The sequence below is a fragment of the Pontibacter flavimaris genome (assembly GCF_001907195.1).
In the GTDB taxonomy this organism is placed as follows: domain Bacteria; phylum Bacteroidota; class Bacteroidia; order Cytophagales; family Hymenobacteraceae; genus Pontibacter; species Pontibacter flavimaris.
The window spans coordinates 230,687-287,077 of sequence record NZ_LVWA01000009.1; the positions used below are offsets into that span (position 1 = coordinate 230,687).

A 56,391-nucleotide genomic window follows, 5' to 3' on the forward strand; every position below is an offset into this window, starting at 1 on the left:
GTAAGCTACCAGTTGTTACGTGGCACAACTGCCGTAGGTCCTGCCGTAGCAGGTACTGGCGCTGCCATTAGCTTTGCTAACCAAACGCAGGCAGGAACTTACACTGTAGTAGCTACCACTGTAGCAAACGCAACAACAGCGGCATGTCCTCAGACTATGAGTGGCAGCGCTACCGTAAGTATCCTTTCAGTGCCAACTGTAACTGTTGATAATCCAACTGTTTGCGAAGGCACATTAGCCACAGTAACGGCAGTGCCAAGCGGAGGATCCGGCACCTACACGTCCTATATCTGGACGGTACCTTCAGGTTGGACTGATGAATTGCCAACTACAGCCAGTTTCCAAACAACAGTGCCTGGTATTTACACTGTTAAGGTTACCGACAGCAGGTCCTGCACTAGCAGTGCAGCAGCAACAAGTACAGTAACCATCAATCCTTTTGTTGATCCTACTGCTGAGGAGTTGCTGGTCGTAAACAATAATGGACCTATTTCTGCATCAAATCCAATCATGCCAGGAGAGTCTATTACTGTAATTGCTAATTCACAGATTAGTGATCTTGGCTTGAGTGCTGAGTATATCTGGGAAATTGGAAACGAAGAGACAAATGAGTGGGGAGAGCCAATTTCAACCAATGACAATTCACTTACCATTAGAGAGGTAGAGCCAGGAGAATTTGATGTAAGGGTGACCATCAACCCAATCAGTAACGGTGAATTCTGCTTTAATCAGTTAGTTCTTGTGACAGCTGCCCCTCTAGTTCCCCTCCCAGTAGAGATCATCTACTTCACGGCGGCTAAACAAGGGCACAATGTGCTGCTGGAGTGGGCCACAGCCTCTGAGGAGAACAACACCGGCTTCGAGGTGCAGGTGTCGCAAGACGGGTTCAACTTCCGTAAGCTGGATTTCGTGCCGACAAAGAACGGCAACACGGTCATCAAGCAGCTGTACCAGTATACTGACAAGGAGAATGGCAAGCGCGGCACCCGCTACTACCGCCTGAAGCAGGTTGATGAGGATGGCAGGTTCGAGTACTTCACTACCAAGGCCGTAACCTTTACGGAGGTGGCCAGCAAGGTGAAAGCCTTCCCGAACCCCTTCACCACCAAGGTAACGCTGGACATAGCAGCCGAGAACAGCGGACAGGTGCAGGTAACCATGTGGAATGCCGTGGGTCGCCAGCTAATGGAGCGCACCGTGGAGGTGGAAGAGGGATTCAACACCGTAAGCCTCGACATGAACGGGAACCTGCCGCACGGGGTATACTTCCTCCGGGTGTACCTGGACGGCAAGATGCACCAGCTCAAGATGCTGAAAGAGTAACACAGAAATTAATAGGGTTTAAAGCTGAAAGAGCCGGGTATTTTACCCGGCTCTTTTGCATTTATTTTAAAATATTTTGGTGCAATATAACACAAGATGTTAATAAGTATGGATATAGGTATATATTATATAGAGTATATCGAATTAAGTATTAAATGAATGGAATATTCATATTGATGATATACTTGTTAAATTTTGATTATTATTAAATTTAAGTGCAATTAATGATTTGTTTAGTCTAAAATTTTAATGCTTATATATATAGCCTATCACTTTTTTGCTTTATACTTGTCTTGTCGAATAGACCATTTCTGTAATTAATAGGTAAAATTTTAAGGCAGTTAGGCACTGCCAGCAGTAGCAAACTGGTGCAATAAGAGGGAGAGCCCACTACTAAGGTTCTCCTAGCCAGGAAGCTTCTAAAGCTGGTAATATCCTGATTTAAAATAGCACGCTCAAAAGCGTGGGTAGCTTTCTATTGCCTAAAGAGTACGGAAGCAGAAGCGCAAAGTATAACCGAACCAATTTATCCAAACCCTTTAAACCCCTTTTTATGAAACGAATTTTTACTCATTCTGCCCGTTTGTTCTGGGCGTTGTTGCTGTTTGCTTTTTTTAGTAGTGCTTATGCGGTTGGACAGGATGCAACACTCATTGATGTTAATCAATTTAATTACACTTTTACCACAGATATAAATTCTGTCACCGTCGGGCATAATATTATTTATGACAATCAAGGAAGAATTGAATACGTGAGGGGTACAACTACGCCTGTTAAAAAAGGAGTTGCTGAGTTCAATAGTGGCCGCTTATTATTAGACGGAGAACAAGGGAATCCCAGGGGGCTAGATATGTATATAACAACCACATCTCAGATAAATTTGTACCCAAGTAGCAAATACACCCTTAACTACGACGAGATTTACACTATTGCGGGAAATCATACTATAAATGTTTCAGTAAGTTATTTATATACCATAGATGGTGTAGAGAGAGAAGAGGTTGTGGAAAGCAGGGACTTTAGTCCCCATACAAATGTTGTGTCTAGAGTGTTCCTATTGCCGGATGTAGATGAGGTACGAAGTAATGCCAAGTTTAAAGTTAATGTGCGAACCTCGAATAATAATGGCTTATACTACATTGATAATTTAAGGCTTGTAAGATCATGTACAAGTCAAGAATCATCAACAACATCCTCAATTTCTGCTTCTGATGATGAAAAAACCTTTACAGCTAATGTAACTAACATGGGAGATAACCCCACATTTAAGTGGGAAATTATGGAATTCGGTAAAACAGTTTGGGAGGAAGATCTAATTCAAGTTGGTCCTGTTTATAGAGTTAGTGATGCCAAGCCGATAACAGATATAAGGTTCACGGCTACAGCTTCTCCGTCTTCTTTATGTCTGCCTGATGGGTATTCCAGAACGGAATCATATAAAATTACCCCCCTCCCAGTAGAAATCATCTACTTCACGGCGGCCAAGCAGGGCAACAACGTGCTGCTGGAGTGGGCCACGGCCTCTGAGCAGAACAACACCGGCTTCGAGGTGCAGGTGTCGCAGGACGGGTTCAACTTCCGCAAGCTGGACTTTGTGCCGACTAAGAACGGCAACACGGTTATCAAACAGGTTTATACTTTTAAAGACACTGAGAATGGCAAGTATGGCACACGCTACTACCGCCTGAAACAGATAGACATGGATGGCAAATTCGAGTATTTCACCACCAAGGCCGTGAGTTTTGGTGAGGTGAGCAGCTACAGCCTGAAGGCTTCCCCGAACCCGTTTGAGAGCGAGGTGACGCTGGAACTGAACGCCGACGAGGCCGGCAAACTGAACGTGCAGGTGCTGGATGCTATGGGCAGATCGGTGCTGACAAAGCAAATCGAAGTGAGCAAAGGTCGCTCGGTAGAGAAACTAACATTATGGCAGTCGCTGCCGAAAGGTATCTATTTCGTCCGCACCGAAATGAATGGCATCGCCAACAATTTCAAGCTATTGAAGAAATAGAGTAATAGGGTTTAAAGAAAAAGAGCCGGGTTATTAGCCCGGCTTTTTGCATTTGTAAGGGTAGGGGGTTTGTAGGGATAGGTCTTGACCTGTCCGAGCGACTGGCTGAAACAAAATTAGCCCTGGTCTATACGCAAAGCTGATTCGGACATCCTTGTCCGGATCTTTTACTGCCGCGGACATCCTTGTCCGCGTTTCTGAAGTACCGGGTCCAACCACCCCTGCCCCTCCTTAGCCAAGGAGGGGCAGGGGTGGTTGCTTTGGCTAAAGTATAAATTCCATAGCTGCTGTTCTTGCGCGGACAGGTCGGGACCTGTCCGCACAAGTTAATCCTACAAAATAGATGAGCCCGCTGCATTTTAATGCAGCGGGCTCATACTTTATACTTCCTCAAGTATACTTTACAGCACTTTTACCTTCAGGCTGGTGGGTTGCTGCGGCGAGTGGTATACTTTGTGGGTAGCCTTGATGAAATCCTCCTCGTTGGCTTCAAAGATGTTATCCACGTACTTCTGCGGGTTGCGGTCTATGAGCGGGAACCAGGTGCTCTGGATCTGTACCATTACACGGTGGCCTTTCTTGAAAGTATAGAGGACATCCTGCAGTTCCACGTTTACCGCCGTTACCTGGTTTGGCGTGAACGGCTCTGGCTTCTCGAAGCTGTTGCGGAAACGGCCGCGAAACACCTCGCTGCGCACCATGGCCTGGTAGCCGCCCATGGCCTTCTTCGGCTGGTGCGGGTTTGCCTGCGCTGTATCAGGGTACACATCGATCAGCTTCACTACCCAGTCGGCGTCGGAGCCGGTGGTAGCCACTTTCAGTTGGGCCAGAATCTCGCCTGCCAAGGTCAGGTCCTCGGTCAGCACATCCGTCTGGAAGGTTAGTACATCGGGGCGGCGGCTGGCGAAGCGCTGGTCGTCGGTCATGTACTCGCGCGTCATGCCAACGGTTGTGGCCTCTGTAAAAGGAACCGGTTTGGCCGGGTCGGAGATAAACTCGCTGGCTTCTGTTTCTCCTGCTGCCGGAGTCTCAAAGCTGAGCTTGCCGTTGGCGTGCAAGTATAAGGCGCGCTCCTGCGCCTGCTTGGGCGGCCATACTTCAAACTCGCGCCAGGTGTTGTTGCCACCTTCAAACATAATAGCTTCTGGTAGTTTCACAGGTTGCCTGGCGTTGTTTTTCAGGTAGTGGTTGAAGAATTTGGCTTCTACTTCCTTCAGGTACCAATCGGAGTTGCCCTGCCCAAAGTATACATTGCCGATGTTGGAGCCGTCGGTGCGGGCCCAGCCGCCATGTACCCAGGGGCCCATCACCAGCATGTTCGTCAGCTTCGGGTTGTTCTTTTCGATGGTCTGGTAAATCTTGAGTGGTCCATACAGGTCCTCGGCGTCGTACCAGCCGCCCACCGTCATCACGGCAGGGCCTTTTATGTTTTTGAGGTGCGGGAGGATGTTGCGTGCCTGCCAGAAGTCATCATAATTGGGGTGCGCTACGATATCGTTCCAGAACGCCACATTGCCTTTCAGGTACTTCTCGTTCGCGTTCTTGAGCGGGCCCATCCGCATAAAGAATTCGTAGCCATCCGGAGTACCGTGGTCGAAACGCGGGTTGCGCTGCGTGGTGGGCTCGGGGCGTGGCAGCCCGAAGCTGGCCAGAAAGTTAAAGGCGTGCGGCAGGAATAAGGCGCCGTTGTGGTGAAAATCGTCCCAGAACCAGTCGGCAATGGGTGCCTGCGGCGACACGGCCTTCAGGGCGGGGTGGTTGCTCATGAGCCCGGCGGCGGCATAGAAGCCGGGGTAGGAGATGCCCCACTGGCCCACGCGGCCGTTGTCGCTATCGAGCTTTTTCACCAGCCAGTCCACCGTGTCGTAGGTATCGGTGCTCTCGTCTTCATCCTTTTTGCCTTTCTTTTTGGTCAGGTGCGGCGTCATGTTCACAAACGCACCTTCCGACATGTAGGTGCCGCGCACATCCTGGTACACAAAAATGTAGCCTTCACGCAGCAGGTTAGGGCTGGGGCCGAGGCTGGTCTTGTAGCTTTCACCGTAGGGGCCCACCGAGTAAGGCGTGCGGTTCATCAGGATCGGGTACTTCTTGCTCTTGTCCTTCGGCGCGTATACCACCGTGAACAGCTTTTTGCCGTCGCGCATCGGGATCTGGTACTCGGCCTTTTCGTAATGCTGGCGGATGTAGAGCGAATCTTCATTTACCCGCTGGGCCATACTTTGCAGCGCACATAGGCACAGGGCCAGCAGCAGCGCAAAGGGCCGAAGCAGATCTTTTGTTTTGGTCATAGGTGAGATATAAGGGTGATGAAGTATGGATTAAGCTCTGAAGGTAAACAATCTAAGCTTTAAATGGTATGGCTGCGGCAGCAAGTATAAACGCAAGTATAAAACTGTGTTTATATAGTATAACCTATATATATTTTATGTTGATTTTATTATATTGTGGAATGCTAAACTTATAAGGTAATCATCTGTGAAAACAAAGAAAAGAACGAACATGCGCTACCTGCTGCCGTGGCAATTGCTGTATATATTATTTCCGGTTGGGATGATGTGGTGAGAGGCTTTGAAGATGCACAAGACGGCAAGCCCCATAAGTATGAACAGGCCAAGTAAAGTATAAATCCTGATCCGGTGTAAGTCGTGCTAACTTAGGTTTATACTTCCGCGTTTAACCAAAGCATACCAAGCATGAAGACAAATGGAACAGGAACAAACCACTTTACTAAAGGATTACCCGATACAGGAAAAGGGAGCTTACTTCTGCGCACTGGCCACCATGGCCTCTGCCGACGGACACGCCTCTGACGAGGAACTGGAGTTTCTGGACATGATGGGGGAGGCGGCAGAGCTGCCTGAGAACCTGCGTCAGGAGGTGGAGCAGGTGGCGAAGAACCCCTCGCAGGTGAGCCTGCAAAAGTGCCTGGATACGCTGAAAAGCAGTCCGCTTCGGTTCTCGCTCATCACCGACATCATCAGTTTTGCCAAGTCGGACGGACAGTATACCCAGGAGGAGCAGCAGCGCATCGAGGAAATGGCCACCTATTTGGGCGTGGACCACAAGCAGTACAGCCTGCTGGAGCAGTACGTGGAAAAGGCAGGCGAGGCGCAGCAGCAGGGTGTGGACCCGACTTCGCAGAGCTTCCTGAACAAGAACGGCTTTGGTGATATGTTCAAGAATGCCGGCATCTCGCCGCAGATGGTTAAAGGCATGCTCGGCATTCTGGCCCCGATTGTTATCGCTAAAATGATGGGTGGCCGGCGGAGCAAGCGCTATGGGGGTGGCATGATGGGCGGTCTATTGGGCGGCTTGCTTGGCGGAGGCATGATGGGCAGAAGATCCGGAGGCATGGGCTCTATGGCATCTATACTTAGCGGGCTGAACGGCCGCAAAGGCTACAGCAGCATGGGCTCCGGTGGTCTGGGCGGGCTGCTGGGAGGAATTCTGGGCGGAGGCAAACGCCGCGGCGGCTGGTAAGCTTCAGAGATAAAGAGCCACAAGTATAAAAGGTATGGGTTTTGAATAGCTTATACCTTTTATACTTTATACTTACTGTAGCTCCACCTGTATCAGCCGGCGCAGGTACTCTTCCTGCAGCAGCGCCCGCTCCAGCACTCCTCCCAAAAAATAGAGAAGGTACACGTAATCTAAGTATCCCTGTAGCATTACTTGATCTTTTCAGGACCCCAATAAGCCGCTTATATTTCCTGTTTAATCGTTAGACAGGAAATTTTAGTAGCTTGTGAGGTAAATCGGTTGCTGGCAGCGGCAAAGAGAAAGGCAGGAAGGTTTCTGGAGCGAATACAATCGGTTATAAGCAATCAAAGGTTATTAGGATGGAGGTTAAGGATAGCATAGTTTTCCTGGCAATGGGCGAAGTATATGCCCGCCAAGCAGTATACGCTATTTTATCCCTGCTGAAAGTATACCGCATGCGTTTGCCGGAATCGCTACGTATTATTATCTATACTAACGCTCCTGAGTACTTTTCAAGCTTAGAGGATATTAGTTGCCTGGATGTGGTTTACCTGAATGAGGAAAAATTTTGTGCCTGGAAGGGGGCAGGGAATCAGTTATTCAGAACTAAGATTAAGTTGCTACAAGAAGTAAGGGAGACTGTGGAAGGCAACATTCTTTATGCCGATACGGATATTGTTTTCTTTAAAAGAATCGACCACCTCTTTCATTTATTAAATCAGGGTAACTGCATCCTTCACACAAAGGAAGCCGCACTCTCTACAGCGGGTTTCGATGCATACCGCACCAGCTTTTGTGGCAGGCATTTGACCCTGACATCCGGATGGAGTATCTATATTAGCGACAGGCATTACATGTGGAATGCCGGAGTGATTGGGCTGAGCCCTGAGAAGTATAAGCTGGTAGATGATGTATTAGAGCTTAATGACCGTTTGCTCTTAGTAAATAACCTGAGGTTAGTGGAGCAACTGGCCTTCTCTGTAGTCCTGGCCGAAACTTGCGATGTAATGGAATGTCACAACAGGATTTTTCACTATTGCTGGAATGATGGGAAAGACAAAATGGATGAGCAGATCAAGCGGCTCTTGAAAGACACTGAGGGTGAAAGGATAGAAAGGAAAGTTCTTAGAATGAATCAATACAGAATATATTACCCCTCAACTAAAGACAAGCTGCTATACTTCTCTAGACCCAGAAACCTATTAGCCATGCTGAAGAGGAAGTTTTTGCTGCTACAGAACAATCACTGAAGTCCAGCTGCTGACAGGAGCTTGAAAATTGGAAGACAGTAAAAGCAAAAAGCGGCTGCCCCATCCGGAGCAGCCGCTTTTTTATACTTTATACTTTAATGCTTAATGGCGGCAAGTGCAGTGTTCACCGGCGATGCCCTCAAAGCGGGTGTTGGTGCCCTCATGCCAGTCGAAAGCAGTGGCATACTTGTCGCTTTCCCACCAGAACTTGCCCGGCTGCTTCGTTGTGTTGCCGATCTCAGCCATCGTGGCGGCGTCATACAGGCGGCCGTTCACCATCGTGTACTTCACGTGTTCCGAGTTCCGGATGTTCTCCAGCGGGTTCTGGTCCAGCACGATCAGGTCAGCCAGCTTACCGGTTTCCACCGAGCCCAGGTCGTGGCCCATGCCAATGTACTCAGCGCCGTTCAGCGTGGCAGCGCGAAGGGCCTCATGGTTGGTCATGCCGCCTTGCTGCAGCATCCACAGTTCCCAGTGCGCGCCCAAGCCCTGCAACTGGCCGTGCGCTCCCAGGTTTACCTTCACACCGTTATCCGACAGGGCTTTGGCCGCTCTGGAGGTGGCCATAAAGCCATTTTCATACTCCTCGTCCGGCACCTGTGTTACAAAGCGGGAACGACCATCGATGATAGAGCGCGGCGTGAACTTGAGCAGGCGGTCTTTCTCCCATACATTGGTTTTCTGGTACCAGTAGTACTCGCCGTTGGTGGCACCGTAATTCACGATCAGGGTAGGCGTGTAACCCACGTTAGAGGCTTTCCATACTTCCAGCACATCCTTGTAAAGCGGTGCAACCGGAATGTTGTGCTCCACGCCCGTGTGGCCGTCCAGGATCATGGTCATGTTGTGGAAGAAGGTAGAACCGCCCTCCGGGTACACGCTCATGTCCAGTTCGCGCGCTGCCTGAATAACCTGCTGGCGCTGTTCCCGGCGCGGCTGGTTGTAGCTCTTCACCGAGAAGCCACCCACAGCCTTAATGCGGCGCAGGTGCGAGCGGGCATCGTCCAGGCTGTTGATCACGGCCTTGAAGTTGCCATCGGCACCGTAGAGGATGGTACCCGTAGAGTAAATGCGCGGACCAACCATAGCGCCCGACTTCACCGCCTCCGACTGGCTGAACACCATCTCGGTCGTGGAAGAAGGGTCGTGGGTGGTGGTAACGCCGTAGGCCAGGTTGGCGAAGTAGGACCACTGCTTCTGCGGGCTCATGCCCAGGCGGAAGGTGCCCAGGTGCGCATGCACGTCCACAATGCCCGGCATAATGGTTTTACCGGCAGCGTCGATCACTTTCGCATCGTTTGGCACGCTGATACCTTTGCCCACCGCCACAATGCGGTTGCCGTCCACTACAATCTTACCGCCCTCAATCACTTCATCGCCTTTCATGGTGATGATGCGGGCGTTTGTGAAGGCAACTTTGCCCTGTGGGATATCCGTTTTCAGCTCCAGGCCGATCTTGGTGCCTGTGGTATCGATGGCTGGCAGTTCTTCCGGTGCACCGGCCACAAAGTTAAAGCGGTTTTTCAGGTCGTTAGAGAAATACTCATCGCCCAGCACCCAGTTGATCTTCTTGCTGTCTGCGGACCAGTGGATGCTCGTGCCGGCGTCGCGGGTGAAGCGGGCCACCGGAACAGCCTTGGTATCAGCACTCAAATCGAGGCCGGAACCGTTAGCGGTAAATGGTGCGATGTAACCGTTAAAGAGCTCCACAAAGCCGATCCACTTGTTGTCCGGGCTAGGATAGAACTGGTCGGTATACTTGGAAGTATAATGCGTCTGCTCGTTCTTACCACTCAGGTCCACGCTCTTGAACGCAAACTTGTCGCCCTCGCGGCCGGTGAAGAATATGCGGTTGGATGTGGCGTTGAATTGCGGGTTAGCGCCGCGCTCCTGTACCAACGTGGCTTTCCCGCCATCGGCTGGCATGTAGAAAATGCCTTTCTCCTTGCCATGCGCGTAGCCCATGTGGCTGTTTCCGCCCTCTTTGCTGTAAAGTATAAACTTACCGTTCGGCGAGAACTGTGGCGAAGTATAGAAGCCTTTCTCTGTGGTTAGTCTGGTTGGCTTGCCGTTTTTCCTGCGGATGTCGAGCTTGTAGAGGCCTCCGAAGTTATCATCATTCCAAGTGGCGTACACCAGGTGCTTGCCATCGGGGGAGAAGGAGGGGTAGAACTCGAAATCCTGGCCCTTGGTAATGCGCTCCGGCTTGCCGTTTGGCAGCTCTTTCTTATAGATATAACCCGCCGCGTTAAATACCAGCGTTTTGCCGTCCGGCGAGGTTACGGCATGGCGGATAGCCTTGGCTGTAAACTTATCAGGTGACACGCCGCCGTTCTTGCTGTGGTCGTGGCGCACGGCATCGGCAAGGTAGTGTGTGGCAGTGGCTTCAAACGGAATGTTCGCCACCTGCTTCGTCGCCACATCCACTTTGTTGACCTTGCCATCAGCCCAGAACACGATGGATTTGTTGTCCGGCGTCCAGGAAAAGTATGGATACACGCCGAAAATGGCCCAGGCTTCCTGCTGGTCGTGGCTCAGCTGATCGTAGATCGGCCACTCTTCGCCGGTTTTCAGGTCGTGCACAAACAGCACCGACTTGGTACGCACGCGGCGCACAAAGGCCACCTGCTTGCCATCCCTGGAAACCACCGGACGCACCGCGCCGCCGTTGCCGGATACCACGTTCTCGATCTCACCGGTGTGGCGGTCCACCCGGCGGATCACGTAGATCTGGCCGTTCGGGTCTTTGTTGTACTCAAAGTTAGAGCCGCCGCTCATGTCCTCCGAGAAGTATACATACTTGCCGTCCGGCGAGGCAAAGGGCTCTCCGGCATCCTGCTGGTCGTTTTTGCGCTTAGTTAGCTGGATGCCTGTGCCGCCTGTGCGGTGGTACATCCACATCTCGCCGGCCCCCAAAGAGCGGGTATTGGTGAAGTGCTTACGCGCGATGATGTACTCTCCGTCCGGGGTCCAGACAGCGTTGTTGAGCAGACGGAAACTTTCGTTGGTGATCTGTTTGGCCTCAGAGCCATCACGTTTCATGATCCAGATGTTATCGCCGCCACCTGCATCCGAGGTGAAGGAAATATACGTGCCGTCGGGGCTGAAGCGCGGCTGCACCTCGTAGGGGCGACCGGTTCTCAGGAGTTTGGCTTTGCCGCCGGAGATAGGCATGAGGTAAATATCGCCGAGCATGTCGAAAACGATCTCTTTGCCATCCGGGCTTACGTCAACGCTCATCCAGGTGCCTTCGTTGGTGGTGAAGGAGACCTCTTTCTGAGGACCGTGTTCGGCATCCACCTGCCATTTAGCGTCTTCTTTCTTTTTTTCCTGAGCATGTGCCGCGCCGAAAGGGAGAGCAAGCGCCGCAGCCAGTACCACGCTCAGATAGGTACGTTTCGTCATCAGTAGATTGGAGATTAGTTAGTTTGAGCCTCTAAATTACACATTTGCGGGCACAGACAAAATTACCTGAGACGAAGTAACAACAGATATAGGTAAGGAAGGAGTGATTCAGGACAAAACGACATTTGCGGTCATCTCCTGAACCCGGGTTTTTAGGATTGGTGGTTTTATACTTTCAGGGCATGCCAACCTTAGCTTGTCACCCGCGCCAGCCGCCCTTAAAGTATAATGCCTGGTTACAAGGAAGGAAACTTGGGTTGTTGCTCTGCACCCTTCAGCTGCTTCAGTGCCTCGGCGGCGGTATGCACCGGCAGCTGGCAGGTTTTGTTATAGCACACATACACGGTGGTTTTCCCGTTAATTGCTACTCTGTCCTCCAGCAATGGCAACTTGCTGTTGCTGGCTTCGGTGGCGCCTGCAAGTATAACGTTAGGCAGATAAAAGGAGGTGAGTTCAGCGCGCATTTCCGGTGCCTCTGGGCCTACAATGGCGATCTCGGCCGTGGGCGTGAGCTTGTGAAAGTATAAAGAGGCCCAGTTGCCCAGGTGCGAAGGCTCCTTCAGCAGCAGGTCTTTTACACGCGCCAGCATCTCGTCGGAGAGGGAAGTATGGCGTTCGTCATCAAAGTATAAACCCAGGAAGTGCAGGTTAGTGGCCATCACAGAGTTGGGGGAGGGAACGACGTTATCGAAAATTTCCTTTTTGCGGGCGATGAGCTGCTCTGCGTTTCTGTCAGTGTAGAAGAACAGGCTCTCCTTTTCATCAAAGAAGTTCTCTAAAGTATAATCTGTTAAGTTTTTTGCCTCCAGCAGCCACTGCTCGTCGAAGGTTACTTCATACAGGCGGATCAGGGCGCGGATCAGCAGGGCATAATCGTCCAGGAAACCATCGATAGTGGCTTTGCCTGCCTTATAGTTATGGTAGAGTCTGTCACCGTTCTTCAGGTTGTCAAGTATAAACCGGGCGTTCTTCAGGGCCAGCTCCAGGAAATGCTTATTCCCGAACGTGTAGTAGGCGTCGGCCAGACCTTTCAGCATCAGCGCGTTCCAGGAGGTCAGGATCTTGTCGTCCAGCGCCGGACGAATGCGGCTGGCGCGCACCTTCATCAGCTTCTGTTTCCAGTTCTGCACCATCTCCTCCAGCACGTCCATCTCCAGCTCATTCTCCTTTGCAAACTTCTCGTCCGGGATGCGGCGGTGCAGGATGTTGCGGCCGTGCTCGAAGTTTCCGGAGGCGGTGGCGTGGTAATACTTCGAGAAGATCGGTTCCTCGTCGCCCAGGATATCCTGCAGCTCCTGCTTCGTGAAAGTATAAAACCGGCCTTCCTCGCCCTCACTGTCGGCATCCAGCGAAGAGTAAAAGCCACCCTCCGGGCTCATCAGCTCCCGCTCCACAAACGCGATTGTCTCATACACCACATCATGGTACAGCGATTCGTGCGTGGCCTGGTACGCCTCGGCGTACAGGCTTATAAGCTGGCCGTTGTCGTAGAGCATCTTCTCGAAGTGCGGCACCAGCCATTCGGCATCCACGGAGTAGCGCGCAAAGCCGCCGCCAAGCTGGTCGTAGATGCCGCCGTAGGCCATTTCGCGGAGCGTCAGGTGCAGGTGGTTCAGGATGGTCTGGTCGCTGGTGTGGTGGTGGTAGCGGAGCAGAAAGAGGAGATTTCCCGGCATCGGAAATTTCGGAGCATCGCCCATGCCACCGTTCTTTTTATCGAACTGCCTGCTCAGGTTATGCCCAATCAGCTTGAAATCATCCTCCCGCACGTGGTAGTTCTGCTGCTCCAGGCCATACTTCTCCAGCTCGTTGCGGTTCAGGTGCCGGGCAAATTGCTCCGCCGACTCGTTCAGTTCATCGCGGTTCGTCGCATAAGCCTCGGCTATGTTGGCAAGCAATGCCTTCCATCGTTTGGGCGGGAAATAAGTGCCGCCGTAAAACGGCTTTGCCTCAGCGTTGAGGAACACGTTCATCGGCCACCCGCCCTGCAAACCCATGGCGTGCAGCGCATCCATGTATACTGCGTCCACATCGGGGCGCTCCTCCCGGTCCACTTTAATACACACAAAGTGTGTGTTCATCACCTCAGCTATACTTTTCTGCTCAAAGGCCTCCCGCTCCATCACGTGGCACCAGTGGCAGGCGGCATAGCCAACGCTCACCAGGATCGGCTTGTCCTCCTGCTTTGCCTTTTGCAGCGCTTCCTCTCCCCAAGGATACCAATCCACCGGGTTGTAGGCGTGCTGCAAGAGGTACGGGCTGCTCTCGTGTATGAGTCTGTTGGGTTTCTTATCTACTGCCATAGTTTATTTTTGGACACAAGTAGCAGGACACAAGACACAAGACGTTACATGAATGAAAGTTTATATGTTAGTCGAGCTACTTGATACCTGCTACGTGTGTCGCTTAAAGTCTCGAAGCTATTTCTACGGCTGATACAGGCAAAAGTGTATTACGGGCTGGTATGGCTAAGGCAGGAGCTGTTTCCGGAGGGTTTTGGCTTCGCTGCTGACGTCGATCTTATACTTCTGGCCTAGTTCCTGCAGCTGTTGCAACGTGTTTTGCAAAAATTTCTGGTGCGCCTCAGATTGTGGCTGGAACGGCCGGTGCGCCACCGCCCGCTGTATCTTCTCCCATTGGTCCATAAACTGCCGGAAGTCAGCAGTATAATACGCGTCCACGAACCTCTGCCAGATGTAGTCCTCCGCCAGCGGAGTGGGGTGCAGCATGTCCTCTTTGTAAAAGCGGTAGTCGCGCAGGTCATCCATCATGATCTCGTAGGCCGGGAAGTATAAAACCTCCTGGTGCGCCTCCTGCAACTGGTGGCACAGCAAACGCAGGCTGGCCTTGCTCACGCTGTTCAGCTCTATTGTTTCCTTTAGATGGCGCACCGGGCTCACCGTCAGGAGCACCTTCATAGCTGGGTTCACTTGCTTCAGCTGCGCGAGCATCTGTTCAAAGGCAGTTCGCATTTCCTCCACCGTCAGTAGCTCCCGGGTAAAGTTTCTGGCAGGCAGCTTGTGGCAATTGGCCACCAGCTTGCCGCTTTCCTGCAGGCGGTAAGCCATGGCCGTGCCCAGCGTTATGATGAGGAGAGAGGCGTTCTGCAGTTGCTGGCCCGTCTGGCGCAGCCGCTCCTGTATGGTTTGCAGTAGCTCTTCTTTATTGGCGCTGGCGAGGGAGGAGTGAAGGTCGTAGGCGTACCAGATGCCGTTTTGCTGCACCAGGTGCTCCTCAAAAGTATAAGCCTGCCCTGTGGCGGCACGCAGCAACAGGCTCACTGAGATAGGGTTGAAGATGGTGCCGAAGGGATTGACCACTACATCCACCTTGTGTTGCTGCAGCTTGCTGCCGATTACCTCGGCGAAGCAGGAGCCGATGGTGAGCACCGGGTGCTGCAAGTCAAGGCTAAGGCCAGCGCGGGGTACCTGTACTTCGGTCCGGAACATCTCTTATACTTTGCTTGAGTTATACGTGCAATATGGCAAAAAAAAGCGTCCTGCCGGTGGGGCAGGACGCTTTCAAATAAGTATTTTCAGGTAGGCTTATTCAGCAACTACGTTGAATTTAACCTGGTGCTTCACCTCTTTGTGCAAGCTCAGCGTAGCAGTGTACTCGCCGGCAGTTTTCACGTCCTGGTCAAAAGAGATACGCTTGCGGTCCACATCATACCCTTTCGCCTTCAGGGCCTCTGAAAGCTGGTTGGTAGTCACGGAACCGAAGATCTTGCCGGTCTCACCCACTTTGGCAGGAAGCTCGATAGTGATGTCACCGATGCTGTTGGCCAGCTCCTGAGCATCATTCTGAATCTTCTCAGCCTTGTGCGCCGCCTGGCGGATGTTCTCAGCTACTACTTTTCTGCTTGATTTGTCAGCGATAACTGCCAGACCCTGCGGGATAAGGTAGTTACGGCCGTATCCTGGCTTTACTTCAACAATGTCGTTCTTGTAGCCGAGGCCTTTAACGTCGTCTTTAAGTATTACTTCCATCGTTCGACCTCCTTATTTTAAAGAATCCGTTACATAAGGTAAAATGGCAAGGTGTCTTGCACGGGCAACAGCCTGAGACACTTTGCGCTGGAACTTCAGGCTGGTGCCTGTCAGTCTTCTTGGGAGGATCTTGCCCTGCTCGTTCACGAACTTCAGCAGGAAGTTGCCATCCTTGTAATCGATGTACTTAATACCGCTCTTCTTGAAACGGCAGTACTTCTCACGATTCTCTTGTTTGTGTACTCTTTCGTTAACTAAGCTCATTATCCTTTAACCTCCTCTTTTTTAGCTTGTGATTTGAACTCGCCGTTTCTTCTGCGCTCGTTGTAAGCCACAGCGTGCTTATCAAGGGCGGTTGTCAGGAAACGAACTACTTTTTCATCACGGCGATAAGCCAGTTCAAGCATGTCCACCACGTTAGTTGGCGCTTTAAACTCGATCAGGTGATAGAAACCTGTAGACTTCTTCTGGATAGGATAAGCCAGTTTGCGAAGACCCCAGTTTTCTTCGTGGATAACGTCGGCGCCATTTTCCTTTAGCACCTCTCTGAACTTCTCGACCGTTTCCTGCATCTGAGTCTCGTTAAGCAACGGAGTCAGGATGAAGACAGTTTCGTAATTTCTCAATTCCATCGGTTCGATATATGGTTATAAATTTAGCCTGCAAAGGTAAGGCGCTAAAGTATAAATAGCAATAGGTGCTGCTATAAATAAGTAAGGCACAGCCTCTAGGGGGTGAGCATGGGAATGGGATAGGCGGCGGGTACATCTCTTATATATTAAGGTGTGAATGTATTCCCGGGATGTGCCGTGCAGGGGAGGGGCTGCAGATGCTGCGGAAAAATAAAGTCAATTTATACTTTGGTAAACACAAAACATAATTGAACAAAATAGTACAATCGTCGTTGGTGTTTAATACCGAAAATTTAGGAATATTTTGAAGGACGGAGAGACAGGGGAGGCCGGAGTTATTTAGATTGATTATAAATAAAAAGGCTTAAAAAGCATCAAAAAAACGGTTTTTGGTTGCAAGTGTGGTGGTACTGAGGAGGTGGTGACACGCAGGCCAAATAATAAACCTATTATGTTTGATTAATGGAATTCGCATAGTAGATTTGTGCCCATAAAGTAAATTCACCATATCATATACTAAACACAAGTGATCTTGGCTATGGTTAGCTGTATACTTAAAACTCAATCTAAAATTTTGTACACCTTCCTGTTAGCTCTGGTGGTTTCATTCAGTGCTTTTGCGCAGGAGAGCGAGCAGGCAGAGGTAGCCCAAAAAGGTGTTGAGCCTGGCGCTACTGCAGGTGCGGAAGTGTCTACCGGGGATCCAGCGATTATATCGGCGGGAGAGGCCTTGTTTAAAAACAACTGTGCTGTGTGTCACTCCGCCGGCAGCGACGTAATTGTAGGTCCCGGCCTGCAGGGTGTTACGGAAAAACGCAGCGAGTCATGGCTGATCAGTTGGACAAAGAACTCCCAGGCGCTTATCCAGTCAGGCGATGCGGATGCGATTGCCATTTACAACCAGTTTAACAAGCAGGCAATGCCTTCTTTCGCTTTCTCTGATGATGAGGTGAAGTCGATATTTGCCTACATCGCGTCTGGGCAGGGTGTTGCTTCGGCACCAGCTGCCGGTCCTGAGGGCGCTACTGCCGGTGAGAACGTGGGTACTGACGCGGTTGGTTCCGCCGGAGCCATCGGAGGTTACCTGGATATCGTGCTGGTGGTCCTGATCGTCGTGCTGATTGTGCTGGTGGTGACACTGTTGCTGATCACGTCGCTGCTGAAGAACTACCTGAACAAGAACCGTAAGCTGAATGAGTATGACGCTGAGGTTGTTAACCAGCGCTTCGACTTCTCCAAGATATATAAGTCCAAGGCCGTTCGCACACTGGTGGTGCTCATCTTCGTGGTGGTGCTGCTGGACCTGACGATAGATAAGGTGATGGGAATCGGCATCCAGCAGGGTTACGCGCCGAAGCAGCCGATTGCTTTCTCGCACAAACTGCACGCTGGCCAGCACCAGATCAACTGTAACTACTGCCACACAACGGTTTACGAAAGCAAAAGCGCCAGCATTCCATCTGCGAACATCTGTATGAACTGCCACAGCCAGATCAAGACAGAGTCTGCAGAGATTCAGAAGATATACAAAGCCATTGAGCGCAATGAGCCGATCCAGTGGGTGCGTATCCACAACCTGCCGGACCTGGCCTACTTTAACCACTCACAGCACACGCAGGTGGGTGGCGTAGAGTGCCAGACCTGCCACGGCCCAATCCAGGAAATGGATGTGGTTTACCAGTATTCTCCACTTACCATGGGCTGGTGTATAGAGTGCCACCGCGAAACACCACTGAACACAGAGGGTAACGGCTACTACGACAAGCTGGTAGAACTGCACGAGGCTTCTTCGAAGGGTGCCTTCACAGTGACCTCGAACGGTGGTGCAGAGTGCTCTAAGTGTCACTATTAATCAATCTCTATTTCAATTAAGTATTCGAGTTTTCTAAATATAATATGCAAGACAGAATAAAATACTGGAAAGGAATTGAGGAGCTGGAAAATGCTTCGGAATTCGAGAAGCATGCTCATAACGAGTTTCCAGAATTCCTGCCGATCAACGAAGTGGAAGGGGGAGAGTCTGTTTCAAACGGCAAAACACGCCGCCGCGACTTCCTGAAGCTGTTGGGCTTTAGTATGGCAGCCGTGTCGCTGGCCTCCTGCGAGGCGCCGGTGCGCAAGGCTATTCCATACCTGAACAAACCGGTAGACGTGGAGCCAGGAATAGCGAACTGGTACGCCTCTACCTTTTACCTGAACGGGGATTACAACAGCATACTTGTAAAGACCCGCGAAGGCCGTCCTATCAAGATTGAGCCAAACCCAAGCTCCGGACTGACGCCACTGGGCACTAGCCCGAAGGCACAAGGCTCCCTGCTGGGCTTGTACGATACAAACCGTCTGCGCTACCCGCTGAAAGCTGGTAAAGAGGCGAAGTGGGAAGATGTAGACAAGGAGATCCGCTCGCGCCTTTCCAATGTAAGTGGCAAAGTGGCTTTCGTGTCATCCACCATCATCAGCCCATCCACTCAGAAGCTTATCAAAGAGTTCGGCTCGCGCTTCGGCAACTTCGAGCACGTTACCTATGACGTGAACTCTGCCTCTGGCCTGCTCCAGGCTAACGGCGGTGTTATCCCAGGGTATGACTTCAGCAAAGCGAACATCATTGTAAGTATAAATGCTGATTTCCTGGGTACATGGGTGGCCCCTGTGCCTTTCGCCAAGCAGTATATCCAAAACAGAAAGCTGAACCCGGATAACCCAACAATGTCGCGCCACTACCAGTTTGAGACGATCCTGTCGCTGACTGGTTCTAACGCAGACGTGCGCGTGCCTATCAAGCCTTCTGATGAGGCTGCTGTGGTTACTGCGCTGCATAACGCTATTACCGGTCGGGGTGCCTCCAGCACAGCGGTAGACGCCAAGATCATGGCAGCTGCTGTGAAAGACCTGCAGGCAAACAGCGGCAGGGCGCTGGTGGTATCCGGTTCTAACGATCCGGGCGTACAGGCCATGGTGAAAGCCATCAACACGGCCTTAGGCGCTGACGGTACCACTATCGATACGGCTGCTCCATACTATGTGAAGCAGGGTAACGATGCGGCTATGATCCGCCTGATCGAAGAAATGAATGCCGGCTCTGTAGGTGCCGTGTTCTTCTATAACGCCAACCCGGCGTACAACCACCCGCTTGCTGCCAGAGTGGCTGCCGGTCTGAAAAAAGTAGGGCTGAAGGTTTCGTTCGCTGACAGAGTGGAGGAGACTGCCAAGCTTGCTGATTTCGTTACGCCGGATCACCACTACCTGGAGTCCTGGAACGATTTCGAGCCGAAAAAAGGCTTCCTGAGTCTTTCCCAGCCGGTTATCAGCCCAATTTTCACTACCCGCCAGATGCAGGACAGCCTGTTGGCCTGGAGCGAGCAGAAGACTGAGTTCTATGAGTACCTGCGCAACAACTGGAGAACCGTAGCTACAGGTAAGTTTGACGAGGCCTGGGAGAAGGTGGTACATGACGGCGTACTGGAGAACGGTTCAAGCCTGATGAATATAACTCCTTCAACTGCCGCCGCTTCCACTTCGGTAAGAAAGGTGCAGCCAGCCGCGATTGAGGCAGTACTGTACGAGAAAGTAAGCGTAGGTTGTGGCGAGTTGATCAACAACCCATGGCTGCAGGAGCTTCCTGACCCCGTATCGAAAGCTACCTGGGGTAACTACGTGGCCATGCCGCGCCTGATGGCGGAGGAAATGGGCATCGTGCAGGGCGACGTGCTGAAGGTAACCTTCGCGAACAACGAGAGCATTGAGCTGCCGGCGCTGGTTCAGCCTGGTCAGGCTAACGGAACTGTGGCCATTGCTATGGGTTATGGCCGTGACCTGGAGTCGATGCCTGTTGCCAAGGGACTAGGCGCGAACGCTTTCCCTATAGCAACGGTAAACGACAATGCCGTATTGTATACAAGTGGCGTAAAGCTCGAGAAAACAAATGCTACTTCTCCTATCGCACAAACGCAGACGCACCATACCATTATGGACCGCATCGTGGTGCAGGAGAACACGTTTGCCAAGTATAAAGAAAATCCGAAAGAAGTGACGGAGTATATCCGTATCGCCACACACAGCGGCCCGGCCAAACCGGCTGCCATCTCTCTTTGGGATGATTATGAGTACAAGAACCACCACTGGGGCATGGTTATCGACCTAAACTCCTGTATTGGTTGTGGTGCCTGTACCATGAGCTGTAACGTGGAGAACAACATTCCGGTGGTAGGAAAAGCCGAAGTGCTGATGCGCCGCGAAATGCACTGGATGCGTATAGACAGATACTACAGTGCCAAGGAGCATGAGCCGAAGGATTACGCTGAAATGGAGCACCCTGCAGATAACCCTTCAGTTATCTTCCAGCCAATGCTTTGCCAGCACTGTAACCACGCACCGTGCGAGACAGTGTGTCCGGTGGCGGCCACCATGCACAGCTCGGAAGGTATCAACCAGATGGCCTACAACCGTTGCGTTGGTACACGTTACTGCGCCAACAACTGCCCTTATAAAGTTCGTCGCTTCAACTGGTTTGCCTACGCGAACAACGACAAGTTCGGATTTAACGAGCCGATGAACAACGACCTTGGCAAGATGGTGCTGAACCCGGACGTGACAGTACGTGGCAGAGGTGTGATGGAGAAATGCTCTTTCTGCGTACAGCGTGTGCAGTTAGGTAAACTCGAAGCCAAGCGCGAGAACAGAAGACCGAAAGACGGTGAGATCGTGACAGCCTGTGCACAGTCTTGCCCTACGGAGGCCATCGTTTTCGGCGACATGAAAGATCCGGAGAGCCGCATCTCCAAAATCCTTTCCCGTCAGCAGGGCGAGCGTGCGTTCCACGTACTGGAGGAGCTTAACGTGCAGCCTAACGTGACGTACCTGACTAAAATTAGAAACTTAGCTTAACTTTAAATACTGAGAGCTTTATGCAGCATGTATCTCCGATAAGAGAGCCTCTGGTAACGGGGGGGAAAACATACCACGACATCACCCAGGATGTCTGCAGACAAGTGGAGGCGAAGCCCAACGTGCGTTGGGCCGCTGCCCTTGCCGTAGCATTGGTTGGCTTAGCTATATTTATCTACTCTGTATACCGCACACTATGGTACGGTATCGGCGAATGGGGACTTAACAAAACAGTTGGTTGGGCATGGGACATCACCAACTTCGTATGGTGGGTAGGTATCGGCCACGCCGGTACGCTGATCTCAGCCATTCTCCTCCTGTTCCGTCAGAAGTGGAGAACTTCCATCAACCGTGCAGCGGAGGCGATGACAATCTTCGCCGTAATCTGCGCCGCCATGTTCCCGGTTCTGCACATGGGCCGTCCGTGGCTGGCCTACTGGGTGCTTCCACTGCCAAACACATTCGGATCGCTTTGGGTTAACTTCAACTCACCGCTTCTTTGGGACGTGTTCGCGATCTCCACTTACTTCTCCGTATCACTCGTTTTCTGGTACATCGGCCTGATTCCTGACTTTGCCACTATCCGCGACAGGGCTACCGGTCCTATTGCCAGAAGGGCTTATGCCGCTTTATCAATGGGCTGGACAGGTTCAGCAAAGGCATGGTCCCGGTACGAGACCGTATCCCTTATCCTGGCTGGTTTGGCTACACCACTGGTACTTTCGGTACACACGATCGTATCCATGGACTTTGCAACCTCTGTAATCCCGGGCTGGCACACGACCATCTTCCCTCCATACTTCGTGGCAGGTGCGATCTTCTCAGGCTTCGCCATGGTGCTTACCCTGATGATCATTACCCGAAAGGTATTCTTCCTGGAAGACTATATCACCCTGGAGCACGTGGAGTCGATGAACAAGGTGATCATCCTGACGGGCTCTATCGTAGGTATCGCTTATACTACAGAGTTCTTTATCGCCTGGTACTCAGGTGTGGAGTATGAGCAGTATGCCTTCATTAACCGTGCTTTCGGTCCTTACTGGTGGGCCTACTGGTCGATGATGACCTGTAACGTGATCACACCGCAGCTTTTCTGGTTCAGAAAGATCAGAAGAAGCCTGACCGCTACCTTTATCATCTCGATCTTTGTGAACATCGGTATGTGGTTCGAGCGTTTCGTGATCATCGTAACCTCATTGCACAGAGACTACCTGCCATCATCCTGGGCTATGTTCTCTCCAACCATCATCGATATAGGTGTATACGTTGGTACGATAGGCCTATTCTTTACACTGTTCCTGCTGTTTGCAAAGTTTTTCCCGGTGGTGAACATGGCCGAGGTGAAAGCGATCCTGAAGTCTTCTTCAGAAGTGACACACAGTCATGGCAGAGGTGCTACCATGCATGCTACTGATAAGGATTCGAACTCTAATACACATCACAATGAATAAGAAGTTTGTTCTAGGTATTTATGATGATGAAGATGTGCTGTTGGCAGCCATCGAGAATATCCGCGCCGCCGGAACCAAGATTTATGACGTGTTTTCCCCCTATCCGGTACACGGTATTGACGACGTGTTAGGCATTAAGCGCTCAAGACTCCCAATCGTGGCCTTTTTCGGGGGACTAGCCGGGATGTCGTTCGCACTGTGGATGCAGATATGGATGATGGGCTTCGACTGGCCGATGATCATTGGTGGTAAGCCGCACATCGCGCTTCCTTCCTTTATCCCGGTTACGTTTGAGCTAACGGTACTCTTCAGTGCCTTTAGCATGGTGATCGTGTTCTTTATCGTGTCTAACATGAAGCCGTCGCTGAAGGTGAACGTGTTCGACAAGCGCTCTACAGACGACAAATTTGTGATGGCTATAGAAGTGAAAGAAGGAGCAACCGACATGGAGGCTCTCAACAATCTTCTTCGCTCTAACGGTGCTATTGAAGTTAATGAGAAGGAGGTAGTAAAATAATGAAGAGGATGATAAAAACAGGCTTTACAGCCTCAGCTATACTTTTCTCTGCTGCAGTTCTCTTTTCCTGCAGCAATGAACAAGACCCAGGGGTCGAGTTTGCCCCGGACATGTACCACTCTGTTCCTCTTGACCCTTATTCTCAGATAAAAGAGAACAAGTTTAACCCTGCCGGTATGAACATGCGTGAGCCGGTTAAAGGTACGGTAGCACGTGGCAAGCAGGGGTATAACGTTTATCTGTCCGAAGATAACGCCGAGACAGCAGGTGCAGAGCTTAAAAACCCACTTGCCAGAAACACAGCGAACCTGGAAGAGGGAAAGGTGCTGTATGCCCGCTTTTGCTCGCCATGCCACGGTGCTGAAGGCGACGGGCAGGGACTGGTAGGCCAGAAGTTCAAGGGGGTGCCATCGTATACGGCTGGCCGTGTGGCGGAACTCCCAGGAGGCCATATTTACCACGTTATCACTTACGGCAGAGGACGTATGTTGCCTCACGGTTCACAAGTAAACCCGGAGGAGCGCTGGAAGATAGTTATGTATGTACAGCAGCTACAGAAAGGGGAGACAGGCACTGCGGTTTCTGATGACGCTTCGGAAGAGGCCGCGCAGGAAGCTGATGAGGCCGGAACCAAGAATCCTGTAACCGGAACCCCTAATAACTAAGACTAAGGCATAAAATAAAGGGATAATGACAGAAGAAAGACTCATCATTTCCAGAAAAACGAACAATAAGTTTTTCTTAATGATAGCTGTAGGTGTAATTCTACTTATAGCAGGCATCATTTTTATGGCCGCAGGCGGAGGAGCAGATCACGGTGAGGGACACGGTGAGGCTGCTGCAGCAGGTCATGAAGCCGCTTCATGGACAAAGCGTTTATTCGTGAACCTTTGGCTGAACAACGTATACTTTACAGGGATTGCCCTGATCGGCACCTTCTTCGTGGCAGTACAATATGTATCTTACGCCGGCTGGTCCGTTCTGGTTAACAGGGTTGCTTTAGCGCTTAGCTACTTCCTGCCAATAGGGGGAGTGGTTATGCTGCTGGTTTTCCTTTTTGGTGGACACGACATCTTCCACTGGACACACGATTATCTGTATGATCTTAACGATGAGCGGTATGATCCGATCATCGCTGGCAAGTCGCCTTACCTGAACACGGCGTTTTTCCTTATCCGTATGGTGCTATACTTTGCCCTTTGGATCTGGTTTTCCATGTGGTTGAGGAAAGAGTCTATGAATGAGGACCTGAACGGCAGTACGAACTACTACCATAAGAGCATCCGTATTTCAGCCGTCTTCCTGGTAATCTTCGGTATCACTTCTTCTACTGCTGCCTGGGATTGGGTACTCTCCATCGATACGCACTGGTTCTCCACCATGTTCGGATGGTATGTATTTGCCAGCTGGTGGGTATCCGGCCTTGCCGCCATTACCCTTACGGTGATCATCCTGAAGCAGAACGGTTACCTGAAGATGGTAAACGCTAACCACCTGCATGACCTGGGTAAGTTTGTGTTTGCCTTCTCTATCTTCTGGACCTATATCTGGTTCTCTCAGTTCCTGCTCTACTGGTATGCGAACATGCCGGAGGAAGCAATCTACTTCATTGAAAGGCTGGGCGGTAACGGAGGCCATTATAAGTGGATCTTCTTCTTCAACCTGATCATAAACTTTGTGCTGCCATTCCTTGTTCTGATGACCAGGGATTCAAAGCGCCAGATGATCATGCTCAAGATTGTTATGATCGCCATCCTGATCGGGCATTGGTTTGACTTCTACCTGATGATGATGCCTGGTACACTGCGTACAGACGCCGGTATAGGCTTCATTGAAATCGGTACTGCCCTTATCTTCTTAGGAGTGTTTCTGCTAGCCTTTACGAAGGGACTTTCAAAAGCATCCCTGGTGCCGGTAAACCACCCATTCCTGGAGGAGAGTGTACACCATCATGTTTAGAGACTATACTAAAAGCGCTATATAATGATTACTATCGCCATTGGTTTATCCATTCTTTTATTACTGATCATTCTCTTCCTGCTTTTCAGGATCGGAACGCTGACGTCAATCTTCCGGGGTTCAACGGAGCGTGCGGCCGGTACAACCAAAGTAAGCAACCGTGTAAACGGAACGCTGCTACTGCTCTTCCTGGTATTGGGTGGAGTGGCTTTTGCCTGGTCCTTTGCGGATGCATGGGATGATATGAACCTGCCGCTTGGCTCATTGCACGGGGAGTGGACGGACAACCTGTTCTGGACAACCATGATCATCATCGGAATCGTGTTTGTGATCACGCAGGTGTTGCTGTTTCTCTACTCATACAAGTACCAGCACAAGGACGATAAGCGTGCCTACTATTACCCGCACAACAACAAACTGGAGATCGTTTGGACGATGATTCCTGCTGTTGTGATGGCGATACTGGTATTTGGTGGCTGGCAAACCTGGACGAAGATCACCAGTGCAGCTCCTGAGGACGCTGTCGTGGTGGAGATCGTAGGCAAGCAGTTTAACTGGATGGTGCGTTACCCGGGTGCTGATGGCAAGCTGGGTGTTGCCAAAACAACGCTCATAGATGCTACAAATGAAATTGGGGTAGACTTCAGCGATCCAAACGCGCAGGACGATATCATCAATCCGCTTCAGATACATGTGCCCAAAGGCAAGCCGGTGCTATTGAAAATCAGATCGCGAGATGTGATCCACAGTGTGTTCATGCCGCACTTCCGCCTGAAGATGGATGCTGTTCCTGGTATGCCTACCAAGTTCTGGTTTGTACCGACGAAGACGACAAACGAAATGGCTAGCGAGACCGGAAATCCGGACTTCAAGTATGAATTGGCTTGTGCAGAGATCTGCGGAAGAGGCCACTTCGCCATGCGTTTTGTAATTGTGGTAGATGAGCCGGAAGAGTATGAGGCTTGGTTAGCGAGCCAAACTCCGTTCGTTGAGCAGAACCCTCAGGTGCTGGCAAAATTCCAGAAGGAAGGCGCTACTGAACTTGTAGCTGAGGCTAAGGAAGAAGTAGAATAAACTGATTTGTCGCATTTTAATTCCTAAATAAGAATGTCTAGTACAGATATAACGATTAACAGGGATGTACATCACGCCCATGAGGAGCATGATCATCATCACGATCAGAACTTTTTCGAAAAGTATATCTTTAGCCTCGACCATAAGGTAATTGCCAAGCAGTACCTGTTCATGGGTATTATATGGGCATTTATCGGTGGCTTTTTGTCTATCTTATTCCGTTTGCAACTGGGCTGGCCTGAGGCCACGTTCACGTTCCTGGAGCCTATACTTGGCGGCTGGGTGGAAAATGGCAAGCTGAACCCTGAGTTCTACCTGGCCCTGGTGACGATGCACGGTACCATCATGGTATTCTTCGTGCTAACGGCCGGCCTTAGCGGTACGTTCAGTAACTTCCTCATTCCGCTGCAGGTTGGAGCACGTGACATGGCGTCGGGTTTCATGAATATGCTCTCTTTCTGGATCTTCTTCATCGCCAGTGTGATCATGTTCTGGTCGCTCTTCCTCGAGACAGGCCCAGCTGGTGGCGGGTGGACGGTTTATCCGCCGCTGAGCGCGCTGCCAGAGGCCATCCAGGGGTCCGGCGACGGTATGACGATGTGGCTGATCTCTATGGCACTGTTTATCGTATCGCAGCTGCTAGGAGGTGTAAACTACATCACAACGGTGATTAACCTGCGTACAAGAGGCATGTCTATGACGAAGCTTCCGCTGACGATATGGGCATTCGTGCTTACTGCAGTTCTGGGTCTTCTGGCTTTCCCTGTATTATTATCAGCGGCTCTGCTGCTCATCTTCGACCGCAGCTTCGGCACCAGCTTCTTCCTTTCCGATATCTACATTGCCGGACAGGCACTAACCAACACGGGTGGCAGCGCTATACTTTTCCAGCACCTGTTCTGGTTCCTGGGGCATCCGGAAGTATACATCGTGATCCTGCCTGCGATGGGTCTGGTATCAGAGGTTATTGCCACTAATGCACGCAAGCCTATCTTCGGCTACCGCGCCATGATTGGCTCGCTGGTCGGTATCGCCGTACTTTCTTTCGTAGTATGGGCGCACCACATGTTCGTGACGGGTATGAACCCGTTCCTGGGCTCGGTGTTCATGTTCCTCACGCTGATCATTGCCGTACCATCGGCGGTGAAGGTGTTTAACTGGATCGCCACGCTTTGGAGAGGAAATATCCGCTTTACTAGCGCTATGATGTTTGCCATCGGATTCGTGTCGCTCTTTATCTCCGGTGGTCTGACGGGTATTATACTTGGTAACTCCGCCCTGGACATACAGCTGCATGATACTTACTTTGTAGTGGCGCACTTCCACCTGGTAATGGGTGCCGCAGCCTTCTTTGGTATGTTCTGCGGGGTATACCACTGGTTCCCGAAGATGTTTGGCCGTATGATGGATGAGAAGCTGGGCTTTGTTCACTTCTGGTTCACGTTCATCTCTGTTTACCTGGTGTTCATGCCAATGCACTACATCGGTATAGCGGGTTTCCCAAGAAGATACTATAACTGGACAGGCTTTGAGACCTTCAATATCTTCACAGATATGAACACCTTCATCAGTATCGCCGCTATACTTGGCTTTACTGCGCAGTTCATCTTCCTGTTCAACTTCGTCTACAGCATCTTCCGCGGAAGAAGAGCTACTGAGAACCCGTGGCACTCCAACACGCTCGAGTGGACTACGCCGGTTCTTCCAGGCCACGGCAACTGGCCAGGTGAAATTCCAGCTGTTTACAGATGGCCTTATGACTACAGCAAGCCAGGTGCTGCTGAAGATTACATTCCACAGACAGTACCTTTCTCGCAAACGCAGTCGTCTAACCTGCCCAACGAGAAGGATTTCGAATAAAGCGTATTAATGGCTATCAAATCTTTTCAATATAAAAGATTTAGAAATATCGGGGTACTGACGGTTTTTGCTGTCTACTTCCTGATATTGGTCGGGGGGATCGTTCGCAGCACAGGTTCAGGCATGGGATGTCCGGACTGGCCAAAGTGCTTCGGCAGCTGGGTTCCTCCGACCGATGTTAGCCAACTTCCGGATGATTACCTGGAAGTATACAAGCAACAGCGGATAGAGAAGAACCAGAAACTGGCCGGATACCTGGACGGACTGGGGTTTGAGAAAATCTCTGCCACCATCTTCTCCCACCCAAGCCAGTACATCGAGACGGAGTTCAATGTCACGAAGACCTGGATTGAGTACATAAACCGTCTGGTAGGGGCACTGATAGGCATCTTTATTTTTCTGACGGTGGTGTACGCCATACCTTACCTGAAGGAAGACAAGGCAGTGTTTTACCTGTCCCTGATCAGCTTGCTGCTGGTGGGCTTTCAGGGCTGGCTGGGCTCCATCGTGGTCTCTACCAACCTATTGCCTGTTACCATTACCATACACATGGCGCTGGCGCTGGTACTTGTAGCGTTGCTGCAGTATGCGGTTGCCCGTGCAAATAAAGATAAGGTACTAACCGGGTACCAATTCTCGCCAAAGCTAAATCTGCTGTTGTGGACCCTGGCGCTTCTGACCTTCGGGCAGATTCTGATAGGTACGCAGGTGCGGGAGGAAGTGGACCTGATATCCTTTACAATGGGTGGAGCGGAGAGAGCTTCCTGGGTGGATAACTTGGGAATGAGTTTCTACATCCACCGGTCGTTCTCTATACTTTTGGCGGCCTTGCATATTTACGTGGCCCTGCTGCTTTACAGGTTACAAAACCGTCAGATCACGGTATTGACGCATGTAATGCTGGCGCTAGTCGGGGCAGAGATAGTCATCGGAGTCATCATGGCCTATTTTGCCATTCCTCCGGTGCTTCAACCACTGCATCTTACGTTTGCGGCCCTGCTATTCGGGGTGCAGTTTCAGCTTTTGATCGTTTATTACTACGCCTCTCGCAAGGCGAAAACTCTGCAAGTAGTTGTTCATAACTAATGTACACGAGCAATACAAAGACGCTACTGCAAGCTTCAACCATGGCTAACAAAGCAACGGCATATTTTCAGTTATTGAAGTTTCGCTTAAGTTTAACTGTTACCTTCTCTAGTGCCATCGGTTTTATACTTGGGAATCCTAACGCCAGGTGGTATGACATCGCCCTGGTGATGCTGGGAGGGATGCTGGTAACCGGTGCTGCCAATATTATAAACCAGATCCTGGAGAAGGACCTGGATAAGCTGATGAAGCGCACAGCTAAACGGCCGCTCCCTACCGGCGTATTAACTGTAAAGGAGGCTGCCGTATATTGCTTTCTTCTGGCACTGGCAGGAACGTTGCTGTTGGGTATATACTTTAATCCGCTGGCTGCTGCGTTATCGCTTTTGTCGCTGGTGCTTTACGGGTTTTTCTATACGCCACTGAAGCGCATCAGCCCGATATGCGTGTTTGTAGGGGCCATACCTGGGGCTATGCCTCCGCTGATTGGCTGGGTGGCGGCAACAGGGGCCATCGAGGCGGAAGCGATCATACTTTTTGGCATTCAGTTTTTCTGGCAGTTCCCGCACTTCTGGGCCATTGCCTGGGTGCTGGATGATGACTATAAGAAAGCTGGCTTCAAGATGCTGCCTATGGAAGGCGGCAAGAACCTGAAGACCGCGATCCAGATTATGAGCTACACGCTGGTGCTGATTCCGTTGAGCCTGCTGCCGCTGCAGTTCGGCATGACTGGGGTTACCTCCGCGATGATTGCCGTGGTATGCGGCGTATTATTTCTTGCCCAGACATTTTACCTGATGCGCACCTGCTCTAAAAAAGCTGCCATGAGCATTATGTTTGGTTCGTTTTTATATCTGCCTATTGTGCAGATAGCCTTTGTATTAGATAAAATTTAGATTATGGCAATGGCTAATTTTCCAGTAGATGAGCATAACAGCCGTGGTGGGGTGCATCCTTTAAAATTCTCGCTGTGGTTGATTATTATAAGTATTATCATGATGTTTGCAGCTTTTACGAGCGCTTACATCGTAAGAAGGGAGGAAGGAAACTGGCTGGAGTTCGATCTGCCAAACATCCTGCTGGTCAACACGATTTTGATCCTGCTGAGTTCAGTTACGATGCAATTTGCGTATAACTCGGCTACGCAGGATAACATCGGCAGGGTGAAGCTGCTGCTGCTGCTGACCCTGGGCCTGGGGGTCGCTTTCCTGATAGGGCAGTGGTATGCCTGGGCTGACCTGGTACAGAATAACATATACTTTGGAGGCACGGGAAGTAACCCTTCCGGCTCTTTTCTGTATGTGCTTACAGGGGTTCACGGGTTCCACCTGATCACGGGGCTGATCTTTGTGCTGATCGTGTTCCTGAGCAGCCTGAAGTATAAGGTTCACTCCAAGCGCCTGCTGCGTATACAATTGTGCACGGTGTATTGGCACTTTTTAGGAGGGCTTTGGCTATATTTGTATATATTCTTAAGAATAAATCACTAAACACGTTTTTCAATACATAAACTATGTCTACTTCAACTACGCTGGAAGCACCTAATACGGGTACATGGGACGGTGGTAACGAACCAATGAAAGCGAGCTATGGTAAACTCATGATGTGGTTTTTCCTGCTCTCAGATGCGTTTACTTTTGGTGCCTTTCTTATTGTTTACGGACTTGCCCGCCACGCGCACACGCCTTACACAGGTGAGGCGGAGGCTTTCACTTTCTCTACGGAGTGGTGGCCGATACCTGAGAAGGTGTTCAATGCCTTCCCTGGCTTTCATGGGGTAGATCTGCCGCTGGCATTCGTGGCCTTGATGACGATGATCCTGATCCTTAGCTCGGTTACGATGGTGCTGGCTGTAGAGGCGGGCCATCGCATGGACAAGAAAGATGTGGAGAAGTGGCTGCTTTGGACCATTCTGTTTGGTGCTACCTTCCTGGGATGCCAGGCATGGGAGTGGACCCACTTTATCGTGGGAACTGACGAAGGCATGCTGCTGGCGGATGGTACCCGCGTGTATGGCGCCAACATGACCGTAAACCAGTATGGGCCGCCCTTGTTTGCCGACCTGTTCTTCTTTATCACAGGTTTTCACGGCTTCCACGTAACCATAGGATGGGTACTGTTGGTAATTGCCTTTATCAGTACCGTTAACGGCGTCTACCACAAGCGGGGCCACTACGAAATGGTGGAGAAGATTGGTTTGTACTGGCACTTTGTGGACCTTGTTTGGGTATTCGTGTTCACCTTCTTCTATCTGATCTAATAGTTAAGCAATAACATAGGGGCACTGTAAGGCTAAAGCAAGCAGCGCTCCCGGACAAAACATATCACTGGATTATGGCACAGCATACAGAGACCGATTTTTACCAAACAGACGACATTCCTAAGCCGCAGACAAAGGCTATCTGGAGAACGTTCATCATACTTGTAGGGCTTACGGCGCTTGAGTTCATCTTTGCCTTCAGCATGGATGCAGGCACGGCCAGGAACGCTATCTTCATCATCCTGACGATCTTTAAGGCGTTCTACATTGTGGCGGAGTTCATGCACCTGAAGCACGAAACCAAGTCGCTGATCTGGTCCATCGTTATTCCGTTGGCCCTCGTTATCTGGCTGATGGTGGCATTACTGGCAGAGGGAAGTTACTACTACGAGTCCATCACCAATTACTTTAAATAAGTATACTTTCTTGATGAATCCATTCAAGGCACTAATATTAGGACTCCTACTATTAGTGCCTATTCTTATTTTTATATTTATCAGTGTCTTTGGCACGCACCATTTTTCGCTAAAGACCTATTACCCCAAGCGCGATGACGGTGGCAGGGTGGTCTACGATGCCGCCGGTGATACCATCTTTCAGCAAGTACCATACTTTAAGCTGCATACCCTTACGGGCGACAGCCTATCGCAGGAAGACCTGGATGAGAGCATTTACGTGGCTGGCTTCTTTCGCCTTCCCTGCGCGGACTCCTGCCAGAAGGTTTTCTCGCAGCTGGTGCGCGTGCAGGAGGCATTTGCAAACAATCCGCAGCTGAAGCTTGTTTCCTTTGCAGTCAATGCCGCCTCGGATACGACGATGTCCCTGCAAAGTATCACCAGGGAGTATAAGGTGCAGGAGGATAAATGGTACCTTTTGGCTGCCGACGAGGCGCTTGTAGGATCATTGACGAAGGGCTTTCACGAGCCGGCTGAGCAGCAGGGCGAAGCGCCCATGACCGGCGGCCGCCTGTTGCTGATAGACAAAGAGAAGAAGGTCAGAGGCGTTTACGAAGGCACAGCGCCCGAGGACGTAGACCGACTTATACTTGAAATTAACGTATTGCTGGATGAGTACAGTAAAAGAAAGTAACCTGACAAGTGCGCATGACCGCAAGTTCCTGACCCTGATTGCCGTGCTTTCCGTGGCCATACCGGTCACGATAGCCCTGCTTTTCTTTATGCCGGAGTCAGGCGCAGCGGATGTGGATGTGTCATACTTGCCTGGCTTTCACGCCACCCTCAACTCCCTTACGGCCATTACGCTTGTGATAGGCTATGTGAACGTGAAGCGCGGAAACACCAGGGCCCATCGGACGGCAATGCTGGTAGCTTTCAGCCTGTCGGCTATTTTCCTGGTTTCGTACGTGACGTACCATTTCCTGGGGCAGCGCACCGTGTATGGCGGGGAGGGGCTTTTGAAGTATATTTACTACTTTATTCTCCTGACGCACATCGTGCTGGCGGTGGTGATTGTGCCGCTGGTGCTGCTTTCCGTATACTTTGGCATCACGAATCAACTGAAGCGCCACCGACGTATCTCTAAATGGACGTTTCCGGTCTGGCTGTACGTAGCCATAACGGGAGTGCTGGTATACTTGCTGATATCGCCCTACTACGCATAACTAACTGATTACTTTTTTACAACCTGGAGTGATGAGACAGAAACTGAACAGAATCGTAACGGCAGTGGCACTTGCCTTTATACTTATGTTTGCCACCACGGATGCCTACAGCCAGTGCGCCATGTGCCGCGCCACCGTGGAGTCTAACGTTGGGACGGGCAGCGACGCCTCCGGCAACGAGGTGGGGAGCGGCCTGAACATGGGAATTCTTTACCTGATGGTGGTGCCCTACCTGCTGATAGGAACCGTTGGATTCCTGTGGTACAAGAACAGCCGCAAGAACGCCAATAAAGCGTAAGGAGAATTCCTCCTGGAGTATAAATGCCTTTGCACCGCTGCCATAGCCGCTGTGCAAAGGCATTTTGCGTTACGGCCATGCGCTTTAGGCATCAGCTCATACTTCAGGCAATTCTGCTGCCATCAGAACAGATGCCGAGCAGCACGTAAAAAACGTTAGCACGGTTCTTGAGGCGTTGGCGGTTATCCTTCGTTTTGCTTACATTCGTAGATAAACTGCTTAACTTTGAACCGGAAGTTTACCCTGCTTTTCTTTTTGCTCGCCTCGGCGCTGTGCTTTCTGGGCATGGCGGCATTGCACTTCGATGTGCTCTCCTCCCAAAGGCAGGACCAACAGCAGGGTGCAGCGGAAATCACCAGGCGCGTACAGCATTGCCTTGAAGAAGCCGACAGGCAAGCCGACACCCTGGCCGCCAGAATAGGCGATAACACCGTTTCCTTCTCCAGCCTGCTGCAAAGCACGAAGTACCCCGTGTTCATCTACAGGTCCGGAAAGCTGGTGTTCTGGTCGGACCACACGATTGCGCCGCAGCCCGATATCCCGGTGGGGCGCGACGCGACCCTTGCCATAGAGAACGAGTACGGCCGGTTTCTGGTGGTGCGGCAGCAAAGGCAGCGCTATACCATTGATGTCTACATTCCCCTTCAGGTAGATTACCACGTCAAAGACCCACGCCTGGCACCCAAGCTTGATGAGGATGTTTTTCAGCAGGCGAACCTGCAGCTTATACTTCAACCGGAGGCCTCCCTGCCACAGGTCTACACCAGCGACGGCCAGTTCCTGTTTTCACTGAACTTTGAGCAAACCCATAAGACAGCCGGCTATGTACGGGTACAGCTGGCCCTGTTTATACTTGGCTTGCTGTTTTTCATACTTTTTGCGGCGGGTGCCAGCCGAATTCTGATACAAAGGCGCGCCTACAGCCAGGGCATATTGCTGCTGTTGCTGCTGTTGGGCGGCATGCGCGTGGCGCTCCTGCTCCTCAACCTGCCCTTTGCCGTTATCGAGGTGGAACTGTTCGATCCAAGGCTATACGCGGCCTCCTTCTGGTCTCCGTCTGTGGGCGATTTGTTGCTGAATGTGCTGCTGCTGGCTACTGTGGCAGGGGCTGGCATCTACCTGTTCCGCAGGAACCGCGTGGCGACGCAACTGCTGGCGTTGCCGCAGGAGAAAGGCCGCACGCTGCTGATCATCAGTTGGCTGATCTTCTTTTTTCTGCTCTTACTGCTTTTCAGGTTCTACTACAGCATCTACCATAACTCTCCGCTGGTGCTGGATGTAACGCAGTCGCTTAGCTTCACCAAGTATAAAATGGTGCTGTACGGCATTATGCTGGTGCACACGGTGGCGCTGTGTATGTTCACCTATATACTGGTTACGGTGGTGTCGGTGCTGGTGCCGAAGGAGCAGCGGTCGTGGCCCTATAAAACGCTGCTGGTGGTGGCAGCCCTGCTGCTGCTGTTTACCGCCGTGTTTGTGGCGGAGCTCTTTGCGGTGGTGTTCCTGGGGCTTATCTTCTGGGCCATCATCATACTTGCGGCGCAGCACCACCACGCCGTGAGCCTGGCCTACCGCACCTATCTTCTCTTTTTCCTGGTAGTGATTGTAAGCGCCCTGACCGGGGCCGTGGCGCAATACGCTCATTACCACAACGACCTGAAGACCTACAAGCAGAACCTGGCCTTCAACATCCTGCAGGATAATGACGTGCTCGGCGAGTACCAGCTCAACCAGGTGGCGGCGCAGATTGCCTCCGATGAGCTTATAAAGATGAAGATGATGGGCCCTTATGTGGATGCTTCCTTCATCAAGCGCAAGATTACCCGCCAGTACCTCAGCGACTATTTCGACAAGTATGAAATAAGCATATTGCTCTTTGACGGGCAGGGCCGGACACTGGAGACCATGGACACGACCGTAGCCACGCTGCAGGAGCTGCGGCGGCGGTATGATCAGCCGCAGACGCGCACCGAACACAAGGAGCTCTTCCTTTTAAAGGACCCGGCACGCTATAACGCCCGCACCTACCTCAAACTGATACAGGTTCCGATCAGCAGCGTGCTGCAAGGTACCATTGCCTTGCAGCTTACCCTGAAGCGGCTGCTACCGAACAGCGTGGTACCCGAGCTGCTGGTGGAGCAGAAGCAGAACCAGCCCTTTCGGCTCGATATGCTGAGCTATGCCATCTACAGCGGCAACAAACTGCGCTACAGTGAAGGAGCGTACGACTACGCCACCAATTTTGACACCAGCCTGCTCAGGCGCCCGGAATTATACCGGCAGGGCCTGCCCCAGGACGACTCGCATCACTACGGGGTGCAGGGCGGCAACGGCCAGACGCTGATCATCACCACGGACAAGTATGGCGGGCGCGAGGTCCTGTCTAATTTCTCGTTTCTGTTCCTGGTCTTTATTGCCGGCCTGCTCTTCTGCGGCTTGCTTTACCTGTTGCTGCAGCGCCATCGGCTGCGCGAGTTCAGCCCTAACTTCAGTACCAAGATACAGTTGTTCCTGAACTTCGGTATACTTTTGCCGATGCTGCTGGTAAGTATAGCCACCGCCGGTTTAGTGACGGGTTCCTACAAAAAAGACCTGATGGTCCGCTACGAGCAGCGGGGCAAAGCCATACAGGAGCACCTGTCCCAGCAACTGAGCAGAAGGCTGCTGCAGCGGCAGCGACAACTGCAGCGAAGTATAAACGAGATAGCCGCCATCGCCGAGGCAGACGTGAATATCTACGACCGCAACGGGCAACTGCTGGTAACCAGCCAGCCGCTGGTCTTCGAGACGGGGCTGCTCTCCAAACTGGTGAACCCGGAGGCGTTTGCGGCTATTTCGGAGCGGCAGGCGCTGCGGGTGCTGCTGCAGGAGCAGGCCGGTAACCTGAGTTTCAACTCCATCTACCTGCCCCTGCGCGACGAGGACCACCCGGCAGAGCTGGCGGGCTTTATCGGCATCCCGTTCTTCGACTCCGAGAGTGAGCTGGACCAGAAGCTGATCGAACTGATCACCACGACCATGAATATCTTCTCGGTGATGTTCATTACGTTCATGGTCCTTACCTTCTTTGCCTCCCGCGCCCTTACCGTGCCGCTGCGCATGCTGGCCGACAAATTGAAGCGCACTTCCCTGACCGGTAAGAATGAGATGCTGGCTTATGAGGGGGCCGACGAAATAGGCATGCTGGTGAACGAGTATAACCGCATGCTGCTGACGCTGGAGCAGAACAAGCAGGAGTTGGCGATGCAGGAGAAAGAGGCGGCCTGGCGCGAGATGGCAAGGCAGGTGGCCCACGAGATCAAGAACCCGCTCACGCCGATGAAGCTTTCGCTGCAGTACCTGCAAAAGGCCATTGCCGAGAAACGCCCGAACACCGAGCAGCTCATCGATAAGATCTCGCATACACTTATCACGCAGATCAACATCCTTAACGACATCGCGTCCTCCTTCTCCAGCTTTACGTCCATGCCCGAGCCGAAGGCGGAGCCCATGGATGTGGCTGCCTCCCTACGAAAAGCCGCTGATCTCCACAGCGACCCGGCCACGGCCATACTTACCACGCAGATTCCAGAGGGCGAGGTGATCGTGAAAGCGGATGAGAGCCTGATGGTGCGCACCTTCAATAACCTATTGTTGAATTCCATTCAGGCAGTGCCCACGAGCCGGCGGCCACAGATACGGGTAAAGTTGGAACTGCAGGACAACCGGCAGGTGTTGATCTCGATCAGAGACAATGGCAGCGGCATTCCGAAAGAGATCCAGGGCAAGGTGTTTATCCCGAACTTCAGTACAAAGTATACTGGCTCGGGCATCGGGCTTGCCGTGGCCAAGCGCGGCATCGAGAACGCCGGGGGCAAAATCTGGTTCGAGACGCAGGAGGGGCAGGGCACCACGTTCTTTATACAGTTACCGCTGGCGGATGAGTAGCAGGGGGCTGCGCATAGGGCTGTTGCTCTGGCTGCTGAGCCTGCCGCTGCTTGCCCAGGTGCCCCTCAGCAACAAACGCTGCAAGTGGATACCCGTTACCGGCATGCCGCAGCAGCTCGACACGCTCACGCTCTTGCCCAGCTCCATCACGCTGCAGCACCCTAAAAAAGAGCAGTTCCGCTACGACTACAACTATACTTCCAACGAGTTTACGCTCACCGGTTTTCCCGCTCCGGACTCGGTGGCCTTGGATACCTTAGGCACCATGCAGGCTGTGCCGGACTCGGTGCTGATTTGTTTTAGGGTGATGCCCCTGAACCTGACCCAGCCCGCCTTTAAGCGCGACATAGCCAAGCTGGAGCTGAAATCGTCCCGGGACGGTTATTACCAGGAGGACATCAGCACCAAGGAAGAGATTTTCCGGACGCCGGGACTGAACAAGACAGGGAGTATCTCCAGGGGCGTTTCATTTGGCAACACCCAAAACGTGTTCGTCAACTCTGCCCTCAACCTGCAGCTCGACGGCAAACTGACCGACGACATTAGTATAACCGCGGCCATCACCGACCAGAACATTCCCTTTCAGCCGGAGGGCAACACGCAGCAGCTGCAGGAGTTCGATAAAGTATACATTACGCTGCAGCACCGGCTTTGGCAGCTGACGGCGGGCGATGTGGTGCTCAGGAGCAAGCCGTCCTACTTTATGCAGTTCTACAAAAATGTGCAGGGTGGCGCCTTCAGTTATATCACCGGCAAGAGCCCGGAGCGGCAGGGCGTCACCACGGTGGCCGCCTCGGTGTCTAAGGGAAAGTTTGCCTCCCAGGCCATCACGCCACAGGAGGGCGTGCTGGGGCCGTACCGCCTGCGTGGCCCTAACAACGAGCTGTTTATTATTGTGCTGGCCAACTCGGAGCGGGTGTTTCTGGATGGGGTGCTGCTGCAGCGGGGGTACGACTACGACTATGTGATCGACTACAACCAGGCAGAGATCACCTTCACCACGCGCCACGTCATCACCAAAAACTCAAGACTACGGGTGGACTTCGAGTACTCGGACCAAAATTACAGCCGGGGCATCTACCACCTCAACCACTACCAGAACCTGGGCAAACTGAAAGTATACGGCAACTACTACAACGAGAGCGATAACCCAAACAGCCTGCTCAACCTGAACCTGAACACGGAACAAAAACGCCTGCTGGCAAGTATAGGCGACAGCCTGAGCCAGGCCATCTCGTCCGGTGCCGACAGTGTGGCTTATGATCCGGGGCAAGTGCTTTACGCCCGCCGCGACACCTCCTATAACAACGGGCAAAGCCTGGACCGCATCTATGTGTACTCCACCGATCCTGATTCGGCCCATTATAGCGTGAGCTTTACCAACGTGGGCCCCGGCAACGGCGACTATGTAGCGGTGACCGGCGCTGTGAACGGGCGTGCTTACCGGTGGGTGGCGCCGGTAAACGGCGTGCGGCAGGGAAGCTACGCCCCGGTGCGCGTGCTGCCCACGCCGCGCAAGAAACAACTCGTAACCTTCGGCGGTAACTATGAGCTGCAGAAAGGCGTCAGCTTTTTCGCCGAGGGCGCCGCCTCACAACATGACCTGAACCGCTTCTCGGACAAAGATGCCGGAGATGATAACGGCAAAGGCCTGCGGGTGGGCTATGTGGTGCAGGACAGGCCGGTATCGTTCCTGGGCAAGTATAAACTCAACAGCACGCTGAACTATGAGTATACCGATGAGTACTTCGAGCCGATTGACCGCTACCGTCCCATCGAGTTTGACCGCGACTGGAGTTTGACCAATACTAGGAAGGCGGAGGACCATATCTTCAACTTCTCGGTGGGCGCGGCACAGGATGCGGCTAACCTGATTAATTACCGCATCAGCCGCCGCCACCGCGAGGAGCAGCTGGACGGGGTGCAGCACCACCTGGACGTGATGAAAAAGTTCGGGAAGCTGGTGCTGCGCAACCGCTTTTTTATACTTAATAGTAAAGAGGCGCTGCGCGAGTCGCAGTGGTACCGGGGCGATGTGAACGTGGAGTATAAACTCGGGAAGATCTCGCCAGGGTATACGTACAGCTTCGATAAGAACCGCCTCACGGCCCTGGACTCAGACTCCGTGGTAGGCTCGGCGCAGTATTTTGAGCAGCACATGTTCTACCTCGAAAGCGGCGACACCACCAAAACTAAATTCCGACTGGATTATGCCCACCGACGCGACCGCTTTGCAACGGGGGGCGGTACCATGGGCAACCTGGAGGTAGGGCAGACTTACAATGCCATACTTGAGAAAAAGATAAACCAGGACCAAACACTGGCGGTGCAGGCCACCTACCGCAAGCTGAACGTGAAGAAAGGAAAGAATGAGGAGACCATACAATCACGGGTAGACTATAACGGCAGCTTTGTGGACGGGGCTTTCCGGTCGGAGCTAAGCTATGCCACCGGCACGGGCCGCGAGCTGAAGCGCATCTACATTTTCCAGGAGACGCTGCCGGGGCAGGGCACCCACTACCTGCGCGACGGCGGCGACCCCAATAACCTGAACGATTACCTGGAGGCGCAGACGGTGGACCAACGCCGCTACATCAAAATCTACCTGCCCACGGATGAGTACGTGAACGCCTACACCAACACCTTTACCTACCGCCTCACCACCGCTACGCCACGCAGCTGGCGCAACGAGCCGGGTATAAAAGCCACGCTCTCCAACTTCTCGATGCTCAGCTTTGTGAGCATCAACAAAAAAACGACCGATAATGACCTGGAGCAGCGGTTCAACCCTTTTAGCGAGGACGTGGAGGATGCCTTTCTGATCTCGCTGATCAAGCAATTGCGCCACACGGTATACTTTAACCGCAGTAGCCCCAAGTATGGCATGGAGTATACGGTGCAGCAAAACGAGCAGAAGCAGCTGCTGACCAACGGCACCGAGACCCGCAATGTGCTAAGTCATGTGCTGATTGGCCGGATGAACCTGAACGAAGTGCTGAGTTCGCAGATGACCCTGGGCTATAACGTGCGCGAGAACCAGTCGAATTTCCTGAGCTCAAAGAACTTTAAGATTCAGGCACGGGAGCTGTCGCCGGAGCTGGCTTACCAGCCAAACGCCAAACTACGCTTTACCGGCAAGTACCAGTTGTCGCTGAAAGAGGATGTGCTGGAGGTATCGGAGACGGAGCAGGAGGGACGCTTCCATGAGCTGGGGCTGGAGACGAAGCTAAGCCAGGTGGGCAAGCGCACGATCACAGGCAACATCAAGTATGTCAACATCGACTTTACAGGAAGTGAAACCTCCAGCGTGGGATATGAGATTTTGAACGCCCTGCGCCCCGGCAACAACATGACCTGGTCGCTGGTAATGCAGCAGCGCCTGAGCAATGGGCTTAACATCTCCCTCAACTATGATGGCCGCAAGGCTAACGGGGTAGGGGCCGTGCATACCGGCAGGACGCAGGTGTCGGTGCTCTTCTAAGTATAGCTATCTTATATTAGTATATTTTAATTCTAATATAATATTTTCTATCTTGTTAAGGGACAGCATATTTTGCATTGCTGTCATACTTAAACTCTAATCCCTTACCTGCTATGAGACACTTCTTGCTAAGCTTCTTCATCCCGTTGCTGCTCGTTTCCTGCAACAAAAAAGAACTGGAGGAAATCGAACCGGCTCCTCCTGTTATCTGGGAAGTACATGATTATTTTTTACACAACCAGCGCTATATCTCAAACCTATACAGTAGTGATGATAAACTACAGGTAATGGGGATGCATCTTTTCTCTACTATCTCGCTGGAAGGAGGGAAGGAGGATGTAAAGCATTATGTGCATCCATTCCAAAACGTTTCTCATCATAAGCACCCGATGAATTCTAAGGTGTTTGGCGGAACAGATGGTGATTACCTGCGCTTCAAAACCGTTAGCGACCCTGTGCTGAGTGGGTCTGGCCTTCTGATAGAGGTAGCTACCCTTGACCCGCTATTTAGAGAGTTCAGCCTGATTATGTCATACTCAAATGAGAGTTTCGCCATTTCGGAGAACAATGTGGCGCTGGTGCCCTACAATTTCTATAATGAGGAAACAGGACGACACAGTTTGCGGTATCTTCTGGTGAAGCTGGCAGTTGAGAAAGACGTCCATAACAATGACAAGCTTGTACTGGAGGAGACACGCATTTTGACTCCAGCTGAACAAGGGGGAGTTGTGCGACACATGCGATCTCACCAAGACAACTTTTACGTTGCCACCGACTGGGGCTTTTATAAGTTTTCAAAAGAAGGTGAGATCAGCTTCCAGATGCCGCACCAAATAGCCTATACTTCATTTGATCATAAAGGAGAGATTTACGCCTTCGCCAGGCATGGAACGAGGCAAACGCATGGCTTGTTTCGGTATGGATCGGGGCAAAGCTGGTCAATGGATGCACAAATTGGTAATTCAGCAGAGATGCTCGCTTATCACGCAATCAGTGATGAGTTATTATTAGCGAGTTATAACAGTCAAATTTTCGAAGTGGAGCTAGGTGTAGACAAGCTAATAGTGAGGGAGCTAGATAACACTGGTTTGGAAGGACACTACATCACTTCGATCGCCATGGTAAAAGATAAGGTGTACATCGGTACGCACTCAGGTTTATTTAGTAAGGCGGCAGAACACCTGCTGACTTATAAGGAAGAAGAAAAGTAAACAATAAATACTCAGCACTAATTAAGAAGCCCCATCTGCCTTCAATTGGCAGATGGGGCTTTGAGTATAAGGTAGTAGCCAAAGTATAAATACTATGGTTTCTGCTGCTCAATTCTACTGTGCGCTTCCAGGTATACCGGTAGCGCAGCGGATCCATACCACAGGTACAGCTCCACCTCAAAAACCTTCGCCTTAATAGCCGGGTCCGTCTCTACCAGTTTTTGGGCTTCTTCTACCGTCTTCACGTCAAGTATAAAAATGCCGCGGTAGTTTTTGTCGTTCTTGCCCAGCGGGCCGGCTACCACCAGTTTTCCTTCTTTGGCGAGTCTGCCGATGTTTTCCATGTGCCCTCGGAAATAGTCATTCAGCTTTTCTTTGTCGGTAGTGGTGTTCGGGCCGGTTTTAAGTATAGCCAGCACATACGGCTTCATGCCATACGCATCAGCGCCCAGCGAGTCGGCCAGGGCTTTATCATAGTTGGGGTTTTGTGTTTGGGCGCTTGCTGTAAAACCTAGGCAGCAAAGTATGGCAAGGGCTAGAAAGTGTTTCATAAGTATAAACTTGGTCTCCTGAAGTATAAAGAGTCCCAAGATACAGCATCAAAGCAAAAGGGCAAGTATAGATCAACACCTATACTTGCCCTCGAAAAAATATATTATATCACGGTAATCAGAGTAATCCCAGTGATTGCCGGTCTAGTAATATTTCCCCTCCATCAGGTAATTCTGCACATAATCCTTCACACCTTCCTCCAAGGTATAAAAAGGCTTGTCGTAGCCGATGGAGCGCAGCTTGCTCATGTTAGCTTCCGTGAAGTACTGGTAGTTGGCGCGCAGGTTCTCGGGGGTATCCATAAAGTCGATGTTCGGCTCTACACCCATACTTTCAAATGTATTCAGGGCAAGCGCCATAAAGGTGCGGGCTTGGCCGGAACCCAGGTTATAGATGCCGGAGTTCTTGCGGTGGTGCATCAGGAACATGCACACGTCCACTACATCCTTTACATACACAAAGTCGCGCATCTGCTCGCCGTCGGCATACTCGGGGTTATGTGAACGGAACAGCTTCATACTTCCGCGCTCCTTTACCTGGTGGTAGGCGTGGAAAATTACCGAGGCCATCTTGCCTTTGTGGTACTCGTTGGGACCATAGACGTTAAAGAACTTTAGGCCGGCCCAGAAGAAAGGCTTGGCTGTTTGTTGCAGCGCCCAGATATCAAAGTCATTCTTCGACTCGCCGTACGGGTTCAGGGGTTTCAGTAGCGGGATGGTCGCTTCATTATCGTCGTAGCCCAGGGTGCCGGAGCCGTAGGTGGCCGCTGAGGAGGCGTACACCAGCGGAATCTGATACTCGGCGCAGGCATTCCACATTTGCTTGGAGTAGTTCAGGTTCAGCAGGTCGAACACGTCCTTGTTAAACTCGGTGGTGTCGGTGCGGGCACCCAGGTGAAAGATGAACTCCACGTCCTCGTAATGCTCGTCGAGCCACTCAAAGAAGTTCTCGCGGTCAACGTACTCCTTAATCTTCTTGCCCTTCAGGTTATCTTCTTTCTTGGCGACAGAAAAGTTGTCCACCATCACGATATCGTTGAAATTGTCCTGGTTCAGCCTGCTGACGAGGCAGCTGGCAATGAAACCTGCGGCGCCTGTTACTACTATCATATTTCTTTGTTAAGCCTGTATCTAAAATTGCGTTAAATTTACGAAAATAAACCGAGCCGCCTGCGCCATCTATACGTTGAGACCAGCCAGATTTATACTTCATACCATACTTTGTTTGCTGCTGTTATCGTGCGGCCCGCAGGAGAAGCAGGCGCAGGAAGCGCTGGTGCTTACAGACGACCTGGGCCGTGAACTGACGCTCCAAAAAAAGCCGGAACGGGTGTTCGCCTTTGCCTCCTCCATCACCGAGATGCTCTACGCCGTGCTCGACACCAGCACCATCGTTGCCCGCACGCCCTCCGACGATTACCCGGAAGCTGTGTACCAGAAACCGCTGGTGAGCAACTACCCCGTGGATTACGAGCAGGTGCTGGCCCTGAAGCCGGACCTGATTTTCACCGTAGAGGGTATCACTCCGCTGGAAGTGGCTGAGCGCCTGCAGCAGCTGGGCGTGCCGGTATACTACCAGAAGTATAGAACGGTGGAGGACATCTTTACCGGGATAGAGGACATTGGCCGTATCATGGGGCGGGAGCAGCAGGCGCGGCACCTGACGGATTCGCTGCGACAGGAGGTAGAGCAGTTGCATCAAAAGTATAAACACCGCGAAGATCCGCTAAAGGTGCTGGCCATTACCTGGTCTGACCCGATTTATGTGTACGGGCAAAATACCATTTTTACCGATAAGCTGCGCATATTGGGGGCCGAGAATGCGGTGCAGGAAGTTTTCGAGCAGCCCTACCCGGCGCTCACGCGCGAGTATGTGTTGAAGCTGAACCCGGATGTGCTGCTGGGTGGCACCAAGAAAGAACTGGAGGAAAAATTCTTTCACCTGTACCCGGAGCTGCGCCGCATCAAGGCATACCAACATAACCGCCTCTATAAACCGGACGATAACCTGATGTCGCGGCCCAGCCCGCGGGTGGTGGAGTCGCTGCGGGAGCTGGAGGGCTTCCTGTATCCATGAGGCGGCGCGGTTTATACTTTATACTTGCCCTGCTGCTCATTCTGGTAGTGATGCTGCTGGGGCTGCAGGTTGGCTCCTTTGACACCGACGTGGCCACTATCTTCAGCGCCCTCTTCCATTACAATCCCGACGATACCACCCACTTTGCCATACTTCATCTGCGCCTGCCGCGGCTTATACTTGCCCTGGTGGTGGGCGCCTCGCTTGCCTTCTGCGGCTACCTGATGCAGGCCATGGTGAATAACGGGCTGGCTGATCCATACTTGCTGGGCACGGCTTCAGGCGCATCGCTGGGTGCTGTCATCGTGTTCTTTGGCTTTGTGCCGATGACGGTGGCCGGTTTATACTTGCCGCCGGTGTTTGCCCTGGCCGGCGCTTTTGTGGTGACGCTGGTCGTGGTGATGCTCGGATACCGCAAGCGGCAGATCATTCCGGCGCAGCTGCTGCTGGCGGGCATTGCGCTGAGTTCTTTGGTAACGGCCATGGTGGGGCTACTCACATTCCTATCGGATTCCGAAGGGAAGCTGCGCTCGGTGGTGTTCTGGTCGATGGGCAGTTTTGAGCGGGCCAGTTGGGAGATGGTGCCTTACCCGGCGGCGGCGCTAAGTATCGCCTTGCTGCTGTTTGCTTTTTATCAGAAACAACTCAACATACTTTTGCTGGGAGAGGAGCGGGCGCAAGCGTTGGGCATCCGGGTGGCGCAAACGCGCTGGGTGATCCTGGCCACCGTATCGGTGGTAACGGGCTTTGCCGTGGCCACCTCCGGGCCGATCGGGTTTGTGGGATTGATCATCCCGCACGTCACGCGCGGGCTGTTGGGCGCGACGGGCAGGGGCAACCTGCTGCTATGCGCTTTTATCGGCGGCTTGTTCATGTTGCTCTGCGATTTACTCTCCCGCATAATTTATCCGCCCGCAGGGCTGCCCATCGGAATTATTACTTCGTTCTTTGGTGTTCCTTTCTTTGTATATTTGCTGTTCAGAAAGAATTACAATTTTAGAGGATAAATGATTTACGTTAGCAGGTTAGAGCACTTTAACGCAGCTCATAAGCTATTCAACCCGAACTGGTCGTTGGCTAAGAATAAGGAGGTTTTCGGGCCATGCGCCAACACCAACTGGCATGGGCACAACTATGAGCTGATCGTGACCGTGAAGGGCAAGCCCGACCCGGACACCGGCTTTGTGATCGACCTGAAAAAGCTCAGCACCCTCATCCGCTCCCACATCATCGAGAAAGTAGACCACAAGAACCTGAACCTGGACGTGGCCTTTATGGAGGATAAGCTGGCCAGCACCGAGAACCTGGTGGTGGAGTTCTGGAAAATACTGGAGCCCCGCGTGCAGGAAATCTCGAATAATAACGCCACGCTGCATAGCCTGAAACTTTACGAAACCCCACGCAACTACGTAGAGTACTTTGGAGAATAATTTAGCCAGCGGTTTATACTTCTCCGCTGCTATGCTTATTTTACTAGCTCCTAAAGACACCCTACCCCATGAAATATTACATCATAGCCGGCGAGCGCTCTGGCGATCTGCACGCATCCAACCTGATCAAACAACTCCGACTGCAAGACCCGGAGGCGCAGATCAGGGGCTGGGGCGGCGACATGATGCAGGCGGCCGGCATGGACCTGGTGCGCCACTACCAGGAAATGGCCTTTATGGGCTTTGCCGAGGTATTCAGGAGCCTGCGCAAGATCCTTGGCTTTCTTAGTGACGCAAAGGCAGATATTAAGCAGTACCAGCCCGATGTGGTTATACTTGTGGACTATGCGGGCTTTAACATGCGCATCGCCAAATTTGCCAAGAAGCAGGGGCTAAAGGTGTTCTACTACATCTCGCCAAAGATATGGGCCTGGAACCAGGGACGCGTGCACGGCATCAAAAAAGTGGTGGACCGCATGTTTGTGATCATGCCCTTTGAGGAGGACTTCTACGGCCGCTTCGATTACAAGGTAGATTATGTGGGCAACCCCGTGAACGACTCTGTTTCAGACCACGTGCCTACGGATGATTTCAGGGCCAGGAACAGGCTCTACAACAACAAACCCATCATTGCCATACTTCCGGGCAGCCGCCGGCAGGAGATCGAGAACATGCTGCACGTGATGCTGAGCGTGCTGCCCAACTTCCGCGATTTTCAGTTCGTGGTGGCGGGCGTGAGTAATTTCTCCAAGGAATATTACGAGCAGTATAACAAGGACCCCAACATCAAAATCGTCTACGACCAGACCTATGATTTGCTCGCGCATGCCAAGGCGGCGCTGGTCACGTCGGGTACGGCTACGCTGGAGACTGCCTTGTTCGGCGTGCCGCAGGTGGTATGCTACAAGACAAGCACTATCTCGTATTCTATCGGGAAGATGGTGATCAAGGTGCCCTACATCTCGCTGGTGAACCTGATTGCCGGCAAACCCGTGGTAACGGAGCTTATCCAGGATGATTTTACGGCGAAGCAGATCGTGGCCGAGCTGAAGCGGGTGCTGTTCGATAACCACTTTATGCAGAAGCAACAGGAGGGGTACGCGCTGGTGCGCAGCAAGATCGGCAGTTTCAGGACCGCCGAGCGCGCTGCCGAGCTGATGGTAGGCTACCTGAGGGCGGAGAAAGTATAAAGTATAAACCTGCCTGCAGGGTGTGCCCGTATAGAGAAAGGCCTGCCGCGCCGGCAGGGAAAATCGCTGTACAACCCCTAAAACCCCGAAACTATGAAACCTATTTTGATCGCCTTAGGCCTGACAGGTTTGCTAATATCCGTGCTGCTGATGCGGGCAACCTCCACAGATTCTCTACTGGAAGAGGAATGGGGAGACGATTACCTGGAAGTATAAAGGCCGCAAAAGTATGGACACAAAAAAGGCGGGGCTCACCACAACTGGTGAGCCCCGCCTTTTTTAGCTATTTTATACTTGCCCTAGGCTACCTTCAGCTGCTTCAGGGTTGATTTTTCGAATTTTTCGCGGGCATAGTCGCCGGTGATAACCAGTTCCTTGGTGCCTTCCTCGGATGGCAGCTCAAACATGGCGTCCGTCATGATGCCCTCGCAGATAGAGCGCAGGCCACGGGCTCCCAGTTTATACTCTGCCGCCTTCTCCACAATGTACGCCAGCGCGCCCTCATCAAAGGAAAGGCTGATGTTTTCCATCTCGAACAGGCGCTTGTACTGCTTCACGATAGAGTTCTTGGGCTCGAGCAGGATCAGGCGCAGGGTTTCCTTGTCCAGCGGGTTCAGGTGCGTGAGCACTGGCAGGCGGCCGATCAGTTCCGGAATCAGGCCGAAGTTCTTCAGGTCCTGGGCCGTCATGTACCTCAGGAAGTTCTCTTTCTCCTCCATCTCATCCATCTTCGACTTCGAGAAGCCGATAGGGCGGGTGTTCAGGCGGTTTTTGATCAAACGGTCGATGCCCACAAAGGCGCCGCCGCAGATAAACAGGATGTTCTCGGTGTTCACGGTGATCATCTTCTGCTCCGGGTGCTTGCGCCCGCCTTGCGGTGGCACGTTCACGGTGGTGCCTTCCAGCAGTTTCAGCAGGGCCTGCTGTACGCCTTCGCCGCTCACGTCGCGGGTGATGGAGGGGTTATCGCTCTTACGGGCAATCTTGTCAATCTCGTCGATGTAGACAATGCCGCGCTCGGCCGCCTCCACATTATAATCGGCGGCCTGCAACAGGCGCGTAAGTATACTTTCCACGTCCTCGCCCACGTAGCCGGCCTCAGTCAGTACGGTAGCGTCGGCAATGCAAAAAGGCACCTGCAGGATGCCGGCCATCATGCGGGCCAGGTACGTTTTGCCGGTACCCGTCTCGCCCACCATGATGATGTTCGACTTCTCGATCACCACGTCGTCATCGGCAGGCTGCTGCATCAGGCGCTTGTAATGGTTGTAAACCGCCACCGACATCACCTTCTTGGCCTCATCCTGCCCCACCACGAACTGGTCGAGGTAGGTTTTCATCTCCTTCGGCTTCATCAGGTTAAACTTCGGAGTACGGCTGCTTGCGCGAATCTTGTTCTCCTCGTTCAATATCTGCTGCGCCTGCCCGATGCAACGGTCACAGATGTGCGCGTTGATGCCGGAGATCATCACCGATACATCCTTTTTATTTTTGCCGCAAAATGAGCACGTAATTTCTGCCATAAGAAACGATTGATCCAGAGTAGTTTACGCGTCTTTTTAAAACACGTAAAGCAAAGGTACAAAATTGAATACTTATACAAGTAGAAAAATTTCAATACAAACTCTTGAGCGCTGTTGAAACAGGAATATAAATTCTAAGATAAGTATTTTACTATTTTTATGTAAGGCATTTATTCCCAGTTGGTTAATTGGGACAGATGTTAACATCCGCCTGTGGAAAACTTTTTTGCCCTGACGCTGTTCTGCGACTCTCTGCTAACACCAACAGGTCTTTTATTAGTGCAAAACGTGCAAAATAAAAACCCGTAACAGTTTTGCTACGGGTTTTTATACAATATAAGTTATACTTTATACTTAGGACGTCTTGCGGGTAAGCACCTCGTCGATCAGGCCGTACTCCTTTGCTTCTTCGGCACGCATCCAGTAGTCGCGGTCCGAGTTGTCGTATACTTCCTGGTACGATTTGCCGGAGTGGTCAGCCAGGATCTCGTAGAGTTCCTTTTTCAGCTTCAGAATCTCGCGGGCCGTGATCTCGATGTCGGAGGCCTGGCCTTGGGCGCCGCCCATCGGCTGGTGGATCATGATGCGGGCATGCGGCAGGGCAGAGCGCTTGTTCTTGGCGCCGCCGGCCAGCAACACGGCACCCATCGAGGCTGCCAGACCAGTGCAGATCGTGGCCACATCCGGGCTTACGTACTGCATGGTATCGTAAATTCCCAGGCCTGCATACACGGAGCCGCCCGGGCTGTTGATGTAGAGCAGGATGTCTTTCTTGGCATCAGCCGACTCGAGGAACAGCAGCTGGGCCGTGATGATATTGGCGATGAAGTCATCCACCTGCGTGCCCAGGAAAATAATGCGGTCCATGATCAGGCGCGAGAACACATCGATCTCACGGAAGTTGGTAGGGCGTTCCTCAATCACGGAGCGGGTCATACTTTCGATGGTGTGCATGGCCCTGCCTTCCACGTGGTGAATATATTGGTCTACGCCAAGGCTGCTCATGCCCTGGCCTTTTACGGCAAACTTGCGGAACTCGTCTTTGTTAAACATCATGTTGTTTAGATTTACGGTTTTCTCAAAAATAAAAAAGTCCTTCTAATTCCGAAGGACTTTTTTATAAAGTTATGTATGTGCGCTTCCGGTTAGAGCGACATATTTCTGAAGTCCTCTGATGAGATGGTTTTCTCAACAACAGTCATCTTCTCTTTTAGTTTAGCGAGCACCTTCTCGGCCAGCAGTTGCTCGTACTCGTTAATGTAGTTACGGCCATTGTCCTGCTGCAGATACTGCTGGGCATAGTTGTTCATGCTTTCCATCAGTTCCTCAGGTATCTCCGGCATGTTAAACTGGGCCAGCATCTTCTCCTTGGTGGCGTCTACTACCTCCTCGTTCGATACCTTCAGCTCGTTCTCCTCTACCACCTTGTTCTTGATCATCGACCACTTCAGCTCGCGGGTATACTTGTCGAAGTTCTCCTCGATCTGCTCTGGGGTGATTTTGCCGTCGTTGGTCACCTCGATCCAGCGCTTGAAGAACGCTGTTGGCAGTTCTACCTCCACGTTATCGATCAGGGTGTCCATGATGTTGCGGTACAGCAGGTTGTCCGCCTCACGCTCATAGTTCTCCAGGATGGTCTCACGGATCTTGGCGTCGAACTCCTCTTCTGTCTTCACTTCGTCCTTACCGAAAAGCTTGTCGAAAAGCTCCTGGTTCAGCTCAGCGGACTCGGTGCGGTTGATCTTCTCCACGATGAACTCGAACTCACCGTTCAGGTCAGCCACCACGTCTTTGTCCAGGCCTGTTACGTGCGCCAGGGCAGCGTTGTCGTCGCCAAAAGTCTTGCGGATGTCGAAGCGGATCACGTCATCGGCCTTCACGCCCACAAACTTGTCCTGGCCCTCCACCACACGGCTTGTCGGGATCAGGGTCTTGGACTGGAAATCGCCGTCCACCTGCTTCAACTCGCCGGAGATAAAGTCGCCCTGCTCAGACGTCTCAGGGTTCACAGTCTTGCCAAACTGGCGCTTCAGGTTCTCGTACGCCTCGTCAATGGTTTTCTGGTCCAGCTCAACTTTGTAGCCCTCTACGCTTTTATCCAGCGGAAGGTTGAAGTCCGGCAGCAGGCCAACTTCATAGTTGAATTCAAACGTTTTCTGGTTGTCCCAGTCGATCTCCGGCTGGTTTGGCTCCGGCAGGGGCTCGCCCAGCAGCTTCACGTCGTTCTCACGGATATACTTGGAGATCTCCTCCTGCAGCGTTTTGTTGATCTGCTCCACCAGAATGCTCTTGCCGTACATCTTCTTTACAAGCCCCGCAGGCACTTTGCCAGGTCTGAAGCCTTTGATCTGGGCTTTTTTGCTGTATTCTTTTACCTGCTGGTCTACTTTCGGTGCGTAGTCCGCCTCTTCCAGTACCACCTTCAGTTGCGCATTGGTGCTGTCGGTTTGGTTTAATGTAATATTCAAGGCTTATAAAAATTTAAGATTTTAGAGATACCTATTAAAAACAAACCCCCAACAGGGCATGTTGAGGGTTCGTCGTGTTGTGTTTGTGCGGATGGAGGGACTCGAACCCCCATGCCTCGCAGCGCTAGATCCTAAGTCTAGTGCGTCTACCAATTTCGCCACATCCGCTTGATCGTGCTCGTTTTAGTGATGCAAAGGTAAGCAACGATTTTTTAAATGCAATACGGCGCTTTAATTTTTGTCGAATATTTTTTATCCTGCATATAGGGCCAAAGTACCAGCGGATTCGCCCGGGGCGTATTGGTTGCATCTTATAAACACTTATATTTGAAACTTATAAGGCCGCCAGCTTATTTATACTTATAGCATGCGCCGCCACCGACGGCCGCAGCCTACAGCACAGTTGCACAACATGATTGATTTAGAAGCAGAACGCAAAGAAATTCTCAGGTACTACAGGAGGTTGCTTCGGCACGCCAAGCCTTTCTTAAAGGACAACGACGCCAAGATCATCAAGAAAGCCTTTAACACCTCGCTGGAAGCGCACCGGGATATGCGCCGCAAGTCCGGAGAACCCTACATTCTGCACCCGCTGGCTGTGGCTCAGATCGCTGTGGAGGAGATCGGGCTGGGCACTACCTCCATCGTGGCCGCCCTGCTGCACGACGTGGTGGAGGACACCGACCTGGAGGTATCGGATATTGAGCGCGAGTTCGGGCCAAGCGTAGCCAAAATTATTGAAGGGCTCACAAAGATATCCGGCGTGTTTGACTACGGCACCTCGCAGCAGGCCGAGAACTTCCGCAAGATGCTGCTCACGCTGAGCGACGACGTGCGCGTTATACTTATAAAGCTGGCCGACCGCCTGCACAACATGCGCACGCTGGGCAGCATGCCGCGCCACAAGCAGCTCAAGATCGCCTCCGAGACCATGTACCTGTACGCCCCGCTCGCGCACCGCCTGGGCTTGTATACTATAAAGTCGGAGCTGGAGGATCTGTACTTAAAGTATACCGACACCGATACCTACAAGGAGATCTCCAGGAAGGTACAGCAGACGCGCAGCGCCCGCAACAAGTTCATCAAGGATTTCATAAACCCGATAGAGGAGGAGCTGGGCAAGTATGGCTTTACGTTCAACATCAAAGGCCGGCCCAAGTCGATCTACTCCATCCTTAAAAAGATAAAGAAGCAGAACATCACCTTCGACGAGATCTACGACCTGTTTGCGGTCCGGATTATACTGGACGTGCCGCTGGAGAACGAGAAGGCCGCCTGCTGGCAGGTATACTCTATTATAACGGACTTCTACCAGCCAAACCCTGACCGCCTCCGCGATTGGGTGAACACGCCCAAGGCCAACGGCTACGAGTCGTTGCACACCACCGTGATGAGCAAGTCGGGGCAGTGGGTGGAGGTGCAGATACGCACCCGGCGCATGGATGAGATTGCCGAGCGCGGGTACGCCGCCCACTGGAAGTATAAAACAGAGGGCGGGGGCTCTGCCGAGGGCCTGGAGCAGTGGATCAACAAGGTGCGCGACATGCTGGAGAACAACACGGCCAACGCCCTTGAGTTCATGGATGAGTTCCGCAAGAACCTGTTTGTGGAGGAGGTGTTCGTGTTCACGCCGAAGGGCGAACTCATTATACTTCCGGATAAGTCCACCGCGCTCGACTTTGCCTTTGAGATCCACTCCCAGATAGGCCTGCACTGCCTGGGTGCCAAGGTGAACCAGAAACTGGTGCCGCTCAGCTACAAGCTCAAGAACGGCGACCAGGTGGAGATCCTGACCTCCCAGAAGCAGAAGCCGAACGAGGAGTGGCTGCAGTATGTGGTTACCTCCAGGGCGCGTACCCGCATCAAGGACGCCCTGCGCGAGGAGCGGAAGAACAAGACGGAGCAGGGCAAGGCCATGCTGGATGCTAGGCTGGACTACCTGGGTGTGGTTGATAATCAGCAAAACATGAACAGGCTGCAGGCCTTCTTTAACGTGGCCACGCTCCAGGATTTATACTATAGAGTCGCTACCGGGCATATCGATATCAAGAACATCAAGGAAGTTATCTTCACCGCCACGTCCGACAAGAGCGTATCCATGCTCGACCTGAATACCTTCGACAGGGAGGTGCAGAAGATCAGGGGCGTGAACTCGGATATGCTGGTGATAGGGGAGACCACCTCCAACTGGGATTACCGCATGTCGAAGTGCTGCAATCCCATTCCGGGCGATGATGTGTTCGGCTTCCAGACTGAGGACGATGGGATAGAGATCCACCGCACCAACTGCAAGCGCGCCGTGGAGCTGATGTCGAACTACGGCAACCGCATCATCAAAACCAAGTGGACGGAGCAGAAGGAGCTCGCCTTCCTGGTAGGTATCCGCATCAAGGGCACCGACCGCGTGGGCCTGGTCAACGACCTGACCAAGGTGATCTCCACCAGCTTAAAAGTAAACATGCGCTCCATCACCATCGACTCCAACGACGGTATCTTTGAAGGCAACATCATGGTGTTCGTGAACGACACGAGCCACCTCGATAAGCTGATACAGCGCATGAGCAAGGTAAACGGTATACTTACCGTAGAGCGTTTTGATTAAGGGCAGGCCTTATTTATACTTAAAGGCGTGTCTTATATACTATAGAAGAAGAAAATGGCATTAGATACAAGGAAGTTCGAAGAAGTAAAAAAGATCTTCACGGCATACTTAGAAAGCAAGGGCTTGCGTAAAACACCTGAGCGCTATGCCATCCTGGAAGAGATTTACTCCAGCGACGGACACTTTGATGTGGAATCGCTCTACATTAACATGAAAAACAAGAACTACCGCGTGAGCCGGGCCACCGTGTACAACACCCTGGACCTGCTGGTGGAGAACGACCTGGTGAGCAAGCATCAGTTCGGCCGGAACCTGGCGCAGTATGAGAAGTCGTACGGGTATCGCCAGCACGACCACGTGATCTGTACCGAGTGCCACAAAGTGGTGGAGTTTTGCGATCCGCGCGTGCATCAGATCCAAAGTTTGGTGGGTGAACTATTAAATTTTCATATCTTGCACCACTCCCTGAACCTATACGGTGTTTGCGGCGATTGCCGCGCTAGAAAAGCGACAGAGGAACAAAAGCATGAAGTATCAGACAGAACTGAAGGGTGATATCCTGTTTATCCGGCTGGAGGGAGACCTGATAGCAGGCACAGACACGCAGCAGATGATCGATAGCGTGGATGGGCTGCAGGAGGGGAAGGTGCTGCTCTGCGCCGTGGACATGTCTAACGTACGGTTCATGGACAGCAGCGGCATGGGCGTGTTAGTATCGCTGCTCACGAAGTTCCGCAACCGGAGCGGTGAGCTGGTGCTGATCAAACCATCCGACCACATCCGCAAGCTGCTTATAGTTACCAAGCTGAATGCGATATTTACGATAGCTGAGAACGATGACTTCGCAGCGCAATTCTTAAAGGAATCAACATACTAAATACTTAAATGGCAGTTGACATTTTAATAGGTCTGCAGTGGGGCGACGAAGGCAAAGGAAAGATTGTAGACGTTCTTGCCCCGACCTATGACATTGTAGCCCGTTTCCAGGGAGGCCCTAACGCTGGGCATACATTAGAGTTTGAAGGCACCAAGCACGTGCTGCACCAGATACCGTCCGGTATTTTCCACCCGGAGATCAAAAACATCATCGGCAACGGCGTGGTGCTGGATCCCATCGTTTTCCGCACGGAGATGCAGAAGCTGCAGGACCGCGGGGTAGACGCTTCCCAAAACCTGTTCGTCTCCAAAAAGGCATCGCTTATACTTCCATCGCACAAGGTGCTGGACCGCGTGTCGGAAGAGGCGTTGGGCAGCGGTAAGATCGGCTCAACCCTAAAGGGCATCGGACCAACTTACCAGGATAAGATCGGGCGTGTGGGGCTCAGGGTTGGTGATATACTGGCCGCTGACTTTAAGGAGCAATACAACAAACTGGTGGAGCGCCACCGCAAGACGGTGGAGTTCTATGGGCAGACGCTGGAACTGGGCGAGCAGGAGCAGAACTTCTTTGAAGCCGTGGATTACCTGCGCACGCTGCAGCTGGTCGACTCGGAGTACATGATCAACGAGGCGCTGCAGAGTGGGCAGCGTATACTTGCAGAAGGAGCACAGGGTGCATTGCTGGATGTCGATTTCGGAACATATCCTTTCGTTACTTCCTCCAGCACGATCGTGGCTGGCGCGTGTACAGGACTGGGTGTGGCGCCAAAGCACATCGGCGAAGTATACGGTATCTTTAAAGCATACTGCACCCGCGTAGGCAGCGGTCCCTTCCCGACCGAGCTGCTGGATGAGGTGGGGGAGAATATTCGCCAGGCCGGCCGCGAGTTCGGCTCCACTACCGGTCGCCCGCGCCGCTGCGGTTGGGTAGACCTGCCAAGCCTAAAGTATAGCATCATGCTGAACGGCGTTACGCAGCTGAACATGATGAAAGCAGATGTGCTGACGGAGTTCGACACTATACAAGTGTGCACGCACTATAAATTACCATCAGGCGAGATAACAGATAAGGTGCCCCACTCGATGGAGTCAGATGAACTGCAGCCGGTGTATGAAACCCTCCCTGGCTGGAAGGTAGACCTGAACAAGATAGAAAAGGTGGACGAGTTACCAGCGGCATTCAATAATTACCTAGCTTTCCTGGAGAAGCACCTGCAGGTTCCTATCACTATAGTATCCGTGGGGCCAGATAGAAAGAGTACACTGAGAAGAGAAGCGGTGAACGCATAAGGAGTAGAAGTAGGTGTAATGTCTACTATTATAGTATAGCAAAAGCCCCGGGCGCAGGTCCGGGGCTTTTTTGTTTTCGGGGCGAGGTGGCGGGCGTCAGAAACTTTTCCTGCTCGTATTCAGGAACATCCGGTGTGGCAACATCTTTTTTCAGCGGCAGGTGTTGGAAGTTGGTATGTTGTTGCTACTTTTGCATCCCGTTCAGCAGGAGCGGGAGTACAGAGAAGGCGGAGTGGAAGGGGGAAACCCCGGGAAGCGCCCCCTGGAAAAAAAAGTTCTGGCCAGGCCTTGCGGCTTCGAAAAGCTTTCTTACCTTTGCATCCCGTTTCGGCAGGAGGCGGTCAGTGGGAAGGCTTGCTAACACAGGGCTGAGGCCCGGTGCGGCGGGGAGGGAAAAGCGGAAAAAATCTTTCAGAGATTCGCTTGGAAATCGAAAAAGGCTGCTTACCTTTGCCTCCGCTTCCAAAAGGAAGCTTCCTCAGGCCGGCAGGGCTAAAGAAAAAAGAGTGAAGATTTGCTTGGGATTTTAGAAAGAGTTCTTACCTTTGCAACCCGCTTCGAAAGGAAGCGCCGCCGCCGGCAGGGCAGCGGAAAGAGAGAGAAAAAAAACACCGCAAGGTAGTTGGGAATTGAGAAAAGATTTCCGACCTTTGCACCCC

The 56,391-nt window shown here is 52.0% G+C and carries 44 protein-coding genes and 1 tRNA gene; 32 read left to right on the forward strand and 13 right to left on the reverse strand.

Features of this window, described 5'->3' with window-relative positions:
* Positions 1-741 precede the first annotated feature (741 nt).
* Together A3841_RS20380 and A3841_RS20385 are read left to right on the forward strand one after the other, a co-directional pair.
* Positions 742-1,323, forward strand: a complete 582-nt coding sequence (locus A3841_RS20380) for a T9SS type A sorting domain-containing protein (protein WP_170866212.1) — start codon at positions 742-744, stop codon at positions 1,321-1,323.
* A gap of 1,279 nt (positions 1,324-2,602) precedes the next feature.
* Positions 2,603-3,334: a T9SS type A sorting domain-containing protein gene (locus A3841_RS20385; RefSeq protein ID WP_170866213.1), complete on the forward strand. Its 732-nt coding sequence runs from the start codon at positions 2,603-2,605 to the stop codon at positions 3,332-3,334.
* 401 nt (positions 3,335-3,735) lie between these two features.
* On the opposite strand, the gene A3841_RS15120 is transcribed toward A3841_RS20385, so the two are convergent.
* Positions 3,736-5,625, reverse strand: a complete 1,890-nt coding sequence (locus A3841_RS15120; protein WP_073853365.1) for a CocE/NonD family hydrolase — start codon at positions 5,623-5,625, stop codon at positions 3,736-3,738.
* A gap of 415 nt (positions 5,626-6,040) precedes the next feature.
* Here A3841_RS15120 and A3841_RS15125 point away from each other — a divergent pair, with 415 nt between their 5' ends.
* Together A3841_RS15125 and A3841_RS15130 are read left to right on the forward strand one after the other, a co-directional pair.
* Positions 6,041-6,817 (forward strand): tellurite resistance TerB family protein, encoded by a 777-nt coding sequence (locus tag A3841_RS15125; RefSeq protein WP_073853367.1) that lies wholly within the window; start codon positions 6,041-6,043, stop codon positions 6,815-6,817.
* 359 nt (positions 6,818-7,176) lie between these two features.
* The gene (locus A3841_RS15130) at positions 7,177-8,067 is read left to right on the forward strand and encodes a hypothetical protein (protein ID WP_073853369.1); all 891 of its coding nucleotides are present in this window, start codon (positions 7,177-7,179) and stop codon (positions 8,065-8,067) included.
* 102 nt (positions 8,068-8,169) lie between these two features.
* On the opposite strand, the gene A3841_RS15135 is transcribed toward A3841_RS15130, so the two are convergent.
* The 6 genes from A3841_RS15135 to rpsF all read right to left on the reverse strand — a co-directional run bounded on the left by A3841_RS15135 (position 8,170) and on the right by rpsF (position 16,093).
* A complete protein-coding gene (locus A3841_RS15135) occupies positions 8,170-11,472 on the reverse strand; it encodes an amidohydrolase family protein (protein WP_083610384.1) in 3,303 nt (1,100 codons plus the stop codon).
* A 236-nt stretch (positions 11,473-11,708) separates the two neighbouring features.
* Positions 11,709-13,775 (reverse strand): thioredoxin domain-containing protein, encoded by a 2,067-nt coding sequence (locus A3841_RS15140; RefSeq protein ID WP_073853371.1) that lies wholly within the window; start codon positions 13,773-13,775, stop codon positions 11,709-11,711.
* Between the two features lie 165 nt (positions 13,776-13,940).
* Positions 13,941-14,921 carry a GSCFA domain-containing protein gene (locus A3841_RS15145; RefSeq protein ID WP_073853373.1) on the reverse strand — a complete coding sequence of 327 codons (981 nt, stop codon included), beginning with the start codon at positions 14,919-14,921 and terminating at the stop codon, positions 13,941-13,943.
* A 96-nt stretch (positions 14,922-15,017) separates the two neighbouring features.
* Positions 15,018-15,461, reverse strand: a complete 444-nt coding sequence (rplI, locus tag A3841_RS15150; protein ID WP_073853375.1) for a 50S ribosomal protein L9 — start codon at positions 15,459-15,461, stop codon at positions 15,018-15,020.
* A gap of 12 nt (positions 15,462-15,473) precedes the next feature.
* The gene (gene rpsR / locus A3841_RS15155) at positions 15,474-15,725 is read right to left on the reverse strand and encodes a 30S ribosomal protein S18 (protein WP_073853377.1); all 252 of its coding nucleotides are present in this window, start codon (positions 15,723-15,725) and stop codon (positions 15,474-15,476) included.
* Positions 15,725-16,093, reverse strand: a complete 369-nt coding sequence (gene rpsF, locus A3841_RS15160; RefSeq protein ID WP_073853379.1) for a 30S ribosomal protein S6 — start codon at positions 16,091-16,093, stop codon at positions 15,725-15,727. The genes rpsR and rpsF overlap by 1 nt, the downstream gene beginning before the upstream one ends.
* A 538-nt stretch (positions 16,094-16,631) precedes the next feature.
* Here rpsF and A3841_RS15165 point away from each other — a divergent pair.
* The 19 genes from A3841_RS15165 (at position 16,632) to A3841_RS15255 (ending at position 41,722) form a co-directional block, all read left to right on the forward strand.
* Positions 16,632-17,945, forward strand: coding sequence for a cytochrome c3 family protein (locus A3841_RS15165; RefSeq protein ID WP_073853381.1), 1,314 nt, complete (start codon positions 16,632-16,634; stop codon positions 17,943-17,945).
* A 44-nt stretch (positions 17,946-17,989) separates the two neighbouring features.
* Complete coding sequence (locus A3841_RS15170) at positions 17,990-20,977, forward strand: TAT-variant-translocated molybdopterin oxidoreductase (protein WP_073853383.1); 2,988 nt, start codon at positions 17,990-17,992, stop codon at positions 20,975-20,977.
* Between the two features lie 20 nt (positions 20,978-20,997).
* The gene (gene nrfD, locus A3841_RS15175) at positions 20,998-22,428 is read left to right on the forward strand and encodes an NrfD/PsrC family molybdoenzyme membrane anchor subunit (protein WP_073853385.1); all 1,431 of its coding nucleotides are present in this window, start codon (positions 20,998-21,000) and stop codon (positions 22,426-22,428) included.
* Positions 22,421-22,945 carry a DUF3341 domain-containing protein gene (locus tag A3841_RS15180; RefSeq protein WP_073853387.1) on the forward strand — a complete coding sequence of 175 codons (525 nt, stop codon included), beginning with the start codon at positions 22,421-22,423 and terminating at the stop codon, positions 22,943-22,945. Before nrfD ends, A3841_RS15180 begins: the two co-directional genes overlap by 8 nt.
* Positions 22,945-23,610 carry a c-type cytochrome gene (locus tag A3841_RS15185; RefSeq protein WP_073853389.1) on the forward strand — a complete coding sequence of 222 codons (666 nt, stop codon included), beginning with the start codon at positions 22,945-22,947 and terminating at the stop codon, positions 23,608-23,610. Before A3841_RS15180 ends, A3841_RS15185 begins: the two co-directional genes overlap by 1 nt.
* A gap of 25 nt (positions 23,611-23,635) precedes the next feature.
* Positions 23,636-24,904 carry a quinol:cytochrome C oxidoreductase gene (locus A3841_RS15190; RefSeq protein ID WP_073853391.1) on the forward strand — a complete coding sequence of 423 codons (1,269 nt, stop codon included), beginning with the start codon at positions 23,636-23,638 and terminating at the stop codon, positions 24,902-24,904.
* Between the two features lie 24 nt (positions 24,905-24,928).
* Complete coding sequence (locus tag A3841_RS15195; RefSeq protein WP_073853393.1) at positions 24,929-25,978, forward strand: cytochrome c oxidase subunit II; 1,050 nt, start codon at positions 24,929-24,931, stop codon at positions 25,976-25,978.
* A 33-nt stretch (positions 25,979-26,011) separates the two neighbouring features.
* Positions 26,012-27,838, forward strand: coding sequence for a cytochrome c oxidase subunit I (locus tag A3841_RS15200; protein WP_073853395.1), 1,827 nt, complete (start codon positions 26,012-26,014; stop codon positions 27,836-27,838).
* 9 nt (positions 27,839-27,847) lie between these two features.
* Entirely contained in the window at positions 27,848-28,924 is a 1,077-nt protein-coding gene (locus A3841_RS15205; RefSeq protein ID WP_073853397.1) for a COX15/CtaA family protein, read from the forward strand.
* A gap of 41 nt (positions 28,925-28,965) precedes the next feature.
* A complete protein-coding gene (gene cyoE / locus A3841_RS15210) occupies positions 28,966-29,820 on the forward strand; it encodes a heme o synthase (RefSeq protein WP_235861431.1) in 855 nt (284 codons plus the stop codon).
* A gap of 9 nt (positions 29,821-29,829) precedes the next feature.
* Entirely contained in the window at positions 29,830-30,414 is a 585-nt protein-coding gene (locus A3841_RS15215; RefSeq protein ID WP_235861432.1) for a cytochrome c oxidase subunit 3, read from the forward strand.
* 23 nt (positions 30,415-30,437) lie between these two features.
* Complete coding sequence (locus A3841_RS15220; RefSeq protein WP_073853403.1) at positions 30,438-31,184, forward strand: cytochrome c oxidase subunit 3; 747 nt, start codon at positions 30,438-30,440, stop codon at positions 31,182-31,184.
* Between the two features lie 74 nt (positions 31,185-31,258).
* Positions 31,259-31,600 (forward strand): cytochrome C oxidase subunit IV family protein, encoded by a 342-nt coding sequence (locus tag A3841_RS15225; RefSeq protein ID WP_073853405.1) that lies wholly within the window; start codon positions 31,259-31,261, stop codon positions 31,598-31,600.
* Positions 31,601-31,655: 55 nt separating this feature from the next.
* On the forward strand, positions 31,656-32,273 hold the full coding sequence (locus tag A3841_RS15230; RefSeq protein ID WP_235861433.1) for an SCO family protein: 618 nt from the start codon (positions 31,656-31,658) through the stop codon (positions 32,271-32,273).
* Positions 32,251-32,805 (forward strand): DUF420 domain-containing protein, encoded by a 555-nt coding sequence (locus A3841_RS15235; RefSeq protein ID WP_073853409.1) that lies wholly within the window; start codon positions 32,251-32,253, stop codon positions 32,803-32,805. The genes A3841_RS15230 and A3841_RS15235 overlap by 23 nt, the downstream gene beginning before the upstream one ends.
* Before the next feature lie 31 nt (positions 32,806-32,836).
* Complete coding sequence (locus A3841_RS15240; RefSeq protein ID WP_073853411.1) at positions 32,837-33,103, forward strand: hypothetical protein; 267 nt, start codon at positions 32,837-32,839, stop codon at positions 33,101-33,103.
* Between the two features lie 225 nt (positions 33,104-33,328).
* Positions 33,329-37,030, forward strand: coding sequence for a sensor histidine kinase (locus tag A3841_RS15245; protein WP_235861434.1), 3,702 nt, complete (start codon positions 33,329-33,331; stop codon positions 37,028-37,030).
* Positions 37,023-40,511 (forward strand): TonB-dependent receptor, encoded by a 3,489-nt coding sequence (locus A3841_RS15250; RefSeq protein ID WP_073853413.1) that lies wholly within the window; start codon positions 37,023-37,025, stop codon positions 40,509-40,511. The genes A3841_RS15245 and A3841_RS15250 overlap by 8 nt, the downstream gene beginning before the upstream one ends.
* Before the next feature lie 113 nt (positions 40,512-40,624).
* Entirely contained in the window at positions 40,625-41,722 is a 1,098-nt protein-coding gene (locus tag A3841_RS15255) for a hypothetical protein (RefSeq protein WP_073853415.1), read from the forward strand.
* A gap of 92 nt (positions 41,723-41,814) precedes the next feature.
* Here A3841_RS15255 and A3841_RS15260 read toward each other — a convergent pair whose 3' ends face one another.
* Together A3841_RS15260 and rfaD are read right to left on the reverse strand one after the other, a co-directional pair.
* Positions 41,815-42,273: a YciI family protein gene (locus A3841_RS15260; RefSeq protein ID WP_073853481.1), complete on the reverse strand. Its 459-nt coding sequence runs from the start codon at positions 42,271-42,273 to the stop codon at positions 41,815-41,817.
* 144 nt (positions 42,274-42,417) lie between these two features.
* Complete coding sequence (gene rfaD / locus A3841_RS15265; protein WP_073853417.1) at positions 42,418-43,383, reverse strand: ADP-glyceromanno-heptose 6-epimerase; 966 nt, start codon at positions 43,381-43,383, stop codon at positions 42,418-42,420.
* 76 nt (positions 43,384-43,459) lie between these two features.
* On the opposite strand from rfaD, the gene A3841_RS15270 reads away from it, so the two are divergent.
* The 5 genes from A3841_RS15270 to A3841_RS20740 all read left to right on the forward strand — a co-directional run bounded on the left by A3841_RS15270 (position 43,460) and on the right by A3841_RS20740 (position 47,186).
* Positions 43,460-44,350, forward strand: coding sequence for an ABC transporter substrate-binding protein (locus tag A3841_RS15270; RefSeq protein ID WP_073853419.1), 891 nt, complete (start codon positions 43,460-43,462; stop codon positions 44,348-44,350).
* Positions 44,347-45,357: a FecCD family ABC transporter permease gene (locus A3841_RS15275; RefSeq protein WP_073853421.1), complete on the forward strand. Its 1,011-nt coding sequence runs from the start codon at positions 44,347-44,349 to the stop codon at positions 45,355-45,357. Before A3841_RS15270 ends, A3841_RS15275 begins: the two co-directional genes overlap by 4 nt.
* A complete protein-coding gene (locus tag A3841_RS15280) occupies positions 45,358-45,780 on the forward strand; it encodes a 6-pyruvoyl trahydropterin synthase family protein (RefSeq protein WP_073853423.1) in 423 nt (140 codons plus the stop codon).
* Between the two features lie 68 nt (positions 45,781-45,848).
* Positions 45,849-46,970: a lipid-A-disaccharide synthase gene (lpxB, locus tag A3841_RS15285; protein WP_073853425.1), complete on the forward strand. Its 1,122-nt coding sequence runs from the start codon at positions 45,849-45,851 to the stop codon at positions 46,968-46,970.
* 93 nt (positions 46,971-47,063) lie between these two features.
* Entirely contained in the window at positions 47,064-47,186 is a 123-nt protein-coding gene (locus tag A3841_RS20740; protein WP_262502607.1) for a hypothetical protein, read from the forward strand.
* Positions 47,187-47,269: 83 nt separating this feature from the next.
* On the opposite strand, the gene clpX is transcribed toward A3841_RS20740, so the two are convergent.
* The 4 genes from clpX to A3841_RS15305 form a co-directional block, all read right to left on the reverse strand.
* Complete coding sequence (gene clpX, locus A3841_RS15290) at positions 47,270-48,493, reverse strand: ATP-dependent Clp protease ATP-binding subunit ClpX (protein WP_073853427.1); 1,224 nt, start codon at positions 48,491-48,493, stop codon at positions 47,270-47,272.
* A 354-nt stretch (positions 48,494-48,847) separates the two neighbouring features.
* Positions 48,848-49,546, reverse strand: a complete 699-nt coding sequence (locus A3841_RS15295) for a ClpP family protease (RefSeq protein ID WP_170866215.1) — start codon at positions 49,544-49,546, stop codon at positions 48,848-48,850.
* Between the two features lie 92 nt (positions 49,547-49,638).
* Entirely contained in the window at positions 49,639-50,961 is a 1,323-nt protein-coding gene (gene tig / locus A3841_RS15300) for a trigger factor (protein WP_073853431.1), read from the reverse strand.
* An 86-nt stretch (positions 50,962-51,047) separates the two neighbouring features.
* Positions 51,048-51,129, reverse strand: a tRNA-Leu gene (locus tag A3841_RS15305).
* A gap of 244 nt (positions 51,130-51,373) precedes the next feature.
* Here A3841_RS15305 and A3841_RS15310 point away from each other — a divergent pair.
* Genes A3841_RS15310 through A3841_RS15325 form a run of 4 tightly spaced genes read left to right on the forward strand, consistent with a single transcriptional unit; the run spans position 51,374 to position 55,732 of the window.
* A complete protein-coding gene (locus A3841_RS15310) occupies positions 51,374-53,563 on the forward strand; it encodes a RelA/SpoT family protein (RefSeq protein WP_073853483.1) in 2,190 nt (729 codons plus the stop codon).
* A gap of 54 nt (positions 53,564-53,617) precedes the next feature.
* Positions 53,618-54,118, forward strand: a complete 501-nt coding sequence (locus A3841_RS15315; RefSeq protein WP_073853433.1) for a Fur family transcriptional regulator — start codon at positions 53,618-53,620, stop codon at positions 54,116-54,118.
* Complete coding sequence (locus tag A3841_RS15320; protein ID WP_073853435.1) at positions 54,090-54,440, forward strand: STAS domain-containing protein; 351 nt, start codon at positions 54,090-54,092, stop codon at positions 54,438-54,440. The genes A3841_RS15315 and A3841_RS15320 overlap by 29 nt, the downstream gene beginning before the upstream one ends.
* An 8-nt stretch (positions 54,441-54,448) precedes the next feature.
* Positions 54,449-55,732: an adenylosuccinate synthase gene (locus A3841_RS15325; protein WP_073853437.1), complete on the forward strand. Its 1,284-nt coding sequence runs from the start codon at positions 54,449-54,451 to the stop codon at positions 55,730-55,732.
* The last annotated feature ends 659 nt before the right edge of the window (positions 55,733-56,391 follow it).

Coding starts and splice junctions, on each gene's coding strand:
- A3841_RS15140 (WP_073853371.1), bottom strand. CDS start 13,775: ATGGCAGTAGATAAGAAACCCAACAGACTCATACACGAGAGCAGCCCG.
- A3841_RS15240 (WP_073853411.1), top strand. CDS start 32,837: ATGAGACAGAAACTGAACAGAATCGTAACGGCAGTGGCACTTGCCTTT.
- A3841_RS15310 (WP_073853483.1), top strand. CDS start 51,374: ATGATTGATTTAGAAGCAGAACGCAAAGAAATTCTCAGGTACTACAGG.
- A3841_RS15225 (WP_073853405.1), top strand. CDS start 31,259: ATGGCACAGCATACAGAGACCGATTTTTACCAAACAGACGACATTCCT.
- A3841_RS15295 (WP_170866215.1), bottom strand. CDS start 49,546: ATGTTTAACAAAGACGAGTTCCGCAAGTTTGCCGTAAAAGGCCAGGGC.
- A3841_RS15260 (WP_073853481.1), bottom strand. CDS start 42,273: ATGAAACACTTTCTAGCCCTTGCCATACTTTGCTGCCTAGGTTTTACA.
- cyoE (WP_235861431.1), top strand. CDS start 28,966: ATGGCTAACAAAGCAACGGCATATTTTCAGTTATTGAAGTTTCGCTTA.
- A3841_RS15170 (WP_073853383.1), top strand. CDS start 17,990: ATGCAAGACAGAATAAAATACTGGAAAGGAATTGAGGAGCTGGAAAAT.
- A3841_RS15275 (WP_073853421.1), top strand. CDS start 44,347: ATGAGGCGGCGCGGTTTATACTTTATACTTGCCCTGCTGCTCATTCTG.
- rpsR (WP_073853377.1), bottom strand. CDS start 15,725: ATGAGCTTAGTTAACGAAAGAGTACACAAACAAGAGAATCGTGAGAAG.
- A3841_RS15165 (WP_073853381.1), top strand. CDS start 16,632: ATGGTTAGCTGTATACTTAAAACTCAATCTAAAATTTTGTACACCTTC.
- A3841_RS15205 (WP_073853397.1), top strand. CDS start 27,848: ATGGCTATCAAATCTTTTCAATATAAAAGATTTAGAAATATCGGGGTA.
- A3841_RS15130 (WP_073853369.1), top strand. CDS start 7,177: ATGGAGGTTAAGGATAGCATAGTTTTCCTGGCAATGGGCGAAGTATAT.
- A3841_RS15325 (WP_073853437.1), top strand. CDS start 54,449: ATGGCAGTTGACATTTTAATAGGTCTGCAGTGGGGCGACGAAGGCAAA.
- A3841_RS15135 (WP_083610384.1), bottom strand. CDS start 11,472: ATGACGAAACGTACCTATCTGAGCGTGGTACTGGCTGCGGCGCTTGCT.
- A3841_RS15320 (WP_073853435.1), top strand. CDS start 54,090: ATGAAGTATCAGACAGAACTGAAGGGTGATATCCTGTTTATCCGGCTG.
- A3841_RS15220 (WP_073853403.1), top strand. CDS start 30,438: ATGTCTACTTCAACTACGCTGGAAGCACCTAATACGGGTACATGGGAC.
- A3841_RS15125 (WP_073853367.1), top strand. CDS start 6,041: ATGGAACAGGAACAAACCACTTTACTAAAGGATTACCCGATACAGGAA.
- rpsF (WP_073853379.1), bottom strand. CDS start 16,093: ATGGAATTGAGAAATTACGAAACTGTCTTCATCCTGACTCCGTTGCTT.
- A3841_RS15190 (WP_073853391.1), top strand. CDS start 23,636: ATGACAGAAGAAAGACTCATCATTTCCAGAAAAACGAACAATAAGTTT.
- A3841_RS15195 (WP_073853393.1), top strand. CDS start 24,929: ATGATTACTATCGCCATTGGTTTATCCATTCTTTTATTACTGATCATT.
- A3841_RS15255 (WP_073853415.1), top strand. CDS start 40,625: ATGAGACACTTCTTGCTAAGCTTCTTCATCCCGTTGCTGCTCGTTTCC.
- A3841_RS15185 (WP_073853389.1), top strand. CDS start 22,945: ATGAAGAGGATGATAAAAACAGGCTTTACAGCCTCAGCTATACTTTTC.
- rfaD (WP_073853417.1), bottom strand. CDS start 43,383: ATGATAGTAGTAACAGGCGCCGCAGGTTTCATTGCCAGCTGCCTCGTC.
- A3841_RS15180 (WP_073853387.1), top strand. CDS start 22,421: ATGAATAAGAAGTTTGTTCTAGGTATTTATGATGATGAAGATGTGCTG.
- clpX (WP_073853427.1), bottom strand. CDS start 48,493: ATGGCAGAAATTACGTGCTCATTTTGCGGCAAAAATAAAAAGGATGTA.
- A3841_RS15235 (WP_073853409.1), top strand. CDS start 32,251: ATGAGTACAGTAAAAGAAAGTAACCTGACAAGTGCGCATGACCGCAAG.
- A3841_RS15200 (WP_073853395.1), top strand. CDS start 26,012: ATGTCTAGTACAGATATAACGATTAACAGGGATGTACATCACGCCCAT.
- A3841_RS15280 (WP_073853423.1), top strand. CDS start 45,358: ATGATTTACGTTAGCAGGTTAGAGCACTTTAACGCAGCTCATAAGCTA.
- lpxB (WP_073853425.1), top strand. CDS start 45,849: ATGAAATATTACATCATAGCCGGCGAGCGCTCTGGCGATCTGCACGCA.
- A3841_RS15250 (WP_073853413.1), top strand. CDS start 37,023: ATGAGTAGCAGGGGGCTGCGCATAGGGCTGTTGCTCTGGCTGCTGAGC.
- nrfD (WP_073853385.1), top strand. CDS start 20,998: ATGCAGCATGTATCTCCGATAAGAGAGCCTCTGGTAACGGGGGGGAAA.
- A3841_RS15120 (WP_073853365.1), bottom strand. CDS start 5,625: ATGACCAAAACAAAAGATCTGCTTCGGCCCTTTGCGCTGCTGCTGGCC.
- A3841_RS20385 (WP_170866213.1), top strand. CDS start 2,603: ATGGAATTCGGTAAAACAGTTTGGGAGGAAGATCTAATTCAAGTTGGT.
- A3841_RS15315 (WP_073853433.1), top strand. CDS start 53,618: ATGGCATTAGATACAAGGAAGTTCGAAGAAGTAAAAAAGATCTTCACG.
- A3841_RS15215 (WP_235861432.1), top strand. CDS start 29,830: ATGGCTAATTTTCCAGTAGATGAGCATAACAGCCGTGGTGGGGTGCAT.
- A3841_RS15145 (WP_073853373.1), bottom strand. CDS start 14,921: ATGTTCCGGACCGAAGTACAGGTACCCCGCGCTGGCCTTAGCCTTGAC.
- rplI (WP_073853375.1), bottom strand. CDS start 15,461: ATGGAAGTAATACTTAAAGACGACGTTAAAGGCCTCGGCTACAAGAAC.
- A3841_RS20740 (WP_262502607.1), top strand. CDS start 47,064: ATGAAACCTATTTTGATCGCCTTAGGCCTGACAGGTTTGCTAATATCC.